Origin of the sequence: Pseudomonas sp. So3.2b, assembly GCF_019464415.1 — a bacterium.
Lineage (GTDB): Bacteria > Pseudomonadota > Gammaproteobacteria > Pseudomonadales > Pseudomonadaceae > Aquipseudomonas > Aquipseudomonas shahriarae.
This window is the reverse complement of sequence record NZ_CP080494.1, coordinates 1,685,642-1,740,178: the sequence shown is the minus strand read 5'-3', so window position 1 is coordinate 1,740,178 and position 54,537 is coordinate 1,685,642. Positions and strand designations below refer to the sequence as shown.

The following is a 54,537-nucleotide window of genomic DNA, read 5'->3' as shown; positions in this document are numbered from 1 at the left end:
GTCATTGACGTCGCTTATCACAGATTTGGTGAAAAACGATTTGTCGGGGAGGCCCGAGGCAGGAAGGATCATCGCTGGTACCCACTTCAGAGTCCCGTTGATCGTTACTACTTTCGCGGTATCTATACCGGCCTTATCGAGTATGTACGTCCTTGACAACTTATGCAGCTTCATGCCGACTCCTTAACAAGCAGGTTAACTCAAACCTCACGACACGGCAAGCCGACCTGACGAGGTGGTGGCAATATGTCATAAACCCAGTTGAAAAGGCTACGCGTTGCCCGTAAAGCTCTCAGCAGCCCAAGCAAAAAGCCTAATGTTCCGCCCGATTTAATGTTGAAAAATGCCCTAAATATGCCCTAATAAAAGACATACGAAACGAAAAAGCCCCTGAAATGTTCAACCATTTCAGGGGCTTAGTCGTATTCAATAATGGCGGAGAGATAGGGATTCGAACCCTAGGTACCGGTGAAGGTACAACGGATTTCGAATCCGTCCCATTCGGCCACTCTGGCATCTCTCCAACGGCGCGCATCATAACAGTCTGTTTCGTGGAAGCAAAGCACCGAAGCAATTTTTTTCCGTGCTATCAGATGCTTGCGTCGATTACAGCGGTACGCCGAGACGGTTGGCGACTTCTTCGTAGGCTTCAATCACGTCACCGAGGCCCTGGCGGAAGCGGTCTTTGTCCATCTTCTTGCGGGTGTCTTTGTCCCACAGGCGGCAGCCGTCCGGGCTGAATTCGTCGCCCAGGACGATGGAGCCGTCGTGGAATACGCCGAATTCCAGTTTGAAGTCCACCAGCAGCAGGCCGGCGTCGTCGAACAGTTTGCTCAGGACGTCGTTGACCTTGAGGGACAACTCTTTCATGCGCGCCAGTTGCTCAGCGGTGCCCCAGCCGAATGCCACGACGTGGGATTCGTTGATGAACGGGTCGCCCTTGGCGTCGTCCTTGAGGAACAGTTCGAACGTGTAAGGGTTGAGCTTGAGGCCCTCTTCCACGCCCAGGCGCTTGACCAGGCTACCGGCAGCGTAGTTACGCACGACGCACTCGACCGGGATCATGTCGAGCTTTTTCACCAGGCATTCGTTGTCGCCCAGCAGTTTGTCGAATTGGGTCGGAATGCCGGCCGCTTCGAGCTTCTGCATGATGAAGGCGTTGAACTTGTTGTTCACCATGCCCTTGCGGTCGAGCTGTTCGATGCGCTTGCCGTCGAACGCCGAGGTGTCGTTGCGAAACAGCAGGATCAAGCGGTTGGCGTCGTCGGTCTTGTAAACCGACTTGGCTTTGCCGCGGTAGAGTTCTTCACGTTTTTCCATGATGGGCTCCGCTTGGTAAGTAGGTGGGCTAGGCGATATGTCGCCAGTCGAGCCCTGAATCTTGATCGGCCAGTTGCAGCCAGTCCGGGTCGCACCCGAGGGTGTCGACAAAACATTGCCGGGCAAGCTGCGGCAGGTTGTTCTTGCTGCTCAGGTGGGCCAGGACCAGGTGTTGCAGGTCTTGCCAGCCCAGCTCATACACCAGGTATGCCGCCTGGTGGTTGTTCAAATGTCCCAACTCGCCGCCAACCCGTTGCTTGAGAAAGTACGGGTAGTGACCGCGCGCCAGCAGGTCCCGGCAATGATTGGACTCGATCATCAATGCATCGAGGTCCCGATAGCCTTCCAGCACCTTGGCACAGTAGGAACCCAGGTCGGTAAGCAGGCCGAAGCGGCGCTCGCCGTCACTGAATACATATTGCGTAGGCTCATGGGCATCGTGGGCCACGGCAATCACGTCGATGCTCAAGGCACCCACCTGCAGTTGCTCGCCACCAGCCAGGAAACCTGCGGGTTCAACGGGTTTGCGCATCCCGCGCAAGGTGCCGCGACTCAGGTACACCGGAAGATTGTAGCGCCGAGACAGCAACCCCACGCCATGCACGTGGTCGGCATGTTCGTGGGTCACTAGAATCGCGCTCAACTGCGCCGGGTGAACCCCCAGGCGCAGTAGGCGTCGCTCGGTTTCCCGCAGGGAAAAACCACAATCCACCAGGACGTACGTGTCGTCGTGGGCTACAAGCGTGCCGTTCCCTTGGCTACCGCTGCCGAGAACAGCAAAACGCATCAGATCAGCCCAGGTTGTCCTGAATCACGCCCAACACTTTGCGCGCCGTTTCTGCTGGCGCCACGGTATTGATGTTCTTCTCGACGGTGACTTGCACGTTGTCGCCAACCTTGCTCAAGCGCACTTGATAACGCTCGGCGCGGGTCTCGATCTCTTCCTTGGTCGGCTCGCTGCCGAACAACTTGCTGAAGAAACCACGCTCTTCGTCTTTCTTCTCGGCCTTTTCAGCCACGTTGATGTAGTACAGGCCCAGGCTGCGGTTGATGTCTTCGACGCGCCATGGGCCTTGCTCCAGGGCACGGCCGACGCTGGCCCAGGCACGATCCAGGTCTTCACCCAGGTTGAGCACGACGTTGCCGCTGCCGTCTTCGGTGAGGCTGACACGGCTAGGCGTGTCGTAATCACGGGCAGCGAGCAGGGATACGGAACCACCCTTCTCGGAGATGCGGCTCATGCTGGCAAGCATCTCGTCGACCAGCGCAGCATCGACGCCGCTGTTGACCGAACGGTTGGTGAACTCGACGTTGGCGGTGCTGCCGGCAGGACGCGCGGCGCTGACCACGTAGACTTCACTGGTATTGCGCTGCACGCCTGGCTCGATGCGTACGCGGATCCGGCTTTCGCCATCAGCGGCAACACCACCGGCCTGCAGGCGCTTGGCCATATTGGCCGACAGTTCGTTCGACTGCTGCCACGCGGTGGTGAACTCACCGGTCTGCGGACGTTGTTCGTCGATACGGAAGCCATTGTCCTGGAAGAACTGCACCGCCACCGGCCAGACTTCGGCAGGTGGGCGCTGAGCCATGATCCAGCGCGAGTCGCCGCTTTTCTGCAGGCTGTAGTCGCTGGCATCGGCCATGGCCGAAATCGGCTGTGGACGCGGCACTTCGTACTCGCCCTTGACGGTGTCGTCGGCCACGTTGCGCGGGATCGGCAACAGCGGGTCAAGGCGCTTGGCGACATTGACGTCCGGCGGCAATTGCATCGGTGCGGTTTGTTGTGCTTCCAGGTAATCGCTGCCGCGGTCACGGAAGTAGCCTTCCGGGCCCCAGATCCAACCGCAGCCACTGGTGCTGGAGATAATCAAGGCAAGTGCGGAAAGTCCGGCCAATCGCTTCATGCGTAGTGCTTCCTCAATTAAACCAGGACGCCGGACTGGCGCAGGGCCTGTCGCAGCGGTTCGTGACAGGCGGGGCTGAGGGGGGTGAGCGGCAGACGGATACCGTCCGGCATCAGGCCCATCTCATGCAGCGCCCATTTCACGGGGATTGGATTGGATTCGATAAACAGGGTTTTGTTGAGCGGCATCAGTTGCTCATGAATCGCCCGGGCCTTGACGGCATCACCGGCGATTGCAGCGGCACACAGTTCGCTCATGGCACGCGGGGCCACATTGGCGGTCACCGAGATGTTGCCCTTGCCACCCAGCAGCATCAGTTCCACAGCCGTGGCGTCGTCACCGGAGTACAGCAGGAAGTCGCTGCTCACACCGGCCAGGATGTCCTTGGCGCGCTGCAGGTCGCCGGTGGCTTCCTTGATACCGATGATATTCGGCACGGTGGACAGGCGGATCACGGTCGCGGCCTGCATGTCGCACGCTGTGCGACCTGGCACGTTGTAGAGGATCTGCGGGATGTCGACGGCTTCGGCGATGGTCTTGAAGTGCTGGTACAAGCCTTCCTGGGTCGGCTTGTTGTAGTACGGCGTCACCAGCAGGCAGGCATCGGCGCCGGCTTTCTTGGCGTTCTTGGTCAGTTCGATCGCTTCGCGCGTCGAGTTGGCGCCCGTACCGGCAATCACCGTGATACGCCCTGCCACGCGCTTGACCACAAACTCGATCACCTTGATGTGTTCTTCCACATCAAGCGTGGCCGATTCACCTGTGGTGCCGACAGCCACAATGGCGTTGGTGCCTTCTTGCAGGTGAAAGTCCACCAGTTTGCCCAGGCTATCCCAGTCGAGATTACCTTGTGCATCCATGGGTGTGACCAGTGCCACCATACTGCCCGCAATCATGCAACCGCTCCTGCCGGAAAAAGAGAGCCGTAATGGTACTGGCGCCAAGATGCTTGCACAAGCGAAGTACCCTCTGAGGACGCGTTCTGGATCAACTTAGTTGCCAGCAACGCCATCATTGGGCCAAAGCACGGCCAGATGCCGCTGAATATGCAATGAAAACGCCACGTCCTAGCCCTTGGCGGCGCTTTTCGCTACCCTTGATCCTTTGATCGGTACCGCACGTTCGTATCGACCGCTCATCGCTTTAGGAATGCTGCATGTCCACCCCCACAGTCCGCGAACAATTCCTTGTTATCAGTGCCCTTGGCGCCAACCCCATGGAGCTGACTAACGTCCTGTGCCGCGCCAGCCATGAAAATCGCTGCGCCGTTGTGACTTCACGCCTGACTCGCCATGGCGAGTGCAGCGCGCTGGTCCTGCAGATTTCCGGGAGCTGGGACGCCCTGGCGCGCCTGGAAGCCGGCTTGCTGACCCTGGCCAAGAAGCACGACTTCACCGTCAATGTAGTACGCAGTGCAGCCTTGGAGAACCGTCCCCAGGCGCTGCCGTATGTGGCCTACGTCAGTTCGGCCTACCGTTCGGACATCGTCAATGAGCTGTGCCAGTTCTTTATCGACCATAACGTCGAACTGGAAAACCTGACCTTCGACACCTATCAGGCCCCCCAGACCGGCGGCACCATGCTCAACGCCACCTTTACCGTGACCCTGCCGGCAGGCGTGCAGATCAGTTGGCTGCGCGACCAGTTCCTGGATTTCGCCGATGCGCTGAACCTGGATGCACTGATCGAACCGTGGCGCCCACAGAATCCAATGTAAGGAAGTTTTTCATGGCGGTAGTCATCGACACACCAGTCGCCGATTTCGAAGCCCAGGCGACCAGCGGGCAGACGTTCAGCCTCGCCGGGCTCAAGGGCAAGCAAGTGGTCCTGTATTTCTACCCGAAGGACAGCACCCCGGGCTGCACTACTGAAGGCCAGGGGTTCCGCGACCAGCATGCTGCCTTCCAGGCTGCCAACACCGAGGTGTTCGGGGTGTCCCGGGACAGCCTGAAGTCCCATGAAAACTTCAAGGCCAAGCAAGCCTTCCCCTTCGAGCTGATCAGCGACAAGGATGAGGCGGTTTGCCAGCTGTTTGATGTGATCAAGCTGAAGAAGCTATACGGCAAGGAATACCTGGGCGTTGATCGCAGCACCTTCCTGATCGACAAGGAAGGCGTGCTGCGCCAGGAATGGCGCGGCGTGAAAGTGCCGGGGCATGTGGAGGCGGTATTGGCCGCGGCACAGGCACTGCACAAGGCTTGATGGGGCGAGTGGCAGTTAGATAGCTATCGCAGGCAAGCCAGCTCCCACATTGGATCGGTGCCAGGCAAGACAGCCCGGCCAGTGTGGGCGCCGAATCCGCCCCCCCTCCCCGCAGGCTCAGGCCTTGCGCAACCAGTAGCGATAGACGCCATTGTCGGCCTCTTCGTGCACCAGCACATGCCCCGCCAGCTTGGCAAACGTGCGGAAGTCCCGCTGCGACCCGGCATCCGTGGCAATCACCTTGAGCACCGCACCACTGGCCAGCCGATTGAGCTCCATCTTGGCCTTGAGCAGTGGCAACGGGCAATTGAGGCCACTGGCATCGAGCTCAGCGTCGTGGTTTACAGCAGCGGTCATGGTTTTGCTCCGGATGGCATCAGGGGATGCTTAGAATATCTGGTCCCAGGCTCAGTGTCCGGCTACAGTAAGGTCTTTGTCGAAAGGCTTTGTGCATGACTTTTTTGCGCCCTACCCTGCTGACGCTGGCTTGCCTGCTTGCCTCTCCAGGCTTCGCCGACGACCTGCCGTCACTTGGCGACGCCAGTTCTGCCATTGTCTCGCCACAACAGGAACACCAACTGGGCCGGGCATGGCTGGCGTTCCTGCGCGGCCAGGTCTCGGTCCTCAATGACCCGCAGCTCAAGGATTACGTCGAGACCAGCGTCTACAAGCTGGTAGAGACCAGCCAGGTCAATGACCGGCGCCTGGAGTTCATCCTGATCAACAGCCCGCAACTCAACGCGTTTGCCGCGCCGGGTGGGATTGTCGGGGTCAACGGCGGCCTGTTTCTCAATGCCCAGACCGAAGGCGAATACGCCTCGGTGATGGCCCACGAATTGGCGCACTTGTCCCAGCGCCACTTCGCCCGAGGCGTGGAAGCCCAACAACGGATGCAGATCCCGATGATGGCCGCGCTGCTCGGCGGGATTATCGCGGCCGCCGCCGGTGCCGGTGACGCCGGGATTGCCGCGATTGCCGGCAGCCAGGCTGCAGCGATTCAGGAGCAGCGGCGCTTCTCGCGGCAGAATGAACAAGAGGCCGACCGCATCGGCATCCTCAACATGGTCAAGGCCGGTTACGACCCGCGCTCGATGCCGACCATGTTCGAACGCTTGATGCGCCAGTACCGCTTCGATGCCAAACCTCCGGAATTCCTGCTGACGCACCCGGTCACCGAATCGCGGATCGCCGATACGCGCAACCGCGCCGAACAGGCCAAGACCGGCGGCACCGAAGACAGCCTGCGCTATCAACTGATTCGCGCCCGAGTTCAGCTGTATTACGAAGACACGCCCGGGCTGGCCGCCAAGCGCTTCCGTGCGCAACTGGATGAGAACCCGAAAAGCGATGTAGCACGTTATGGATTGGCCATAGCCCAGATCAAGGGCACCCAGCTCAACGAGGCGCGCGAGACCCTCAAGCCTTTGCTGGCCAAGGCACCCAACGACATCACCTACAACCTGGCGCAGATTGAGCTGGATATCACCAACAATCGCATGCCCGATGCGCAGCAACGTACCGACCGCATGCTGGCCCAGTACCCCAGCAACTACCCGCTGAACCAGGTGCGCGTGGACCTGCTGCTCAAGCAGAACCGCACCGCCGACGCGGAAAAAGCCCTGGAAGGCCTGCTCAAGTCGCGCTCCGACGATCCGGACGTGTGGTACCAGGTGGCCGAGACCCGCGGCCTGTCCGGCAATATCATTGGCCTGCATCAAGCCCGCGCCGAGTACTTCGCGCTGGTCGGCGACTTCCAGCAGGCCATCCAGCAACTGGACTTTGCCAAGCGCCGGGCCGGCAGCAACTTCCCGCTGTCGTCACGCATTGATGCGCGCCAGCGTGAGTTGATCGAACAGGAACGCATCGTCAAAGGCATGATGAGCTAAATCCAGCGCCCACAAAAAAGCCCCGCTCTCGACTATCGAGAGCGGGGCTTTTTATTGACCTACGGCTAGCGGATTACTCGGCCAGCTTGAAGGTGATGAAGCTGGCACGCCCTTGACGCAGGACGCGCATCGACACCGAGCGATTCTTCGGCAGCGCCTTGGCGATGTCGGTGAATGCCTTGGTGGAGTTGATCGCCTGGTTGTTCAAGTGGGTGATCACATCACCCGGTTGCAGGCCGATCAGGGCGGCCGGGCCGTCCTGGACCTCCTTGATCACCACGCCACTCTTGAGGTCGAAGCTCTTCTTCTGCTCGTCAGTCAACTCGACCACGGCGATGCCCAGGCGATTGCTGCTGCGCTCGGCACCCGATTTACCGCCCAGCGCGCCTAGCTCCTGACCTTCTTCAGGGATCGCGCCCACGGTCAGCTCGACGTTCTGGCGCTTGCCTTCGCGGATCACTTCCAGCTTGGCCTTGCTGCCCGCCTTGAGTGCGCCGACCAGGTGCGGCAGGTCGGCCGACATGACAATCGGCTGGCCGTTCATGGTCAGGATCACATCGCCAACCTGCAAGCCGCCTTTGGCCGCCGGGCCGTCGTCCTGAATCTGCGCGACCAGGGCGCCAGCAGGCTTGTCCAGGCCAAAGGACTCGGCCAGGTCTTTGTTCACTTCCTGGATCACTACGCCCAACCAGCCACGGCTGACCTTGCCACCGGCTTTGAGCTGGTTGGAAACATCCATGGCCACATCAATCGGGATGGCGAAGGAGACGCCCATGAAACCGCCGGAACGGGTGTAGATCTGCGAGTTGATCCCCACCACTTCGCCCGCCAGGTTGAACAGCGGGCCACCGGAGTTACCCGGGTTGATCGGCACGTCGGTCTGGATGAACGGCACGTAGTTCTCGTTCGGCAGGCTACGACCGATGGCACTGACGATGCCCTGGGTCACGGTGTGGTCAAAGCCAAACGGCGAACCGATGGCCACCACCCATTGCCCGGCTTTCAGATCCTGGGACTTACCCAGTTTCAGCACGGGCAGGTCCTTGCCTTCGATCTTCAGCAAAGCCACGTCGGAGCGTGGATCGGTGCCGACCAGCTTGGCCTTGAGTTCACTACGATCTGCCAGGCGCACGAGGATTTCGTCGGCGTCGGCGATCACATGGTTATTGGTGAGGATGTAGCCATCAGGCGAAATGATAAAACCCGATCCCAGGGACTGGGCTTCACGCTGACCGCCACCGCCGCCACGGGGTGAACGCGGCTGAGGCATACCGCGCTCGAAGAACTCCCGCAGCATCGGCGGCAGGCCTTCAAGGTCAGGCATCTGCTGGTTCGAGACTTTACGCTCCGGCAGCTTCTGCGTGGTACTGATGTTCACCACGGCAGGCGAGGCTTGCTCTACCAGCTGGGTGAAGTCAGGCAGCTCCGCCGCTTGCGCGGTAACGGCCTGACCCAGCACCAGCACCGTGGCGACTATGGAAAGGTAAGACTTCAAACGTGGTATCGACATACAGCTCCCGTTACGACGAGCAGGGTTGGGCGACAAGGTTCTTTAAACGCCGGAGACTACTACTACCGACGTCAACATTGCGTGAACAACACAAGGCCAGAACCGAGAAGTTCTGACCTATAAAAAACATAAGGAAATTTTGCAAGTGAAAATACTCTCCAGACATTTCATGTTCTGTGCAGCAGGGCAGGCACTTCCCGCATTACTGTGAACAATCTGGATGAGCATAGGATTAACAGCTCACGGTTTTTCGGGCGCCGTGCCACTGCGCACCGACAGCGCGATCCGTTCGGCGGTGCCGAGGGGGATCTCCCCGACCACCGTCACCATGATCTCGCCTTGAGGGGTATTCATGCGGCGCGATACGGCAACCGTTGGCCCCAGTTGCACCCGGCTCTCCGTCGCAGCCTCGCCACTGACGGGCTCCAGGAACACCGAAAAACGCGCCAACCCATCCTCGTACATCAAGCTGTTTACCACCACATGGGTCCGGGAGTCCTTACGCGAAGCGCTACGGGCCAACTGGAAGCCAGGCGGCAGCCAGCTCGGATGCCAAGCCTGGGGGGCGACCACGTCCTCGGCCTTGCTGCTGGCGACCGACAATGGCTTGCAGTCCCTGCCGGGTTGCAAAGCGCTCTCATCCGGGGCTTTGGTACTCAATTGAGTGAACTGGAAACGCTCCAGCAACTGCCCCTTTTCATTGATCAACAATGATTTGAGCGGCAGCGCGGTTTCACGATCCAGATGCATCTCAAAGCCGTAGCGGTGCTGGTCGCGCGGCGTCAACGAGACGATCACCGCTTTACGACCAGCCACACGGGATTCGCCGATGGTGGCAAGCGTGTAAAAAGAATTGAGTTTTTGCGGATCAAGCACATGGGCGGAACCGCCCGGGGAGTTACCAAGACCCGCTACCAGGCTGCCGCTGACACATTGAGTGTGCCCATCGACACGTACGACTTCCTGAGCTGATCCATCGAGCTGCAATATCCGTTCGCGGACCTGACCATTCTGGACTAGACGCCAGATGTCATGGGTAGAGAAACTACCGTTACGCTCGTAGATAAATGTACCTTGGTAGCTTTGCTGCTGCTCTGCCCGCCCAAGACGCTTCAGCCAGTCTTGGGCTTCATCGGCATGGGCGGGAACTGCAAACCAGCCACTGAGCAAAAGCGCAAGGAGCGGTATGGCACGCATAAGGCTCCTTAACGGTTTAGCGGTTTTCCAGGCTTGCAGCGCGAGCGTATGGCAGCGCGCTTTCAGTGCCTTTTACAGCCGATTCCTGAGCGTGCTGGCGCAGATAGCCTGGCAGACGCTGATCCTGCCAGCCGGATTGCCCTTGAAGCACGCCATTGGCCATCGGACCCGTTGCGTCGGAGCTTTCCTTGTAGCCAGCCAGAACAGCTGGACCCTTGACCTGCGGACCGGCCATGACCGGCTGCTGGGTTTGCTGGGCCAGTTCGGCACCGGCGATCTCGTCCTGGTTGTACAGGCGCACACCAGCCAGTACGGCCACCGTCACGGAGGCAGCGACTGCCAGGCGACCCAGGCTACGCCAAGGACCACGAGCAGCTTTTGCCGGAACGGCTTCATCAGCCAGCGCAGCAGAAACGGCCGCAGCAATATCCAGACGAGGGATTAACAGATCTTTGTGCATCACCGCCCGAGCGACTTGGTAACGAGACCAGGTATCACGGGTTTCGGCATCATCAAATGCATTGAGCACTCGACGAAGTTCCAGTTCATCCGCTTCGTTATCCATCACTGCGGACAGCGATTCCTGCAGGGCATCACGACTCATGGCGGTTCCTCTCTTGGCTGTCGCCGCTGTCTTTAGTTTTCCTGCAACAACGGTTGCAAGGCTTTATCAATGGCTTCCCGAGCCCGGAAAATCCGGGAGCGTACGGTCCCCACCGGACATTGCATGACGCTCGCAATGTCCTCGTAACTCAGACCATCGAATTCACGTAAAGTTAATGCCGTACGCAAATCTTCTGGCAGTTGCTGAATAGTGCGATGGACAGTGCCTTCGATCTCGTCGCGCAGCAATGCACGCTCCGGCGACTCGAGATCCTTGAGGCCGTGATCACCATCGTAAAATTCTGCATCTTCCGAACTCACATCACTATCGGGTGGGCGGCGTCCGCGAGACACCAGATAGTTCTTCGCCGTGTTGATGGCGATGCGGTACAGCCACGTGTAGAACGCACTGTCACCGCGAAAATTACCGAGTGCACGGTAGGCCTTGATAAAGGCTTCCTGTGCAACGTCCTGCGCTTCATGGGTGTCGTGCACAAACCGCACGATCAACCCGAGAATTTTGTGCTGGTATTTCAGCACTAGCAGATCAAATGCACGCTTGTCACCGCGCTGAACGCGCTCGACCAGCTGCTGATCCTCTTCCTGGGTTAGCATGAACACTCCTCGTTGTACTTGAAGGAGGCTTGCATAACTAAACGATCAGGCTTGCAAACATAGACTAGGACTTTTCGCAAAAGTTCTCCCCCTTCAAGCAAGTTTCCGGTGGGCTCTGTTTTGGCACACACGAAAAACGCAGCGCGGGCATAGCCGGCTGCGTGAATAATCTTGTCGCCGGTTTTCTGACGCTCCCATGCTCCAGGCCAATCAGTAAAACCAACGTTTTCCCAGCTTTCGGGCATCCTGTTATGGAGTCGGAGTGGATACAAAAGTTCCCACCTCGACGCCGGACCGCCTCATCAAACCGTGCAGTTCGTTCACCGTAGTCTCACAATGCCACGAATGCCCGGCTATTGTGCCGATCCCCCCCTCTATATACTAGTGGGCCGTGTGACCCTTTGATTCGCCGATCCAGGCGTCCTGTTTGCGCCACCCCTACGGATCGCTTTTTGCGGAATCCCATAAATGAGCCAACAGTTTCAACACGATGTCCTGGTGATTGGTAGCGGCGCCGCAGGCCTGAGCCTTGCTCTGACTCTGCCGAGCCATCTGCGCATAGCCGTCCTGAGCAAGGGCGACCTGGCTAACGGTTCGACATTCTGGGCCCAGGGCGGGGTTGCCGCCGTGCTGGATGACACCGACACGGTGCAATCCCACGTTGAAGACACCCTCAACGCCGGCGGCGGCCTGTGCAATGAAGACGCGGTGCGCTTCACCGTCGAGCACAGTCGCGAAGCCATTCAGTGGCTGATCGACCAGGGCGTACCCTTTACCCGCGATGAACATGCCGGCAGTGACGACGGCGGTTTCGAGTTTCACCTGACCCGTGAAGGCGGCCACAGCCACCGGCGCATCATCCATGCCGCCGACGCCACTGGCGCCGCAATCTTCAAGACCCTGCTCGCCCAGGCCCGGCAGCGGCCGAATATCGAACTGCTCGAGCAACGAGTCGCCGTCGACCTGATCACCGAGAAACGCCTGGGCCTGGCGGGTGAACGCTGCCTCGGCGCCTACGTGCTCAACCGCGCCAGCGGCGAAGTGGATACCTACGGCGCGCGCTTCACCATCCTGGCCTCAGGGGGCGCCGCCAAAGTCTACCTCTACACCAGCAACCCCGATGGCGCCTGCGGGGACGGCATCGCCATGGCCTGGCGCTCGGGCTGCCGGGTGGCGAACCTGGAATTCAACCAGTTCCACCCCACCTGCCTATATCACCCCCAGGCCAAGAGCTTCCTCATCACCGAAGCCCTCAGGGGGGAAGGTGCGCACCTCAAACTGCCCAATGGCGAACGTTTCATGCAGCGCTTTGACCCACGGGCCGAACTGGCGCCACGGGACATCGTGGCTCGCGCCATCGACCACGAGATGAAGCGCCTGGGCATCGACTGCGTCTACCTGGACATCAGCCACAAGCCCGCCGACTTCATCAAGACCCATTTCCCGACGGTCTACGAGCGCTGCCTGGCCTTCAATATTGATATCACCCAAGGGCCGATCCCGGTGGTGCCGGCGGCGCACTACACCTGCGGCGGCGTGATGGTCGACCAGCAAGGCCGCACCGATGTCCCCGGCCTGTACGCGATTGGCGAGACCAGTTTCACCGGCCTGCACGGCGCCAACCGCATGGCCAGCAACTCGTTGCTCGAATGCTTCGTCTACGCCCGTTCCGCCGCCGCCGATATCCTCGAACAACTGCCACGCATCCCGGTGCCGGCCGCCCTGCCCCGCTGGGATGCGAGCCAGGTCACCGACTCGGACGAAGACGTGATCATCGCCCACAACTGGGACGAGCTGCGGCGCTTTATGTGGGACTACGTGGGTATCGTGCGCACCAACAAGCGCTTGGCGCGGGCGCAGCATAGGGTGCGGTTGTTGCTGGATGAAATCGACGAGTTCTACAGCAACTACAAGGTCAGCCGCGACCTGATCGAGTTGCGCAACCTGGCCCAGGTCGCCGAACTGATGATCCGCTCGGCCATGGCGCGCAAGGAAAGCCGGGGGCTGCACTACACGCTGGATTATCCCGAGATGCTGCCAGAGGCCCTCGACACTATCCTGGTGCCAACCACCTACGGCGACTGAACTTCAAGCGCACGCGCAGGCGCCGATGCACATCGGCGGCCTGCGAACCGCGCGGTACGCACACCGAGCGTACTCGCCAGTCTCCCGGCAGTCGGTAGCGCAGCACCACGATCAGCGGCAACGCCAGGCTGTCGGGACGCAACTGCACCGCATGCCAACCCCGCGCTACGCTCCACAGTTGCCAGCCGTCAGCATTGCGCCGCAGGCCACGAACCGACGAACGGTGGGTCAAGCGAATATGGCGTGGCAGCGTCCACAGGGCGTGGCCCAGGCACGCGAGCACACCCAGTGCCGCGATCGAAAAAGGTATAGCCAGCAGACACAGCGCACCCAGTGCAAGCACCTGTGCGAGGAGATACGCCGCCAGCAACAGCCCGCAGGCCTGCCAGCGGCATTCGAAGCTATTACTTGGGCTGGACACGATCCAGGATCATCCGGACCATGCGCTGCAGCTCCGGATCTTCTGATTCGGCACGTTCCATGAACCAGCCGAACATGTCCTGGTCTTCGCAGGTCAGCAACCTGACGTAGAGGTCGCGGTCTACCTTATCGAGGGTCGCGTACACCTCTTTGGTGAACGGTACCAACAACACATCCAACTCCAGCATGCCGCGACGGCTGTGCCAGTACAGGCGATTGATTTCTACATCTTCGACCATGGAGCGCTCCTCAAATAGGGCGCAAGTATACAGGCCCACGCCCCTCGGAACAGTCGGCTTTGGTCGGGCTTATGAAACTACCCATTTGCCGGGCGCCCCTCTATGATGCACTCATGACTCTCCAACTGCGATGACCCATGGCTGACTCTGCTTTCTTCTGCTCCCTGTCCCACGAAGGTGTCCTGGCCGTTCGCGGCGCTGACGCGGCCAAGTTCCTCCAGGGGCAACTGACCTGCAACCTCAATTACCTCGACGACACCCACGCCAGCCTCGGCGCGCGCTGCACCCAAAAGGGGCGCATGCAGTCGAGCTTCCGGATCGTGCTGCAAGGTGACGGTGTACTGCTGGCCATGGCCAGCGAACTGCTGGAACCGCAACTGGCGGACCTGAAGAAATACGCTGTGTTTTCCAAGTCCAAGCTGACGGACGAAAGTGCTACCTGGGCCCGCTTCGGTCTGGTGAATGCCGATCAGGCTCTCGCCAGCCTGGGCCTGGATTTGCCGGCCGAGACCGACAGTGTGGCGCGCCATGAAGAACTGCTGGCCATTCGCGTCTCCCCGGGCCGCGCCGAACTCTGGGCGCCCGCCGCGCAAGCCGAGTCCCTGCGCAGCCAACTGGCCGCCACACTTGCCGAAGGCGATCTCAATGCCTGGCTGCTGGGGCAGGTTCGTGCCGGCATCGGCCAGGTCATGGCCCAGACCCGCGAGCTGTTCATCCCGCAGATGCTCAACCTGCAAGCGGTCGGCGGCGTAAGCTTCAAGAAAGGCTGCTACACCGGCCAGGAAATCGTCGCCCGCATGCAATACCTGGGCAAACTCAAGCGGCGCCTGTATCGCCTGAGCCTCGACAGCCATGCGCTGCCCGAGCCCGGCACGCCACTGTTTGCCCCCAGCCATAACAGCGCCATCGGTGAGGTAGTCATCGCCGCCCGGGCCGACGAAGGGATTGAACTTCTGGCAGTGCTGCAAGCCGAAGCAGCCGACAGTGGCAACGTGCATTTAGGCACGCTGGAAGGCCCAGGCCTCAAGTTACTTGACCTGCCTTACCAACTGGACCGTGATCGCGAGATCCAGCGCTAATCGCCGTACCCTTTTGCAGCACCCTAGAGAGCATGAATGAATAAACTGGCGGAAAAAGTCCAACAGGCGTTGGTGATGGCCATCGGTAACGATGACCTGGTTCTGCCCACGTTACCGGAAGTGGCCCTGAAAATTCGTCAGGCCGCCGAAGACCCCGAAGTCAGCATCAGTCATTTGAGCAAAGTCATCAGCCGCGATACCGCCCTGACGGCGCGGCTGATCAAGGTCGTCAACAGCCCACTGTTACGCGCCACCCAGGAAGTCACCGACCTGCACACCGCCATCACGCGCCTGGGCACCAACTACAGCAGCAACCTGTCGATTGGTCTGGTGATGGAGCAAATCTTCCATGCCCGCTCAGAAGTCGTCGAACAGAAGATGCGTGACGTCTGGCGCCGCAGCCTGGAAGTCGCAGGCGTCTGCTACGCCCTGTGCCGCAACCACAGCCAACTCAAGCCGGACCAGGCAGCACTTGGCGGGCTGGTGCACCAGATCGGTGTGCTGCCGATCCTGACCTACGCCGAAGATCACTATGAACTGCTCTCCGACCCGGTCAGCCTCAACCATGTGATTGACAACATCCACCCGCTGCTGGGGGACAAGCTGCTGAGGGGCTGGGACTTCCCGGAAATGCTGGTAAATGTGCCCGCACACTACCAGGACCTCGAGCGCGATTCGGCCAGCCTGGACTACGTCGACCTGGTGCAAGTGGCGGTGCTGTACTGCCACAAGAATACCGATCACCCGCTGGCCAACGCTGCGCTGTCGAGCTTGCCGGCATTCAGGAAGCTGCGCATCGACCCGCTCAACGAAGCGGTGCGCACCGAGCTGGACGAAGCGCGCTCGATGTTCTATTGACCGGTCGGTGTGGCAAGCACGGCCCTACCCAGCGATAAAACTCACCCGCACCTTAAGCCCTTTCAGCTCGCCATCATGCAGGCTGATCTGGGCCAGGTGTGCGCGGCAGATCTCCCCGACAATCGCCAACCCCAGGCCCGAACCCGCGCCCTGCTGGTTACGTCGATAGAATCGCTCGAACACCCGGTCCCGTTCGTCCTGCGGAATCCCAGGGCCATCGTCCTCCACCTCCAGCACTGCCGGCGCCGTCACCCGCAAGATCACATTGCCACCTGACGGCGTGTGGGCCAGGGCGTTATCCACCAGGTTGCTCAGCAGCTCGTTCAACAAGGTCGGCTCGCCCCGCAGCCACACCGGCTCATCCGCCTCCAACGCCAGCGCCACCCCACGGGCATGTGCCAGGGGCGCCATGGCCATACCCAACTCACGGGCCAATTGGCTGAGGTCGAGCAATTGCGCACCGCCTTCGGCAATCGCCCGCGCCCCGTTTTCGATGCGTGCCAGGGACAGCAACTGGTTGGCCAGGTGGGTCAAGCGATCCGTGCCTTGCGCCGCCGTTTCCAGGGTGCTGCGCCAGATCGCCGGCTCCGCGGCGCGCAGCCCCAGCTCCAGGCGGGCTTTGAGCGCGGCCAGCGGGGTGCGTAATTCGTGGGATGCGTCGGCAATAAACTGCGCCTGGCGCTCGAACTGCCCGCGCAGGCGTTCGGTGAAGTGGTTCAACGCCCGCACCAGCGGCCCGAGTTCGTGCTGCACTTCAACCAGCGGCAACGGCCGCAGATCATCCGGCTGGCGCTCCTCTACCGCCGTGCGCAAACGCTCCAGCGGGCGCAGCGCCGCACTCACGGTAAACCACACCAGCAGCAGGGCCCCGACGCCCAGCATGCCCAGGCGCAGCAGGGTATCGGCCATCAGGCTGCGGGCCATGCTGACCCGGGCTTCGTCGGTTTCTGCGACGCGGATTTCTGCCATGCCATTCATGTTCGGCTCCGACACCGCCTTGAGCAGGCTCACCACCCGCACATTCTGCCCCTGGTACTTGGCGTTATAGAACCGCGCCAGGGCCGGGTAATCGTCGGTGCGCGGCGTCCCGGGCGGCGGGCCTGGCAGGTGTTCGTAACCGGAAATCAGCTTCTGGTGAATATCATTGACCTGGTAGTAAATCCGCCCGGCACTGTCATAGGCGAAAGTGTCCAGCGCCACGTAGGGCACATCGGCACTCAGGGTGCCGTCACGCTGGGACAGCCCGGCGGCGATGGTCCGCGCCGAGGCCAGCAGGGTGCGGTCGTAGGCAGTGTCTGCGGCCTCGCGACCGTTCCAGTAGGCGCTCAGGCCGCTGGCCAGCATCAGCACCACCAACAGCAGTGCCAGGTTCCACAGCAGGCGCCAACGCAGGCTGCTGTGCTTACGCATCGCGGGCTTCCAGCAGGTAGCCAAGGCCACGGAAGGTGACGATGGCGACCGGCTGGCCATCGAGTTTCTTGCGCAAGCGGTGCACATAGATTTCGATGGCGTCGGGGCTGGCCTCCTCATCCAGGCCAAACACCTGGGACGCCAATTGCTCCTTGCTCATGACCCGGCCGGGACGGGCGATCAGCGCCTCGAGCACCGCCTGCTCGCGAGAGGTCAGGGTCAGCAGTTCACCGCCGAGGGTAAAGCGCCGGGTTTCCACGTCATACACCAGCACGCCACAGGTCTGCTGCCGCTCGCCACCCAGCACGCTGCGGCGCAACAGCGCCTTGACCCTGGCCTCCAGCTCGGTCAGCTCAAAGGGCTTGGCCAGATAGTCATCGGCGCCCAGGTTAAGGCCATGCACCCGATCCTTTACATCACTGCGGGCGGTGAGCATCAGCACCGGAAGATTTTTCCCACGGGCCCGCAGGCGTGCCAACACCTCGAAACCATCCATGCGCGGCAGGCCCACGTCGAGAATCACTGCCGCGTATTCCTCGCTGCTCAAGGCCAGGTCCGCAGCCACGCCATCGTGCAGCACATCCACCGTCAAGCCCGTGCTCTTGAGCGCCTGGGCGACACTTTCGGCGAGCTGCAAATGGTCTTCGACGAGCAGGACACGCATGGATTTGTACCTCGTTAAGGGGCAGCCGATGCCGCCCTCTGTTTACCGACTCGCGGCGCAGTTTACAGCCGCCGCCTGTGCTGTGAAGCCCGAAAACATTGAAAGACCGTTGAAAGGTTAGTGAAAGGTTCGCCCATTAGCATCCAGAAACGGACGGTTACACCTTCCGAGCTATTTCACCCATAGCGCCCGAAAAACGCCTCGAAGCGTTTTCGCCCTATAAGAACAATAAACGGAGTGCTCTACGATGCTGTCGACACAGCCCCAGGCTTGCCCGCCTGTTCGTTTTTCCCGCCTGACCCAGACCGCCCTCGCCAGTGCCGCTGCCCTTGCCGGTTTTTCGCCGCTTAGCCAGGCTGCCTTCTTCGAAGACAGTAGCGCGACCCTGGAAACCCGCAACATGTACTTCAACCGCGACTTTCGCGACGGTACCAGCGCCCAGCAATCCAAACGCGACGAATGGGCCCAGGGCTTCATGCTCAACCTGCAATCGGGCTACACCGACGGTACCGTCGGTTTTGGCGTGGATGCGCTGGGCATGCTCGGGGTCAAGCTCGACTCCAGCCCGGACCGCACCGGCAGCGGCCTGCTGCCCACCCACGATGATGGCCGCGCCGCTGACGAGTACTCGAAACTGGGGCTGACCGGCAAAGTGAAAATCTCGGCTACCGAGCTGAAAATCGGCTCGCTGATTCCTGAGTTGCCAATCCTCAAGGCCAACGACGGACGCATCCTGCCGCAGACGTTCAACGGCGGCCTGCTGACCTCCAAGGAGTTCAAGCACCTGACGTTCACCGGCGGCCGTCTGGACAAGGCCAAGGACCGCGACGACAGCAACTACGAGGACATCGCCCTCAACAACAAGAACGGCCGCTTCGTCGGCGGAGCCACCGGCAAGCACTTCAACTTTGGTGGCGTGGACTACAAGTTTGCCGAGAAGGTCACCGGCAGCTATCACTTCGCCCAACTGGACGACGTGTACCGCCAGCACTTCCTCGGTGTCGTCGCCTCCACTCCGATGGGCCCCGGCACTTTCGGTACCGACCTGCGCCTGGCCATCAGTGATGACACCGGCAGCGCGCGGGGCGGCAGCATTGATAACAAATCCCTCAACGGCCTTTTCAGCTACGCCCTCAACGGCCATAAACTGAGCGCCGGCTACCAGCACATGTCCGGCGATAGCGCGTTCCCATATGTGGATGGCAGCGACCCGTACCTGGTCAACTTTGTGCAGATCAACGACTTTGCCGGTGCCGAAGAACGCTCCTGGCAGGCTCGCTACGACTACGACTTCGCCAAGCTGGGGATTCCCGGCCTGAGCTTCATGAGCCGCTACCTGTCCGGTGACAATATCCAACTCAAGAACGGCGACACCGGCAAAGAGTGGGAACGCAACACCGAGATCAAATACGTGGTGCAAAGCGGCACCCTCAAGGATGTGGCCGTACGCCTGCGTAACGCCACTTACCGCTCCAACTATTCGGCACGGGACGCAGACGAAGTGCGCGTGCTGGTCAGTTACAGCGTCGCGCTGTGGTAACCCTGCAAGTCATATCCCCAATAACAACAATGACGGAGTTCCCCATGTCCTCATCCCTGCGTAAATTTGCCCTGGCCGCCGGCTGCATGCTGTTTGCCGGCCAACTGCTGGCAGCCGAAGAACCCAAGCGCCCGGAATGCATCGCACCGGCCTCCCCCGGCGGTGGTTTTGACCTGACCTGCAAGCTGGTGCAAAGCGCACTGGTCAACGAAAAGCTACTGAGCAAGCCGATGCGCGTGACCTACATGCCCGGCGGCGTGGGCGCGGTGGCCTACAACGCCGTCGTCGCCCAGCGCCCCGCCGATGCCGGCACGCTGGTGGCCTGGTCCAGCGGTTCGCTGCTGAACCTGGCCCAGGGCAAATTCGGTCGATTTGATGAAAGCGCAGTGAAATGGCTGGCCGCCGTCGGCACCAGCTATGGCGCGATTGCGGTGAAAGCCGATTCGCCCTACAAGAGCCTCGATGATCTGGTACAGGCCCTGAAGAAAGATCCGAGCAAAGTGGTAATTGGTTCCGGCGGCACAGTCGGCAGCCAGGACTGGATGCAGACCGCACTGATCGCCAAGGCTGCCGGGATCAACCCGCGTGACCTGCGTTACGTGGCCCTCGAAGGCGGCGGTGAAATCGCCACTGCCCTGCTCGGTGGTCACATCCAGGTAGGCAGTACCGATATCTCCGACTCCATGCCACACATCCTCAGCGGCGATATGCGTCTGCTGGCGGTGTTCTCCGAAGAGCGCCTGGACGAGCCGGAAATGAAGAATATTCCGACTGCCAAAGAGCAAGGCTACGACATCGTCTGGCCAGTGGTACGGGGCTTCTACCTCGGGCCAAAAGTCAGCGATGAAGACTACGCCTGGTGGAAGGCTGCGTTCGACAAGCTGCTGGCCTCCGAAGAGTTCTCCAAGCTGCGTGACCAGCGCGAGCTGTTCCCGTTCGCCCTGACCGGACCGGAACTGGACACCTACGTGAAGAAACAGGTGGCTGACTACAAAGTGCTGGCCAAAGAGTTCGGCCTGATCCAGTAATCGCCCCCCTGTCGCGCGGCCACGCCCCTTTGAATCGGGGGCGTGGCCCAGGAGTTCTACATGCTCTTACAACGCATTTTCGCCGCAGTGCTGTTACTGGTGTGTATCGGCCTGGCGCTTATGGCCTGGCCCTATCAGGCGGCCTTTTCCTACGAGCCAGTAGGGCCTCGGGCCTTCCCACTGCTGTTGCTCGGGCTGATGGGCCTGGCTCTGACCTACATGCTGATTCGTCCGCAACCGACCCAACACACTGACGATGAACCGCCGCTGGACCGCCCGACCCTGATTAAGATCGGGATCTGCGTGAGCTTGCTGCTGGTGTTTGCCGGCACTTTCGAATCTCTGGGTTTCATTCTCAGCAGCATGCTGATTGGTATTCCGATGGCACGGCTGTATGGAGGGCGCTGGTTGCCCGGCGTGGTGATCATCACCTTGATGAGCGTCGGTCTTTATCTGCTGTTCGATAAAGCCATGGACGTACCGCTGCCCCTCGGTCTGCTCGACGTTCTGGAGAACTGATATGGATACTTTTGGCTATTTGGGCCAGGGTTTCGGCGTCGCGCTGAGCCCCTATAACCTGGTGACCGCGCTGTGTGGCACCCTGATCGGCACCATCGTCGGCCTGTTGCCGGGCCTGGGCCCGATCAACGGCGTGGCGTTATTGATCCCCATTGCATTTGCCTTGGGCCTGCCGCCCGAATCGGCACTGATCCTGTTGGCAGCCGTGTACCTGGGCTGCGAATACGGCGGCCGGATCAGCTCGATCCTGCTGAACATCCCGGGCGAAGCCTCCACCGTGATGACCACCCTCGACGGCTACCCAATGGCCCGCAAAGGCATGGCTGGGGTGGCGCTGTCGCTCTCAGCCTGGAGCTCGTTCATCGGTGCGTTTATCGCCACCTGCGGCATGGTGCTGTTCGCCCCGCTGCTGGCCAAATGGGCGATTGCCTTCGGACCTGCGGAATACTTCGTACTGATGGTGTTTGCGATTGTCTGCCTGGGCGGCATGGCCGGTGACAAGCCACTGAAGACCTTTGTCTCGGCGTTGATCGGCCTGTTCCTTGCCTGCGTCGGCATTGATGCCAATAGCGGTGTCTACCGATTTACCGGTGACAACATCCATCTGACCGATGGTATCCAGTTCGTGGTCCTGGTCCTGGGTCTGTTCTCCATCAGTGAGATCCTCCTGCTCCTGGAAAAAACCCACCGTGGCCAGGAAGCGGTGAAGGCCACCGGGCGCATGATGTTCAACGTCAAGGAAGCCTTGTCGGTGTTGACCGTGAACCTGCGCTGCGGTGTATCGGGCTTCATCATCGGCGTATTGCCAGGTGCTGGCGCGACCATGGCCTCGGCCGTGGCCTACATGACCGAAAAACGTATCGCGGGCGCCAGCGGCAAGTTCGGCCAAGGCGACATGCGCGGCCTGGCCGCCCCGGAAACCGCCATCGGCGCTTCAGTCTGCGGTGCCATGGTGCCAATGCTGACCCTCGGCGTTCCGGGCTCGGGCACCACGGCGGTGATGATCGGCGCCCTGTCGCTGTACAACATCACGCCAGGCCCGCTGCTGTTCCAACAGCAACCAGACATCGTCTGGGGCCTGATCGCTTCGTTGTTTGTCGCCAACATCATGCTGGTGGTCCTCAACATCCCGATGATCCGCATCTTCACCCGCATCCTTGCCGTGCCGAACTGGGCACTGGTGCCGGTGATCGCAATCATCACCGCGATTGGCGTCTATGCCGTACACGCCACCACCTTCGATCTGTTCCTGATGATCGCCATCGGCATCTTCGGCTACATCCTGCGCAAGCTGGACTTCCCACTGTCGCCGCTGCTGCTGGGCTTTATCCTCGGCGGCCTGATGGAGCAGAACCTGCGGCGTGCATTGTCGATTTCCAATGGCACCCTGGAAATTCTGTGGTCGAGCCCGATCACTTTGGGCGTCTGGGTACTGACCGCCATCATGCTGCTCGTGCCATTGCTGCGTATCTGGCGCAAGCGCGCGTTGCAGCGTCGTGCCGTAGCCGATGTCTGAGGTCACCCTTAGACAATGGTGGGGAACACCGCTGGTCGGCCTGGCCGGCGGTTACCTGGCCAGCCTGGTCGGCTGGCCTTTGCCGTATATGGTCGGCTCGTTGCTGGCGATCATCCTGGTGCGCTGCCTGACGCCCTGGCAGTTGGGCGAGATTCCCGGCGGGCGCAAATGCGGGCAGTGGGTGGTGGGCATTGGTATCGGCCTGCACTTCACCCCGGTGGTGATCGAACAGGTGATGAGCCACTTTGGCCTGATCTTCTTCGGCGCGCTGGTCACCAGCCTGTCGAGCATTGTCGGCGTGTGGTTGATGCGCCGCAGCGGTGAAGATCGCGCCACTGCGTTTTTCTCAAGCATGCCGGGCGGTTCCGGGGAGATGGTCAACCTGGGCGCACGCAATGGCGCGGTGCTCAGTCGCGTGGCAGCTGGCCAGAGTCTACGGGTGTTGCTGGTGGTGCTGTGTGTGCCGGCAATCTTCAAGTATTTACTGGGCGGCGGCGCACCACAGTTTCACCCGGCGCCTGTGGATTGGGTCTGGCTGGCCCTGCTGTTTCCCATTGGCGCGCTGGTGGCCTGGGGCTGGCAACGCTTGCGCCAACCCAACCCCTGGTTGTTCGGGCCGTTACTGGTCAGTGCCGTCGCCAGTATCACCTGGGATTTGCACATCGGCCTGCCAGAGGGTGGCAGCCAGATCGGCCAATGGTTGATCGGCAGTGGCCTGGGTTGCCACTTCAACCGGCAGTTCTTCCGACGGGCACCGTCGTTCATGGGCCGCACGGTGGTTGGCACACTGCTGAGCATGCTGATCGCGACCTTTGCGGCGGTGGGTTTGAGTGCATTGACGCAGTTGGATCTGCGCTCGCTGACGCTGGGGATGATGCCCGGTGGGATTGCCGAGATGAGTTTGACGGCAGAGACCCTGCAACTGTCGGTGCCGTTGGTAACGGCGATGCAGGTGATGCGGCTGTTGTTTGTGCTGTTCCTGGCGGAGCCGTTATTCCGCCATTGGAACCGCCAGCCGGACACCATTTAAATATAGGCGCTGGCTTGCCTGCGATTGCGGTGTGTCTGCCAACAGAGATATCGGCAGACTGTCAGTCATCGCAGGCAACTTCTACCTTGTGCTGACCTTCAGAGCGGCGGCAACCGCCACTCGATCGGCGTCTCGCCATTCTGCTCAAGAAACTTATTCGTCCGGCTGAAATGCCCGCAGCCCAAAAACCCGCGATACGCCGACAACGGCGACGGATGCACCGAGGTCAGCACCAGATGCTTGGTCGCGTCGATCAGCTTTTGCTTGCCCTGGGCATGGGCGCCCCACAGCAGGAACACCAGGTGCGGCTGATGCTCGCTGACAATCTCGATCACCCGGTCGGTGAAGAACTGCCAGCCCTTGCCCGCATGGGCGTTGGCATTGGCGCGCTCCACGGTCATGGTGGTATTGAGCATCAACACACCCTGGTCGGCCCAGCTTTGCAGGCAGCCGTGGCTGGGGATGTCGATATTGAGGTCGCGCTTGAGCTCTTTGTAGATATTGACCAGGGACGGCGGCGCCGGCACGCCCGGTTGCACCGAGAAGCACAGGCCGTGGGCCTGGCCCGGGCCGTGATACGGGTCCTGGCCGAGGATCACCACCTTGACCTTGTCCAGCGGCGTGGAGTTGAGCGCGTTGAAGATCAACGGGCCCGGCGGGTAGATTTCCTTGCCCGCCGCATGCTCCTGGCGCAGGAACTCGCGCAATTGGCTCATGTACGGCTGCTCGAATTCCTCACGCAGGGCGTGTTTCCAGCTCGGTTCAAGTTTGATACGGTCGTCGACAGTCATCAGAAAAGCATCATGTAAAAAGAATGGGCGAACCCTAGGAAAGCCCACCCCACTTGTCAATTGATCTGACGCGCAACCGGCACTTTCCCACGAAGGGATCATACTCAACGTTCAATTTACCGATTGAGGTCATGATGAATCTGCACTTCGAAGAGCTCACTGGCACAGACGGCGCCCGTATCGGCATCGCCAGCCTGGACGCAGAAAAGTCTCTCAATGCCCTCTCCCTGCCGATGATCCTGGCCCTGGGCGAGCGCCTGGCGAGTTGGGCCAAAGACCCGCAAATCGTCTGCGTGCTGCTGCGCGGCAACGGCGCCAAGGCGTTTTGCGCCGGCGGTGAAGTGCGCAGCCTGGCCCAGGCCTGCCGCGAGCACCCGGGCGAAGTACCCGCCCTGGCCGCGCAGTTTTTTGCTGCCGAATATCGTCTGGACTACCACCTGCACACCTACCCCAAGCCCCTGATTTGCTGGGGCCATGGCTATGTTCTGGGCGGTGGCATGGGCTTGCTGCAAAGCGCCGCCATCCGCATCGTCACCCCGAGCAGCCGGCTGGCCATGCCGGAAATCAGCATCGGCCTGTACCCGGACGTCGGCGCCAGTTGGTTCCTCTCGCGCCTGCCCGGCAAGCTCGGCCTGTTCCTGGGCCTCACCGGCGCCCATATGAACGGGCGCGACGCCCTGGACCTGGGCCTGGCCGACCGCTTCCTGCTGGATGAGCAACAGGACGAAATGCTTGAGGGCCTGTTACAGCTGAACTGGCAGGAACAGACGGCGATGCAGCTCAACAGCCTGTTCAAGGCCCTGGCCCAGGAGGCCGCCAGCCAGCAGCCCGAACCACAGTGGCTGCCGCGCCGCCAGCAGATCGACGCATGGTTGGATGTGGGTGATGTGCACTGCGCCTGGCGCGCCTTGAGCCAACTGCGCGAGCATGCCGACCCGCTGTTCAGCCGGGCCGGCAAGACCTTGAGCGAGGGCTGCCCGCTGACCGCACACCTGGTCTGGGAGCAGATCCGACGGGCGCGGCACCTTTCTCTGTCGCAGGTGTTCCAGATGGAATACACCTTGAGCCTCAACTGCTGTCGGCATCCGGAGTTCAGCGAAGGGGTACGCGCTCGCCTGATCGACAAGGATCAGCAGCCACACTGGCACTGGCCAGATATCAAGCGCATTCCCGAGGCGGTGGTCGAGGCGCACTTTCACAAGGCCTGGGAAGGCCGCCATCCCCTGGCAGACCTGTCTGATTTATGACAGACGCAAGTCAAGCGGCGGGCTAGTATTTTGGGCGATCGAGGGTGAACGAACAGTTGTCGGGCTGGCTGTCCGTGCACACAAAAATTTCCTGGTCAAACGGCCCGCGGGCCGGCATCCAATGGGTGGAGTCGGTCAGCGACATGCCGGACAGGGGCTCGGGCGCCTGGAACCTGAGGTTGACCCACTGGTTGTTGGCCGCCTTGTAGCTGCAATACTCCAAGTAGCCTTGTTTGCGCTCCTGGTCATTGGCCGGAATAAAAACCGCCCCGACAAATCTTTCCAAAAAACTGTCGGCCCCGCCTGCAGGGCTCCTCCAGTGGCCATTGTCACTTTGGAAATGGCCCGCCTTGCGCTTGATCGACGAGGGATAGGGGCAACTGAATTCTGCGCTGGCGTGAGCGAAGGAAAAAAAACCGAGTAAAAAAAGAATAAGTGCCCGGCTGATCATGTGTCATTCCGTTGAGCTACTGAGGTCTTGCCACCCAGTAAAGTCCTAGAAGAGCACTTAAGATAGCTGTTAAATATGACAGCCCAGACAGATGGTCGCCCACAAAAAAACGGCGCATTTCGCGCCGTTTCAAAGAAAAGTCTGACTACCGATGCCCGCCACGTCCCCGGCCATGATCACCGCCACGTCCATCGCCGCGACCATGGCCGTTGTAGCCCCGATGATCCCCCCATCCCTGACTGGGATAGGGACGGTAGCCCGCCCTTGGCCCGGCCTGATAGTAACGGGGCGCCGGCTGGTAATAACGCGGCGCCGGGTAATAGCGTGGTGGCGGTGCGTAATAACCGCGCCGGTACTGGTATGACGGACCGCCGCCGTAGTAATAGACCGGCGCGGGTGCGGTATAGACTTCGGATCGATAGTAGCTGGAGCCTCCATCGTAATAGGGCACGCAAGCAGAAAGGGTCAAACCGAGCACAGCTATGATGAGCAATCGACGATACATGGCGGCCTCCTGGACCGCGGAAGAGCACACACCAGCGACGCTGGGGGGCGACAGACAGCTTTCACTGAATGACAAGAGATCAGACCGCAAAAAGCAAATCTGGTGCGACTTGGACATAGATTGATACATCTATGGCGCAATAAACCGCCCAGGTCTGTATCGTGCCAAATACACCGGTTTCGCCGGAACCTCGACGCCATGACACCTGAACCGACCGATGAACACTCCCACACTTTGCCCGGCCTGCGGCGCTCGCAACGATTGCACCCTGGCCGACCCGCGCACCGCTGACCGTGCCTGCTGGTGCTACAGCGTCACCATCGATCCCAAGGTGCTCGAAGCCCTGCCGATGGAGCTGCGCAACAAGGCCTGCCTGTGCCCGCGCTGTGCCCAGGTCGACGCACAACTGCGCGCAGCCGAGCCCCGGTAATGCGTATCGACCGATTCCTCAGTAACCTGCCCCGCTTCAATCGCCAGCAAGTGCGCTTACTGCTGGCGGAGCGACGGATTCAAGTCGATGGGCTGCCGGTTGCCGACCCCCACCATGAAGTGCGCGAGTTCAGCCGCGTGGAATGTGATGGCGAGATCCTGCAGGTGGGGAAACCCGCGCGCTACTTCATGCTGCACAAGCCGCCAGGCTGCGTCAGTGCCACCGTCGACCCCCAACACCCCACCGTCCTCGACCTGCTGGATGAGCCGGACAAGGGCGACCTGCATATCGCCGGCCGCCTGGACTTCAACACCACCGGCCTGCTGCTGATCACCAATGATGGCCAGTGGTCCCGGCGCCTGACCCAGCCCAGGACCAAGCTGCCCAAGGTCTACTACGTGGAGACCGAACAGGCGATTGGCCCGCAGTACGCCGCAACGTTCAGTGCCGGCCTGTACTTCGCCTTCGAAGACCTGACCACCCAACCGGCCGACCTGCAAGTGTTGAGCCCCAAAAGCGCGCGCCTGAGCATCATTGAAGGGCGTTATCACCAGGTCAAGCGCATGTTCGGGCACTTCGACAACAAGGTGACGCGCCTGCATCGCGAACGCATGGGCCCGCTGGTGCTGGATGAACAACTCGCCCCCGGCCAATATCGGCCGCTGACAGAAGCTGAAATCCGCCAGATATGACCGTTCAGCCGGTGATCGGCAAAAGCCCAGGGTCAAACGTGCGACCTGGCCCGCCTCCTGCTTAAATCAAACCGCCAGCCGCAATCTGACTGGCGAGTCACCCGACCTCCAAGAAACACATTGCCGGCCCGTACCGCTTGACGTAGGGGCCCAAGCAAGTTGCCCGCCATAACAACACCCGTCGGCCAGCCTCATCGGACCGACATGGGCCTCCCTTCCAGGCGTATGCCTACCTGTCACAAAGCTCGTGCAGAGTGATCTGCGCGCATCACCCGCTTGCCAGGAGTCTTACGACATGAGGCCAGAAATCGCTGTGCTGGATATACAGGGTCAGTATCGGGTTTACACGGAGTTCTATCGCGCGGAGGCTGCTCAAAAGACCATCATCCTGGTCAACGGCTCCATGGCCACCACCGCGTCGTTCGCCCAGACCGTGAAAAGCCTGCATCCGCAATTCAATGTGGTTTTGTACGATCAGCCCTACGCCGGTCGTTCCAAAGCCCACAACCGCCATGAGCAAATGCTGACGAAGGACATTGAGGGCCAGATCCTTCTGGAACTCATCGAACACTTCGCCGCCGAGCATGTGCTGTCGTTTTCCTGGGGCGGTGTCGCCACGCTCGTCGCCCTGTCCCAGCGTCCCCGGCGCGTGGAGAAAGCCGTGATCAGCTCCTTCTCCCCAGTGATCAACGCACCGATGCGCGACTACCTGGAACGTGGCGTCGACTACCTCGGCACCCTCGACCGCCACAGCGTCGGCAACCTGGTCAACAGCACCATCGGCAAACACCTGCCGCCACTGTTCAAGCGCTTCAACTATCGACACGTCAGCACCCTGGCCGAGCACGAGTACGGGCAGATGCACTACCACATCAGCCAGGTGCTCAATAGCGACCGCCAGTGCTACCTCAAGGCCGCACGGCAGATCGACATTCCGGTTCTGTTCTTGAATGGCGAGTGGGACGAATACACCAGTGCCGAGGATGCCCGGCTGTTTGGGCAACATGTAGCGAACAGCAGCTTCGGCACCATCCAGGCCACCGGGCACTTTCTGGACATGGAGCACAAGGCCGCGTGCAATGACAGTCGGCAGGCATTGATGGGCTTTTTGAAACCGGAACAGTCGGTGAGTCGACTGCGGCATCACCAGGGCCAGGCCCTGCATGCGTTTGCGATTTGAAAGCAAGGCCCTGGGCAGGGACGGTGCAGCGTTTCTGCCTGGGGTGGGCTCAAAGCATCCGCTGACGCTCGCAACTTGCACATTTTTCAAAGAAAAACTTCAAATCGCCGCGCACTTCTGGTACAAAGTCAGCCGCTCTGAGCGGGTATAGTTTAGTGGCAAAACGAAAGCTTCCCAAGCTTTAGTTGAGGGTTCGATTCCCTCTACCCGCTCCACTCAGATTGTCCTCCCCCATCAGCTTGTCCTTGATGGAGGATGAATAAAAAACCGGCTCCTGAAGCCGGTTTTTTTGTGCCTGGGATTTATCAGTAAAACCCCGCAATACCTTCGTCCAGCAGCCTCGCCCCGCCCCCATAAACTTCTTGCACCGCCTGCCCTCTTTTGTTGGTGGGTAGAGTGTTGAAAATTTTTATTTAGTAGTTATAGTCACCACCAACACACCACAAGGAGGTGATGTGGATAGCCGATATTTGATAGGCCATATCGTGGCTGATGGCTGGTACCTGGTGCGCGTCAGGGGCAGCCATCATCATTTTAAACACCCTGCCAAGCCTGGGCTGGTGACCATTCCCCACCCCAAGAAGCATCTGTTGGACAAGACCGCCAAGAGCATCTTGAAACAAGCTCTGCTCGCTTGAAGCGTACCTGGAGGACAAGAACATGCTGTATCCGATTGCAATTTCAACCGGCGACGATGACCACGCCTGGGGCGTAGAAGTCCCCGACATCCCTGGCTGCTTCTCTGCCGGTGATGACCTGGACGACGCCATGGCCATGGCACGGGAAGCCATAGAAGGCCATTTTGAGCTGCTGGCCGAAGAGGGCGCGCCCATTCCCAGCGCACAAAAGGTCACGCTGCACGCAGCCAACCCCCTGTACGCCGGCTGTACCTGGGCGGTGGTGGATATTGATGTGACCAAGTACCTGGGCAAGGCGCAAAAACTCAACATCACGCTGCCTGGCTACTTGCTCAACCGCATTGATGAGTACGTGCTGCACCACCCGGAAGAAAAAAGCCGTTCGGGGTTCCTGGCATCGGCAGCGCTGAAGGTGCTGCAACAGGAGCGATAACATCGCCGAATTTGAGCGCAAGAAACGTAGTTCAACTACCCGCGACGAGCGCTAAAGTGCAGGCGATAAACGATCCACTCAACAAGGAGCCCGCTCATGCCGCGTGAATACAAACTCATGCCCTCCCCCGTCGGCCAACTGACCCTGGTTGCCCGCAACGGCAAGCTCGCCGCCATCTTGTGGGAGGCCGAGCGCGCCAACCGTGTGCGCCTGGGCGAGCTGGTGGAAGTCAACCACAGCGCGGTGCTGCTGGAGGCCGAGCGGCAGTTGAACGAGTATTTTGCCGGCACCCGCGAGTGCTTCGAGCTGGAACTGGACTTTGACGGCACCGAGTTCCAGAAAAAAGTCTGGGGTGCGCTGCTGACTATTCCCTTCGGTGAAACCCGCAGCTACAGCCAGATCGCCCAACAGATCGGCAACCCCAAGGCTGTACGCGCGGTGGGGGCGGCGAACGGGCGCAATCCTATTTCGATCGTCGCGCCCTGCCATCGAGTGATTGGTGCTGCGGGCGGCCTCACCGGGTTTGCCGGCGGGCTTGAAGCCAAGCAGTACTTGCTGACCCTCGAGGATGGCGGGGTCACAAGGTCATTGTTCTGACAGCCACGTAGCGCTAGGGCTGATCAGCCTTGGAATCCTTCATTTGCACCGAGGATTTGCTGCCGCCGGTGTTGTCCTGGGTTTCATTGTCAGAGCTGTCGAAACAGCCTTGCAACAGCACCAGGCAGCAGGCCAGGCAGAGAGTACGAGAGAGGCTCATGATCGCGCTTCCATTCAACGGGGTGATGAAACAGTGACCAGCCTGCACAAGCAGGGTTCGATGCCTGCACCCCGCACCTGCCCAACGGTTGCACGGCCCGACCGAATTCATGTAGGTCAACAATTGTAAAAAGAAATTTCAGCGTGCCGCCACGGTCAGTACTTTCATCAGCACTTACCTGGAGCATCGCCATGAAGCCTCGATGGCCTGGACTTCAAAGCCCTGGAAAAACTGCGCAGCGAATACCGTACCTTGGGCGAGCGCCATACCGTCAACCTCGGCGGCGACGGCACGGCGGCGGACCCAGGCAAGACCGACCTGAACCAGGCGTAAAAAAACGGCGGTTGGATCAGCTCCAACCGCCGTTTCCTGGCAAAGCCCGCGATCAACCGTCGCTGTTGCGGCTCTTGCTGTAGGACGAAGCCAGCGCCCGGGCTTTTTCCAGGCGGGTTTCCAGCTTGGGCAGGGTTTCGTCGACCAATGCCTTTATCTCAGGGATATCCGAAGCAGCGCTTTCCTGCTTGAACAACGCGATTGCATCTTCGTTGGCCTTGACCTGCTGAGCCGTGTAGGCGGCGTCAAAGGAGTCGCCATCGGTCAGCTCAGGCATCAGGGTTTCAGCCTTGTCGACGATCTGGTCGCGAGGCGCCACCGGCAAGTCGAGTTTTTTCGCAATGGCCGCCAAATGTTGATTGGCCAGGGTGCGTTCGTTGATGACCTCGATGGTGTAGTCCTTGATTTCCTGAGACGAGGTCTTGGCGTGGGCCATGCGGCTGGTTTCGATATCGGCCATGCCCTTGGCCGAGGCTTGCTCGATAAATTCGGCGGGGCCTTGGGCAAAAGCATTGCTGGCGCCGAGGCCCAGCAGCATCGCGAAAGTGGCGGTGCGTAACCGGATAGCCATGCGGCTCATGATGGGTTCCTCCAGGTAATAAATACATGCCGGGGAACGAGCCCCGCCCTGAATCTGAATTTTCAGGGCGGCAAAGGTTTAGAAAAAACTTGCTGGTGCGACGAACGGTCGTCGGTACTCAGGACGTTTTACTGCCCAGCAAGCCCGGCAACGCATGGGCCAGGGCATTGATCGCGAAGCCGATAAACATCACCCCGCACAGCTTGGTGATCAACACTTCATGACGCTGATACACCGTACGCACCTGCCGCGCGCCCACGACGCCGATGAGGATCCCGTAAGCCAGCAGGCCGCCTACAAAGCTCAGGACAATCAACCACGGCAGCATGCTCCAGGTCAGCAGCTCGGCCCGGCTCGACAGGAGTGCGGTGAACGTGGCCACGGCCACCGGATAGGCCTTGGGGTTGGTCAGGCCAAACAGAATGCCGTGCCAGAACGGTTGGCGCGCCGCCCCCTGAGGCGCGTCCCCGCTGCGGTTGCGGGTGCGAATAGCACGGATGCCGAGCCAGAACAGGTAAAGGGCACTGAGCACACCCAGCACATCAAACGCGCTGCTACCGATCTCCCGGGCGCCGACAATCGCCACCAACGCGGTGCTGCACCACAGCACATCGCCCAGCAGGTGCCCACACAGAAAACCCGCGCCGGCCCGACGGCCGCGTGCCGCACCAATGCCAAATACCGCCAGCACCCCGGGGCCCGGCGTGATGCCATAGATAAAGCCCGAGGCGATGACGGCAAACAGCAATGATGAAGTCATGGGTAACACGCTCAGAAAAGAGGGGGCGCGTCGATTGTGCACAATCCACCGGGCACTGCAATGCTAGGCCGCACGTTTGGCCAACACGTCTTGCACTTGGGTGATCAGCCACTGCAAGGCGCCATCCCCCGCGCGGCGTTTATGCCAGGCCAGTACAAAACCGAAGGATGGGATATGAAACGGCGGCGGCACCACCAGCAAGTGCCGCGAGTCGATGTTCAGCAGCCCTTGGGAGGACACGGTAAGGATCAGGTCAGTGCCCTGGATCAACTGCGGCGCGATGCCCCAATGCGGCAGGCTGATCGCCACGTGCCGTCGCTCGCGGATCGCGGTCAGCGCCCGCTCGATTTCCGGGGTGCCGCTGCCGCGCATTTCCAGTAGCACATGGGGCCGTGCCAGGTAGGTCGGCAGGTCGAGCCCACCGTCGGCGGGCAAGCTGTCGCGGTCCACCAGGCAGGCGTAGTGCTCTTCGAATAACGGCGTGCTGCGCAACTCGGCCGGCAGGTCGGGAAACACGCCGGCGGCCAGGTCGATCTCCCCACTGAGCACCCCTTCCTGCATGCCTTCGCGACTGGCGTGGGTGATGGCCAGATCAATCCCCGGCGCCTGCTCGCGCAGCGCCCGCACCAGCCCAGGCAACAAGAGAGCCGCGCCGTAATCGGACATGGCCAGGCGAAAGGTGCGCCTGGCCGACGCCGGATCAAAACGGTTCGGCGCCAGCAACGACTGGACCTGGACCAAGGCATCAGCCAGCGGCGCCGCCAGTTCCAGCGCGCGAGCGGTGGCGACCAGGCCGCCGCCTTGGCGCACCAGCAACGGGTCGCCTAGCAGATCACGCAAGCGCCCCAGCGCATGGCTGACCGCCGGCTGGCTCAGGTGCAGGCGCTCGGCAGCGCGGGTGACGTGCTGCTCGCTGAGCAACGCGTCGAGGATCACCAGTAGGTTAAGGTCAACACGGCGCAGATCATTCATGGCATGCATGTTTAGCATAAGAACTTGGAATTTAAATCTGCGCGACGAATACCGTAGAGTCCAGTAAAACCTTTTGGAGATTGATCATGACCACTTTGCATTGGCTGGGCTTGTTACTGCTGGCGGTGATTGCCGGGGCGGTGGTGCCGTTTCAAAGCGCAATCAACGCCAACCTCGGGCGCGGCCTCGGGCATCCGTTGTGGGCGACCCTGGCCTCGCTGCTGGTGAGTATTCTGGTGTTATTGCCGGTGATCCTGGCGTTACGGCTGCCGCTGCCAAGCCTCGGCTTTATCACTAAGGCGCCGCTATGGATGTGGACCGGCGGCGCATTCGGCGTGTGCTTTATCTCCCTGGCCCTGGTCTTGCTGCCCAAGCTCGGGGCCTCGGGGTTTATCGCCCTGGCCATGGCCGGGCAAATCCTCGCGTCATTGTTGCTCGACCACTTCGGCCTGTTTGGTCTGGTGGAGCGGCAACTGACCGCCCCCCGCTTGCTTGGGGTGCTGATGTTGATTGGCGGGGTGGTGTTGATTCAGTTCAGCAGCGCGCCGGCCAAGGCATTGGCTGGCGTGAGCTGAGTCGTCAGCGCTTGTCGGAGGTGCGCAACTTATGCGGCAAGCCCCATAGCAGCAGCGCCGCCGCAATCAATGCACACACGCCAATCACATACAGCGCCGGGGTCGTGCTGCCCGTGATGTCCTTGATGCGCCCGACCATTACCGGGCTGACGATGCCACCGAGTTGGCCCAACGTATTGATCAGCGCAATGCATAGAACTGCCACTCGGCCGTCACAAACACCATCGCGGCCGTCGCCAGCCCCCAGGACACCATGATCCGGGCAATCCAACGCCGGGCGCCGACCTTGTACAACATCATGTTGCTCGGGACTTCGAAGATCACATATCCGATCACAAACAGCCCTGCGCCCAAACCGTAGGCGGTGTTGCTCAAACCCAGGTCAGCCTGCAACTGGAACTTGGCGAAGCTGATATTGATGCGATCAAAAAAGGCAAACAGATAACACACCATGATCAACGGCATCAGGCGCCAGGCGACGGATCAGGCTTTTCGAGAGCATTACAAACGCTCGGCAGCCAGGCGATGGATCTGCGCAGGCTCAATCACCGCTTGCGGAGCGCCATGCCGGACCACCGCGAGCATCGCCCGGCCCACGGTCTCGGTACTCACCACCCAGGCTGGTCGCATGCGCCGGACCAGGGACAGCAGCGGCCCGATCAGGTTGTAGATCGTCTGGTAGAGCGCGGTTTTCGAACGCACGCCATGCAGCGGCTGAATGATCCCCGGCCGGAATAGATACACCGCCTTGAATGGCAGGCGCAGCAAGGCGTTCTCGGTCTTGCCCTTGACCCGCGCCCACATCACCTTGCCCTGCTCGGAACTGTCGGTGCCGGCACCGGACACGTACACAAACGTCATCTGCGGATTGAGCCGCGCCAGGGTACTGGCGGCGACCAGGGTCAGGTCGTAGGTCTGCCGGGTGTAGGTGGCTTCATCCACGCCCACCGACGACACCCCCAGGCAAAACAGACAGGCATCAAAGCCCTGCAGCAAATGCTCCAGGGGCTGGAAGTCGAACATATCGGCATGCAACACCTGGTGCAGCTTGCCATGCGCCTGGGTCAACGCCGTGCGCCCCACCGCCACCACTTCCTGCACATCAGCGGCCAGCAGACACTCACGCAACACGCCCTGGCCGACCATGCCGGTGGCGCCGAATAGCAGAACTCTCATCAGGGAGGCCTCAGTGGCAAGTTTCAAGCTAAAGACAAATACACTAACAGCTTGTAGCTTTGCGCCTGAAATTTAGCGTTCAGAAAGGAACTCGCCCCCTTGAAGAGCACCACAACCCTCGCCATTGCCTGCTGCACCGCCTTCCTGTCCCAGGTTGGCATCAGCATTTACCTTCCCGCAGTCCCGGCCATTTCCCAAGCGCTGCAGGCCCTGGAGGCTCAAGCTTCGCTCGCCTTGGCGGTGTATCTGGTAGGCATGGCGTTGCCCATGCTGCTATGGGGCAGCCTGGGTGAGCGCCTGGGCAGGAAGCCGGTATTGCTGGCGGCATTGGCCCTGTATGCAGTGGCCAGTGCGGCCATCCCCTTGGCTCACAACATCGAGACGTTTCTGTCGCTACGGTTTGCCCAGGGCCTGGGCGCCGGTGGCGTTTCGGTGATGGCTCGGGTGTTGGTGCGCGACAGTTTCAGCGGTGCATTGTTGGCCAAGGGGCTGTCGTGGCTGGGCATGACCTTCGTGATCGCCCTGGGCATCGGCCAGTTCATTGGCTCGGTATTGCAGGTGGCGTTTGGTTGGGAGGCGATCTTCTATGGCCTGGCGTTGGCGGCAATCGGGCTGATTGGCGTACTGCAAGGGGTGGCGTTCCCGGCGCGGATGAAAGCCGATGGACAGGTTTCTGCGTGGCGTATCTACCGCATGATTTTGCAACACCCGGCGTTTCTCCGAGCGGCGTTGGCGGGCGGATTGGGGTATGGCGTGATCATCGCGTTCAACACCTGCGCTCCGCTGATTCTGCAGGGTCGCTTCGAGTGGACTGCTGCGCAGTACGGGCTGCTGGGTTGGCCGATCAGCGCGGCCTATCTGGCGGGCGCACTGATGGTCAATCGCTGGGTTGCCCGCAGCGGGCGCCTGCCGATGATGACATGGGGTGTGACATTGGTGATGGGCGGCAGCTCGGTGATGTTGCTCGCAGGCTGGTTCGCCAGCGATTGGGCCTGGCTGCTGTGGCTGCCGTATTGCGTGGCGGTGTTCGGGCAGTCGATGAGTTACCCCATCAGTCTGTCCTTGGCCAACGATCACTCTCCGATAAGCGGCTCGTACGCCATGGCCCTAAGTGGCTTTCTGCACCAGTTGCTGGCGGCGCTGATAGGGGGTGTGGCCAGCTTGCTGGTCAGTCAGCAAGTGTGGCCATTGGCCGCGCTATGTGTAGCTCTGGCGGGCGGCGCACTGTGGTGCGTCGCCCGTTCCAGGGCGGATTAAAACGCGCTACGGAAAATCTCCTCAATCTGGCGCTGGTCCGCCCGCCGAGGGTTGGTCAGGCCGCACGCATCCTTGAGGGCGTTGGTGGCCAGCAGCGGGATATCCTGCAGCTTGGCGCCGAGCTCACGCAGGCCGGCCGGGATATCGACGTCCTGGGACAGGCAGCGGATCGCCGCGATGGCCGCCTGGGCGCCCTCTTCCGGGCTGGCGTGTTTGTTATCCACCCCAAGGGCGCGGCCGACGTCGCTCAGGCGCGCTGCGCTGACACTGGCGTTGAAGCTTTGCACGTGGGGCAACAGCACCGCGTTGCATACGCCGTGGGGCAAGTCGTAGAGGCCGCCCAACTGGTGGGCCATGGCGTGGACAAACCCCAGGGAGGCGTTGTTGAAGGCCATGCCGGCGAGAAACTGCGCGTAGGCCATGTTTTCCCGGGCCGCCATATCGCTGCCGTCGCGCACGGCCAGGCGCAGGTTGGCGCTGATCAGCTCGATAGCCTTGATCGCGCACGCGTCGGTGATCGGGTTGGCGGCCGTGGACACATAGGCTTCGATGGCGTGGGTCAGCGCGTCCATGCCGGTGGCGGCGGTCAGGCCCTTGGGCATGGCGACCATCAGTGCAGGATCGTTGACCGACAGCAACGGTGTGACGTTGCGGTCGACGATGGCCATTTTCACGTGGCGGGTTTCGTCGGTGATGATGCAGAAACGGGTCATTTCGCTGGCGGTGCCGGCGGTGGTGTTGATCGCCACCAGGGGCAGCTGTGGCTTGCTCGATTGGTCGACACCTTCGTAGTCGCCGATATGCCCGCCATTGGTGGCACACAGGGCAATGCCCTTGGCGCAGTCATGGGGCGAACCGCCGCCCAGCGACACCACGAAATCGCAGGCACTTTGCTGCAACAACGCCAGGCCGTTCTCGACGTTCTCCACATTGGGGTTGGGCTTGGCGCCGTCGTAAATCACTGAGTCGATGTCCTGCATTGCCAGTTTCTCGGCAATCATCCTGGCCACGCCCGCCTTGGCCAGGCCGGCGTCGGTGACAATCAGGGCCTTGCGAAAACCGTAGTTGCGGATCGCGTTCATGGCTTCGTCGAGGCAGTCGATGCCCATGATGTTGACGGCGGGAATGAAGAACGTGCTGCTCATGATGAATCCTCGGGGATGCGTTGATTCCTACAGCATCAACCTCACCCGCCTGCGGCATCTTGACCAAGATCAACGCCCGCCCGTGATAAAGTCACCGCCCAGCCGTTTTTGAGTAGACCCGCCGCAATGAAGGATTTCCAGGATATCGACGCCACCCTTGAAGACTGGAACGCACTGCGCAACAGCATCGCCTTCGACGCCATCCTGATCGGCAACGGCGCCAGTCGCACAGTATGGGAAGACTTTGCCTACGACTCGCTGTTTGAAAACGCACGCACCGTGGAAGAAAAGCCCTTGAGCGCTTCCGAACTGAGCGTGTTTGACGCGATGCAGACCCGCAGCTTCGAGCAGGTGCTGGGCGCCCTGAAAACCACCAGCCGCGTCAACAAGGCCCTGGCCGTCAGCTCCGCCGCGCCGCGAAATCGCTACTACGCGATCAAGGAAGCGCTGATCAATACCATCCACGCCGTGCATATCCCGTGGCGCCTGGTACAGCCGTCGACCCTGGTGACCATCAATCAGGAACTGGCGAGCTACAAGACGGTGTTCACCAGCAATTACGACCTGCTCAATTACTGGTCGATCCTGCATACGCCGGGTATCGACGACCTGTTTCGCGGCGCCGAATCACGCTTTGACTTGCGCGATACCGCAACCACCGCGACGCGCATTCTGTACCTGCACGGCGGCCTGCACCTGGTACGCAACCTGGATGGTTCGGCGCGCAAACTGGCCTCCACCGACAGCACGTTGCTGAGCAGCTTTGCGATCAACAACACGATCAAGACCCTCGATGATGTGCCGCTGTTTATCAACGAAGGCACCAGCAGCGAAAAGCTCAAGAGCATTCGCAGCTCGGATTACCTGTCGTTCTGCTATGAGCAATTGCTCGGACAGGAAGGTGCGTTGTGCCTGTTCGGCCATCACCTGAGCGAACAGGATGGGCACTTGGTGGAGGCAATTCGCCGGTCGAAGATCAAGACCCTGGCGATCTCAGTGTTTGGCCGCAGCGACGGGTTTATCCAACAGCAGAAACGCCGGTTTGCCGCACTGTTTGAGGGGATGGAAGTGGAGCTCAGGTTCTTTGCTGCACGCGGCCATGCACTCGGCAACCCGGCCCTGGCGGTGCCTGTCGAACACTGATCGGGTTAACGTAGGCGATCAAATGTAGGAGCTGGCTTGCCTGCGATGGCGGTGTATCAACCACACCGCTATCGCAGGCAAGCCAGCTCCTACATTGAGCGAGTTCCAACACAGGCTCGGCGTCATTCCTCGGCGCTGTGCACCACCACCAGCAACTGCGCCTGCACCTCGCCCACCGAGCGAATCCGATGGGGCTTTTGCGCGTTGAAGTGCAATGCATCGCCACGCTCCAACAGCACCCGTTCGGTCATGAAGTCCACTTCCACCCGGCCTTCATGCACAAACAGAAACTCTTCCCCCAAATGCTCCTTGAAGGTCTTGTCGCTGAATTCTGCCGGCGGATAAATGATGAACGGCAGCAGGCTGCGCTCGCTGACCTGATGGGCCAGTACTGCATAACCCGGCGCGGTCTCGGGCCGCTCGTGGCTGCGCACCAGGCTGTAGCTGTCGAGGCTGACGCTGTCTTCGCTGAACAGTTCCTCGACCTTGACGTTCAACGCCTTGGCCAGTTTCAGCGCGGCGGCAATCGACGGGGTGTTCAAGCCGCGCTCGACCTTGGACAGGTAACTCTTGGTCATCCCGGATTTTTCGGCCAATGCCTCCAGGGTGACGCCGAGTTTTTTTCTCAATAGTTTCAAACGGATAGACATGCGCAGCGATTAATCCAAGCAGAATGCGATGATTATTGCTTGCCAATGACACAAAGTGTCATATAGCCTCTTTAGTGTCATTTGCAGAACCCAACGACCTTGCGAGCAGCGGGAACCAGCAAATCGACGTCCATTGAACCACCCAAAGGACACCGATATGGCCAAGACATTAGCACTCCCGAAAGAACAACTGGTCAAGCAAGCGCTGACCCAGATGCAAAGTACCCTGGCGGATAATACGTGGACCGACCGGCAAAAGCTGGCCCTGACCTGCCGTATTCTGTTCGAGAACGGCCACGACTCGGGCCTGGCCGGGCAGATTACTGCCCGTGGCCCACAGCCTGGCACCTACTACACCCAGCAACTGGGCCTGGGTTTCGATGAAATCACCGCCAGCAACCTGCTGCTGGTCAACGAAGACCTGGAAGTGTTGGAAGGCCACGGCATGCCCAACCCGGCCAACCGTTTTCACAGCTGGGTGTACCGTGGTCGGCCGGATGTGAACTGCATCATCCACACCCACCCCACCCACATCGCCGCGCTGTCGATGCTCGAAGTACCGCTGCAGGTGTCGCACATGGACCTGTGCCCGCTGTATGAAGACTGCGCGTTCCTCGAAGCCTGGCCGGGTGTGCCGGTGGGTAACGAAGAAGGCGAAATCATCACCCAAGCCCTGGGCGACAAGCGCGCCATCCTGCTGTCGCACCACGGGCAGCTGTCCACCGGAAGCACCATCGAAGAAGCCTGCGTGATCGCGCAATTGATCGAACGGGCGGCCAAGTTGCAATTGCTGGCCATGGCCGCCGGGACCATCAAGCCGATCCTGCCGCAGTTGGGACGCGAGGCCCATGACTGGATCTCCAAGCCCAAGCGCCACGGCGCCGCGTTCAACTACTACGCTCGGCAGAACCTGCGTCAACACGCCGATTGCCTGAACTGAAGCCTTTTTCGACCGGAGATATTCCATGTCCAGCCCTACTATTCACGGCATCATCGGCTACACCATCACCCCGTTCAGCGCCGACGGCAGCACCGTTGACCTCGACGCCCTGGGCCAATCCATCGACCGCTTGATCGACAGCGGCGTCCACGCCATTGCCCCGTTGGGCAGCACCGGTGAAGGCGCTTACCTGAGCGACGCCGAGTGGGACGACGTCAGCGCCTACAGCATTCAAAAGGTCGCCAAGCGCGTGCCGACCATCGTCAGCGTATCCGACCTGACCACCGCCAAGGCCGTGCGTCGCGCGCGCTTTGCCGAAGCCGAAGGCGCCGATGTGGTGATGGTGCTGCCGACGTCGTACTGGAAGCTCAGTGAAGCGCAGATCCTCGCGCACTACGCGGCCATCGGCGACAGCGTCGGTGTGCCGATCATGCTCTACAACAACCCGGCCACCAGCGGCACGGATATGTCGGTGGAGCTGATCCTGCGTATCGTCCACAGCGTCGACAACGTGACGATGGTCAAGGAGAGCACCGGCGATATCCAGCGCATGCACCAGCTGTACCGCCAGAGCGAAGGCCAGGTGCCGTTCTACAACGGCTGCAACCCACTGGCCCTGGAAGCGTTCGCCGCCGGTGCCAAGGGTTGGTGCACGGCTGCACCGAACCTGATCCCGCAACTCAACCTGGACCTGTACCAGGCGATACTGGCCAATGACCTGAACCAGGCGCGGGAGCTGTTCTATCGGCAGTTGCCGGTGCTGGACTTCATCCTCAAGGGCGGCTTGCCAGCGACGATCAAGGCCGGCTTACGCCTGACCGGGCTGGAGGTGGGTGATCCACGGTTACCGGTGTTCCCACTGGACATGGCGGGTCAGGCGCAGTTGCAGAAGCTGCTGACCTCATTGAGCTAAAACATCCCCCTGTAGGAGCGGGCTTGCCCGCGATAGCGGTGGACCAGACACACCGCCATCGCGGGCAAGCCCGCTCCCACAGGGGAATGCACGCATCGCTAAATTTACGGAGACAAATAGCAATAATTCTCGATATCATTCGCGACTTTTCTGCAGCGTGCTGCGTCAAGAAGGATATCCATGCCTCGTTTCAAGCCCGACCCGCTGTCGGCCGATGCCTTTCGCGGGTTCTATGCAGATATCCTGCATTACCTGCGTAAACGCACGGACAACGCCAGCGACGCGGCGGACATGACCCAGGATGTCTTTACCCAATGGCTGGACTACCGCGACCGAGCCAAGGTTGAGCAGCCACGGGCCTTTCTGTTTCAGATGGCGCGCAACCTGTTGCGCGACCATTGGCGCAAACAGAAGGTGCGCCACGGCGTCCATCACGAGCAGGCCGAACGGGATGCCGAACCTGTCAGCGACGAGCAAAACGATCCCCTGGCCGCCGCCCAACGCCTCCAACGCCTGGAACAGTTGAAAGAAGTCCTCGCCGAACTCTCGCCCCGCAGGCGAGAAGCCCTTATGCTGCACCGCTTCGAAGGCCTGAGCCAGGCGCAGATCGCCGAACGCATGGGTATTTCGATCAGCATGGTGGAAAAGCACATCGCCTTTGCCCTGCTGCACTGCAAGCAGCGACTTCAAAAAGACCGGGCAAGGAGCAGCCAGAATGACCCGCTTGAGTAACCGCGACAGCCACAACATTGATGAGCACGACTGCATCGATGCCCAGGCTGCCAGTTGGTTTGCGCGCAATCGCAACGAAGGCAACACGCAGGAGCGCAAGGCCTTCGCCGCCTGGCATGCCGTGCCGGCCCATGCGCGCGCCTACGCCGAATTCGAACAGCTGTGGGCCGACCTCGGCGAGTTGCAGCAACTGAACAAACCCGTGCCCTTGCCCGCCCGCAAACCCGCGCCCTGGCGCCCCGCCCTGGCGGTGGCAGCCGCGCTGGTCTGCGCCTTGCTCGCCAGCAACCTCGGGGCCCCCGCGGGCTGTATCAGACCGACATCGCGGCGCAGGACAAAGGCATGCGCACCTTGGACCTGCCGGACGGCAGCACCTTGTACGTCAATGCCAGCACGCAGTTGCGGGTGGACTTCGATGCCCATCGCCGTGTGATCCATCTGGACCGGGGCCAGTTGTACCTGGAGGTGGCACCCGACAAGGAGCGGCCGCTGTTCGTGCGCGCAGGCGAGGCCGATGTGCGGGTGGTGGGCACCGCTTTTGATGTGCGCCGCGGCCAGCAGCAACTGGTGGTCAGCGTGGCCCACGGGATGGTCGCCTTCGCCCCCGACCAGAAAGCCAGCGCCGTTATGCTCGGCGCCCAGCAGCGGGCGACCTACAGCTACGCCAAGGGCTCCGTGCAGCAGCAAACCGTGGCCGCTGGCGAAGTCGCCGACTGGCGCAGCGGGCACCTGTCCTTTCGCAACCGCGAACTGGCCAGCCTGCTGGATGAGTTGAGTCTGTACCGGCCCAAGGCCGTGGTGTTGGCCGATGGCGCGGTGGCGCGGTTGAAGGTTTCTGGCAATCTCGACGTGAATGACCCGGACGCGCTGATCAGTGCCCTGCCGGCCCTGTTGCCGGTGAAAACCGTGGCCCTGGGCGATGGCAAGATCCGTATCGAAGCGCGCAAGTAACACCACTTGAGAATATTTTGCATTCGCATGTGAGGATTTTTTTTCCTGCCGCGTCTTCCTCCGGTCTGCGTTTGATACGCATGCCTTTTTTGGCTATTTAGCCGCTTTGGGGGATTTCATGTTTCGCGCGCCTTGCCTTGCCCAGCACCTGTTTGTTCGACCGACACTGATCGCCGCCTGCCTGGCCGTCAGCCTCACGGCCCAGGCCGAGTCGTTCACCCTGCAACTGCCGGCCCAACCCTTGGCCACGTCCCTGAGCCAGGTGGCGCAACAAGCAAAAATCCAGCTGCTGTTCGATGAAGACCTGCTGAAAAATATCCAGGCGCCCGCGCTCAACGGCGACTTCACCCCCGAAGTGGCGATCCGCACCCTGCTCAATACCGGCGCGTTCACCCTGATCAAAGTGGGCAACACCTATGTCGTGCGCCCCGAAGAAAGCCGCACCACCAACAGCGCCAGCTTACAACTGGACGCCTTGAGCGTGATCGGCACCGGTAACCAGGTCGACGCCAGCACCGTCGGCCGCTCCACCCTGTCCCAGGCCGATATCGACCGCCTGCAGCCCAACAACATCGCCAGCCTGGTGCAGACGCTGCCGGGGGTGACCATGGGCGGCTCGATGAAACCGGGCGGGCAGATCATCAACATTCGCGGCATGGGCGAGGCCGAAGACGTGCCGATGACTGTCGATGGCGCCACCAAAAGCGGATTCGAGCGCTATCAGCAAGGCACCGTCTTTATCGAGCCCGAGATGATCAAGAACGTCGAGGTGGAAAAAGGCCCGCACTCGGCCTTCACCGGTAACGGCGGGTTTGGCGGCACGGTCAACATGGTCACCAAAGATGCACCGGACCTGCTCAAGGACGGGCGCAACAGCGGTGCGATGCTCAAATACGGGTATGCCAGCAACGACCACGAACAGGTCTACACCGGCGCCGTGTATGGCCGCACCGAGGACGGGCGCATCGACGCCCTGGCCTACCTGACCCAGCGCGACGGCGGCGATTTGAAGCTGGCCGCTGCGCGCGACTACGACAGCAAGCGCTACCCGATCAACCCGCAGCGCCTGCCCAACAGCGCCCAGGATGTGGACGGTCAACTGTTCAAACTGAACATGTACCTCACCGATGAGCACAGCCTCGGTTTCTCCTACTCCCGGGCCAACAGCGAACGCTGGACACCTTTCTCGGCCAGAAGCTACCCGTCGCCACCGCAGCAGAAAGATATCGATCTCTATGGCTACGAAGCTGCCGTAAGACGGTATCTGGCCAACCGCCACACCGTCGATACCACGTGGTCGGGCAAGTACGAATACCACCCCCTGGACAACCCGCTGATCGACATGAAGCTCAGCTACTCGGAGTCCAACACCGACCAGACCGACGAGCGCGACGCCACGGCCGTTGTCGGCTTGTCCACCGGCGGGCGCAAGATGGACACCGCCTACACCGACAAGATTCTGGAGCTGCGCAACATCAGCCGCTTCAACACCGGCCCGCTGGACCATGCCTTGACCACCGGGGTGCAGATCCGCAAGCACATCCGCGATACCGACAGCTGGATGCCCGGCGCCAAGTACGACACGCCTGAGTACAACTACGGGCATTTCCAGCCGGCGTTCATGCCCCACGGCAAAGTCGACACCAACGCGTTCTACATCCAGGACGCGGTCACCCTGGGCGACGTGACCATCACCCCATCCCTGCGTTATGACCACGTGCTCAACCGTGGCAAAGCCAACGATGCGCCGTACTACAGCAACCCCGATCCGGCCTACGGCCATGACTACGGCGACCGCACCTATGCCGGCTGGTCTCCGCGCCTGGCGGTGTTCTGGAAAGTCACCCCGGACGTGGTGATGTTCGCCAACTGGAGCCGCACCTGGCGCGCACCGGTGATCGACGAGCAATACGAAGTCCAGGGACTGGGCAGCCGCACCTCCACCAGCCGCAACCTCGACCCGGAACGCATCACCGCCATTACCGTGGGTAACGTCACCAGCTTCGCCAACGTGATCGCCAGCGGTGACAGCCTGCAACTGCGCAGCACGTTGTTCCACAACAAGATCGAGGACGAGATCTTCAAGGCCACCGGCCTGGGCTGCGCGCAACAGAACTCCATCAAAGGTTCCATCGCCGAGGTCTGCACCGATATGGCGTCGAAGACCAACTACCGCAACGTCGGCAGCATGACCATCAAGGGCTTCGAGCTTGAGGGCTACTACGACTCGACTTATCTGTTCGGCTCCCTGAGTTACTCGTGGGCCACCGGCAAACGCGAAAACCCCTACACCAACCCATGGGCGACCGACATCCACGTCTGGGCCCGGGATATTCCACCGGCCAAGTGGGTTGCCGTGCTGGGCACCAAGATTCCGGCCTGGGACGCTCAGGTGGGTTGGCAAGGTCAGTTCGTGCGCAAGACCGATCGTCTGCCCAGCGACAAATACTCAGGCGGCCTGAACAGCGGCTTCGGCGACAGCTTCTACGACCAGTACCCCAACGCCAGCTACGACACCCAGGGCCTGTTCGCCAAATGGACGCCGCAACAGGCGTACCTCAAGGGCACCGAAGTCAACTTCACGGTCGACAACCTGTTCAACCGCAGCTACATGCCAGCCTTGAGCGGCGACAGCGCCACCAGCGTCGGGCGCAACGCCAAGATCAGCGTGACGCGGTTCTTCTAACCCCAGCGCCTGCAGGAACTGTACGGTTCAATCTGCAGCCAGCTGTAAGCCCGCGTCCTGCGGGCTTTGTGGCTAGATGGGCATCAACCTCTAGCCCATTTGAATCCGGTCGCGCCCCATGAACTCCCGCGAAAACACCGGCATGGCCCTCGGCCTGCTCGGCGTCGTTATCTTCAGCCTGACCCTGCCCTTCACCCGCATCGTGGTGCAGGAAATCCATCCGCTGCTCAACGGCCTGGGCCGCGCGCTGTTCGCGGCGGTGCCGGCGGCCTTGCTGTTGCTGTGGCGCCGCGAAGCCTGGCCGACCTGGCGCCAGGTGCGCGGCCTGACGCTGGTGATTGCCGGGGTGATCCTTGGTTTCCCGGTGCTGTCGGCCTGGGCCATGCAAACCCTGCCGGCCTCCCATGGCGCCCTGGTCAACGGCCTGCAACCGCTGTGCGTGGCGCTGTATGCGGCGTGGTTGTCCCATGAGCGTCCGTCCAAGGCCTTCTGGGCCTGCGCGGCGCTGGGCAGTGCGTTGGTGCTCGGGTATGCATTGATCAGCGGTGCCGGCAGCATCCAGGCCGGCGACTTGTTGATGCTCGGGGCGATTGCCGTGGGTGGCCTGGGTTATGCCGAAGGCGGCCGACTGGCCAAGGAAATGGGCGGCTGGCAGGTGATCTGCTGGGCGCTGGTGCTGTCGACGCCGCTATTGATCGGGCCGGTGACGTACCTGGCGCTGCAACACGACGGCGCAATCTCGGCGCGCACCTGGTGGGCATTTGGCTACGTCTCGTTGTTCTCGCAGTTCCTGGGGTTCTTTGCCTGGTACGCCGGGCTGGCCATGGGCGGCATTGCGCGGGTCAGCCAGATCCAACTGCTGCAGATCTTTTTCACCATCGCCTTTTCCGCGCTGTTTTTTGGCGAACACATCGAACCGATTACTTGGCTGTTTGCCTGCGGGGTAATCGTGACGGTGATGCTGGGGCGCAAGACCGCCGTGCAGCCGGCGCCCTCTCCCAAGGTAAATGCAATCTAATGTGGGAGGAGGCTTGCCCGCGATAGCGGTGTATCAGGCGCCAGATAGGTTGACTGACACTCCGTCATCGCGGGCAAGCCCGCTCCCACATTTTGATCCGCGCACTCTTCAGGATAGGTAGCCGTCAGCGCGCAGCAAGGTTTCCAGGCAGTGCTCACTGATCTGATAAAACGCCTTCAATTCCCGGATCTTCTCCAGCAACTGCGTGTTATCCGCAGGCTCCGCACGCTTGACCGCCAAAATCATCTTGTTCTTGTTGGTGTGGTCCAGGGAGATGAACTCAAAGACCTTGGTCTCATACCCACAGGCTTCCAGGAACAAGGCGCGCAAGCTGTCGGTGACCATTTCTGCCTGCTGGCCCAGGTGCAGGCCGTATTGCAGCATCGGTTTGAGCAGCGCCGGGCTCTGGATCTGCAAGCGGATCTGTTTGTGGCAGCACGGCGAGCACATGATGATCGACGCCCCGGAGCGGATGCCGGTGTGGATTGCGTAGTCGGTGGCGATGTCGCAGGCATGCAGGGCGATCATCACGTCCAGCTCGCTGGGCGCCACGCTGCGCACGTCACCGCACTTGAACACCAGCCCCGGGTGGTCCAGGCGGGCGGCGGCGTTGTTGCACAGGGTCACCATGTCTTCGCGCAACTCCACACCCGTCACCTGGCCTTCGGCCTTGAGGGTGTTGCGCAGGTAGTCGTGGATGGCGAAGGTCAGGTAGCCCTTGCCCGAACCAAAGTCCGCGACACGTACCGGCCGGTCCAGTTGCAAGGGGGATGAGGTCAGCGCATGGCTGAACACTTCGATGAACTTGTTGATCTGCTTCCACTTGCGCGACATCGCCGGGATCAGCTCGTGCTTGGCGTTGGTCACGCCCAGGTCGGCGAGAAATGGCCGGCTGAGGTCAAGGAAGCGGTTTTTCTCGCGGTTGTGCTCGGCCGACGGCGCCTCACGCAGCTGCTGGGGCTTGCTTTTGAACAGCGAGCTTTTGTTCTTCTTGCTGTATTCCAGCTGTGCCTCATCGGTCAACGCCAGCAGGTGCGCGTTCTTGAACGAGGCCGGCAGCAGCTCGGCAATCATCGCGACCCCATCGGCCAGGGCGAAGTTCTTGGTGATGTCACGGGTCTTGTAGCGATAGACAAAGGACAGGCAGGCCTGCTCCTTGACCGTCACTGGCTTGATGATCAGGCGCTGCAGGTCCGCCTCGTCGCCCACGTACTTGGCCAGCACCAGCTTGATAAAGGCGTTCTGCTCAAGGCTTGCGCGCAGCAGTTCGATGAACTGGGCGTGATGGTCCGGCGCGGGGCTGGCAGGTTTAGCGGTGACAGACATGAACAAAAACGCCTCGGGCTGGGAATGCCGGGCATTTTAGGGGGGATGGGGGCTCAGGGCACGGAGTTATTTGCCCAACGGTCAGCGCAATTCAAAATGTCGCTTGTGTAGGAGCCAGCTCCCACACAAGCCAACTCCCACAGGTTATTTCAGGACGACCAAGCGGTTGGGCAGTTCATTGCGCGTGTGCGTCTGCGGCACATGCACCTTGAGCAGTTCGCCACAGGCCTCAATGCACGTGATAAACCCGCTCAACGTCTGCCCCTGTTTCACCTGCTGGGTAAACGTCTTGACGATGGCATCCCAACTGCTGTCATCCAGCCGTTTGGAAATGCCGTCATCCACCAGGATCTCCACGTAACGCTCGGCCTCGCTGACAAAAATCAACACCCCGGTGCTACCCAGGGTGTGGTGCAGGTTCTGCTCCAGGAACTGCCGGCGTGCCAGGTTTGACGCGCGCCAATGCCGTACCGAACGCGGGATCAGGCGGGTGGTGATGGCCGGCAGGCGGAACACCAGGCACAGCACAATGAAGGTCGCCCATTGCGCCAGCAACAAGGTGTGCATGGTCAGCCAGCCCGACAGGTAATGCACGATCCCCGGCACCACCAACGCCACCACACTGGCCCACAACAGCGGGATATAGGCGTAGTCGTCGGCGCGGGCGGCGAGTACGGTCACCAGTTCGGCATCGGTCTGTTGCTCGACCCTGGCAATCGCTTCGGCCACCTGGCGCTGCTCGTGTTCTGTCAGTAAAGCCATGGTTGTAGATGCTCTTTAGTTATTGTCATTACCAGCCACCCGAAGCCCCGCCGCCGCCGAAACCACCGCCGCCGCCCCGGAAACCGCCGCCTCCACCACCGCCACCGCCACGCCCGCTGCTGCTGAGAATCGCCAGCAGGATGGCGCCCACCGGCAGCCCCATGCGGTTGCACAGCCACAGTACCACCAGCAACAGGATGAACAGGCCGATGGAAAACACCGGGTTGTCCTTGGCGAAATTGGGATCCGCCACATGGGCCGGCACGGCCAACGGCTCACCGCCAACCACCTGGATCATGGCGGCCACGCCGTCGCTGATGCCCTGGGTGAAATTGCCCGCCTTGAACTTGGGCGCGATCACCTGGTTGATGATCACCCACGACTGCGCATCGGTGAGCACGCCTTCCAGGCCGTAGCCCACTTCGATGCGCAACTGACGCTCGTCCCGGGCCACGATCAACAGCGCGCCGTTGTCCTTGCCCTTCTGGCCGATGCCCCAGTGCCGGCCCAGTTGATAACCGAAGTCTTCAATGGGCAGGCCTTGCAGGTCGGGCACCGTGACGACCACTATCTGGTCGCCACGGGTTTGCTCCAGCGCCTGCAATTGCTGGTTCAGTTGCGTGCGCACCGCCGGGTCAATCATCTGCGCGTTGTCGACCACCCGCCCGGTCAGCGCCGGAAAGTCCGGGGCCGCCTGGGCAGTCAGGCTAAAGGCCAGCAGCAGCGCCGCCAGCCACCAAGCACGCCGGGTCATCAGAATTTCACTTGCGGCGCTTTATCGGCATCGGCACTGGTGGCCTCGAAGTTGGCGCGTACTGGCAAGTCGCTGTACATCACGCTGTGCCACAGGCGGCCAGGGAAGGTACGGATCTCGGTGTTGAAGGCCTGCACCGCGGCGATAAAGTCACGACGGGCCACGCTGATGCGGTTTTCGGTGCCTTCAAGCTGGGATTGCAGGGCCAGGAAGTTCTGGTTGGCCTTGAGGTCCGGATAGCGCTCGGACACCACCATCAGGCGGCTGAGGGCTCCGCTCAGGCCTTCCTGGGCCTGCTGGAATTGCTTGAGTTTTTCCGGGTTGTCGAGGGTGCTGGCATCGACCTGGATCGAGGTGGCCTTGGCCCGCGCTTCGATCACGGCGGTGAGGGTGTCCTGCTCATGGGCCGCATAGCCCTTGACCACTTCCACCAGGTTGGGGATCAGGTCGGCACGCCGCTGATACTGGTTCTGCACCTGGGCCCAGGCCGCCTTGACCTGTTCGTCCAGGGTCGGGATCTTGTTGATGCCGCAACCGCTCAGCACGCTGCTGATCAGTAGCAGGGCGGCGGCTTTCCAGCCCCATCGAATAGTCTGTGCTGCTTGCATGGTGTGTCTCCTGACCAACCTTATGGAATTTGACGACTGACCCTATACATCACGCGCTTGGGGCATAATCCGCCACTACTGGATTACAGCGAGCCAATCAGCTAAAAGATGCCCTTCTTTATGGATAGTTCATAAAGAGCTGAGAAGTGTGCGGTATTTATCCACACAACACCCGAACAACAATAGTCGCTCCCCACATTTTGGCCGAGCAGTGTTTTACCTGAACGCTGCGCAGTACGCCGAAAAAGGATATTCATGAAAAAGCTGTGTTTGCTGGGCCTTGTTGCCACTCTGGCCAGTCACTCCGTCGTTGCCGAGACCAAGCCCGCTGCGCTTAAAGACAAGGACGCGTTCGTCAGCGACCTGCTCCGGCAGATGACCCTGGATGAAAAGATCGGCCAGTTGCGCCTGATCAGCATCGGCCCGGAAATGCCCCGCGAGATGATCCGCAAGGAAATCGCCGCCGGGCGTATTGGTGGCACGTTCAACTCCATCACCCGCCCGGAAAACCGTCCGATGCAGGACGCGGCCATGCGCAGCCGCTTGAAGATCCCGATGTTCTTCGCCTATGACGTGATCCACGGCCACCGCACCATTTTCCCGATCAGCCTGGCCCTGGCCTCGAGCTGGGACATGGACGCCATCGGCCGCTCCGGGCGCATTGCCGCCAAGGAAGCCGCCGCCGACAGCCTCGACATCACCTTCGCGCCGATGGTCGATATTTCCCGCGACGCGCGCTGGGGTCGGACCTCCGAAGGCTTTGGCGAAGACACCTACCTGGTGTCGCGCATCAGCGAAGTGATGGTCAAGGCCTTCCAGGGCCCGAGCCCGGCCCAGGCCGACAGCATCATGGCCAGCGTCAAGCACTTCGCCCTGTACGGCGCAGTGGAAGGCGGTCGCGACTACAACGTGGTCGACATGAGCCCGGTCAAGATGTACCAGGACTACCTGCCGCCCTACCACGCCGCCATCAAGGCCGGCGCTGGCGGCGTGATGGTGGCGCTGAACTCGATCAACGGCGTGCCTGCTACCGCCAACACCTGGCTGATGAACGACCTGCTGCGCAAGGAGTGGGGCTTCAAGGGCCTGACGGTGAGCGACCACGGCGCGATCTTCGAGCTGATCAAGCACGGCGTGGCCAAGGACGGTCGCGAAGCGGCCAAGCTGGCGATCAAGGCCGGCATCGACATGAGCATGAACGACCAGCTCTACGGCAAGGAATTGCCAGGGCTGCTGAAGTCCGGCGAGATCGAGCAGAGCGATATCGACAACGCCGTACGTGAAGTGCTCGGTGCCAAGTACGACATGGGCCTGTTTGCCGACCCGTACCTGCGTATCGGCAAGGCCGAGGATGATCCGGCCGACACCTATGCCGAAAGCCGCCTGCACCGCAGCGAAGCGCGCGATATTGCGCGGCGCAGCCTGGTGTTGCTGAAAAACCAGAACGACACCCTGCCGCTGAAGAAATCCGCGACCATCGCCCTGGTCGGCCCGCTGGCCAAGGCCCCCATCGACATGATGGGCAGTTGGGCCGCCGCCGGTAAGCCCGCGCAATCGGTAACCCTGCTGGACGGCATGAACGCGGTGATCGGCGAAAAGGGCAAGCTGATCTACGCCCGTGGCGCCAACATCACCAGCGACAAGGCGGTGGTGGACTACCTGAACTTCCTCAACTTCGATGCCCCGGAAGTGGTGGATGACCCGCGCTCGGCCCAGGTGCTGATTGACGAAGCGGTCAAGGCCGCGAAAAACGCCGATGTGGTGGTAGCCGCCGTGGGTGAATCCCGTGGCATGTCCCACGAATCATCGAGCCGTACCGACCTGAACATCCCGCAAAGCCAGCGCGACCTGATCAAGGCCCTGAAAGCCACGGGCAAGCCGCTGGTGCTGGTGTTGATGAACGGCCGACCACTGTCGATCCTCGAAGAGCACCAGCAAGCCGACGCGATCCTGGAAACCTGGTTCGCCGGCACCGAAGGCGGCAACGCGATTGCCGACGTACTGTTTGGTGACTACAACCCGTCGGGCAAGCTGCCGATCACCTTCCCACGCTCCGTGGGGCAGATTCCGACCTACTACAACCACCTGACCATTGGCCGGCCGTTCACCCCGGGCAAACCGGGCAACTACACCTCACAGTACTTCGACGACACCACAGGCCCCCTGTACCCGTTCGGTTATGGCCTGAGCTACACCAGTTTCAGCCTGTCGGACATGGCGCTGTCGTCCACCACCCTGAACAAGACCGGCAAGCTCGACGCCAGCGTCACCCTGAAAAACACCGGCAAAGTTGACGGTGAAACCGTGGTGCAGTTGTACATTCAGGACGTGGCTGGCTCGATGATCCGCCCGATCAAGGAGCTGAAGAACTTCCAGAAGATCCTGCTCAAGGCCGGCGAATCGAAGGTGGTGCACTTCAGCATTACCGAGGATGACTTGAAGTTCTACAACACCCAGCTCAAGTTCGCCGCCGAACCTGGCCAGTTCAATGTGCAGATCGGCCTGGACTCCCAGGATGTGCAGCAGCAGAGCTTTGAACTGCTCTGACTTGAAGCTGTAAACACGGTCAATGTAGGAGCTGGCTTGCCTGCGATGGCAGCACCTCGGTGTAACTGATAGACCGAGGTGCCTGCATCGCAGGCAAGCCAGCTCCTACAGTTGATTGCGGTGTGTTCCCTACCCTCTTCGATCCAGCAGATTGACCACCAACCGGTCGATCCACCCCCACACCCGCTGCTTCACCCGCCGCCACAACGGTCGGGCCTTCCACGCCTCAAGGCTGACCGCCTGGCTCTGGGCAAAGTCGCGCTCGAAACTGCCCGCCACCGCCAGCGTCAACGCCGGGTCCAATGCTTCCAGATTGGCTTCCAGGTTGAAACGCAGGTTCCAGTGATCGAAATTGCACGAGCCAATGCTCACCCAGTCGTCCACCAGGACCATCTTCAGGTGCAGGAAACACGGCTGGTACTCAAAGATTTTCACCCCCGACTTGAGCAGGCGCGGGTAGTAGCGGTGCCCGGCGTAACGCACCGAGGGGTGGTCGGTGCGCGGCCCGGTCAGCAGCAGGCGCACGTCCACACCACGCCCTGCCGCACGGCGCAGGGCCCGACGCACGCCCCAAGTGGGCAAGAAGTACGGCGTGGCCAGCCAGATACGGTGCTGGCCGTTGTTCAAGGCGCGGATCAGCGATTGCAAAATGTCCCGGTGTTGCCCGGCGTCGGCATACGCCACTCGTCCCAGGCCCGGCCCGGTCGCGGGCACCTTGGGCAGGCGCGGCAAACCAAAATGCGTGGCCGGCTTCCAGGCCCGGCGGTGGTCGTTGACCCGCCATTGCCTGTCGAACAGGGCCTGCCAGTCCTGCACCAGCGGGCCGCTGATCTGCACCATCACTTCGTGCCAGTCGCAGGTGTCCTGGCCAGGGGTCCAGAACTCGTCGGTGACCCCGGTACCGCCCACCACAGCAATGGTCTGGTCGACCAACAGCAGCTTGCGATGGTCGCGGTAGAGGTTACGCATCCCGCGGCGCCAGCGTAGCGGATTGTAGAATCGCAGTTGCACCCCGGCCTCGATCAGGCGGCGCCGCAGGCTGAGGGTAAACGCCAGGCTGCCGTAGTCATCGAACAGGCAACGCACCTGCACCCCACGCTCGGCCGCCTGCACCAGGGCCTGGACCATCGCCTCGGCGCAGGCGCCCGCCTCCACCAGATACAGCTCAAGCTCCACCTGGTGCTCGGCACGGGCAATCGCCACGAGCATCTGCGGGAAAAAATTCGGGCCGTCGATCAGCAATTCATAGCGGTTGGCGCTGCGCCAGGGGAACACCGCGCCGCTCATGTCAGCGCGCCGTGAAAATCAGCACCGCACCTACCGGCACCGACAGGCTGATCGCGTCCAGGCCCGCAGCCTTGCGCAGGGTCTCGACACCGGTGAGCAAATCAAAATCCTTGGCGTGCAGCACCAGCGGCTCCAGGGTCACCACCTGGAAACGCCGGTCATCCAGGCGCGTGGCCAGCAGTTCGGCGTTGTAGGTCTGGGTCTTGCCGTGCAGGGTGACCGACAGCGGCAGGCGCAACTCCAGTTGCGCGCCGGTGGCCAGATCGTTGATCGGCTGCAGATTGATTTGCGCGTTGATCTGCGCATCAGGGTGGGTCTTGATCTGGAACAGGTCGTTGCGCATGCGCTCGTCACGCAGCGGGATGCCACTGTTGATCGACTCCAACTCGACTTCCAACTGCGCGGCACCTTTCTCGTCGACCTTGCCATGCAGCACCAGGAAGCGCTGGACTTCGGAAACATCGGTGTTTTTGGTGGTGACGAACGACAGCCGTGAGGATTCGTTATCCAGATACCAGGCGGCCTGTGCGGGCAGGGAGGCAGTGGCCAGCAGCAAGAGAGCCAGGGGTTTGAGGAGGGATGTGTTGAACATTAAACACTCGCGCGGAGAAAAACCTGCCTGAACATTAACTGGCCGGCTTGCTGCACGCAATGTAAGGGAGACAGCAAT

General features: G+C 61.1%; 57 protein-coding genes, 2 tRNA genes and 3 pseudogenes (1 of these 62 running past the window's edge). 29 read left to right on the top strand and 33 right to left on the bottom strand.

The genetic code is table 11. The features are described 5' to 3' along the window. The 6 genes from K1X80_RS07760 to dapA form a co-directional block, all read right to left on the bottom strand. Positions 1 to 174: the 5' end (the start) of a hypothetical protein gene (locus K1X80_RS07760; protein WP_220172771.1), read on the bottom strand. It extends 321 nt beyond the left edge of the window; 174 of the gene's 495 nt are visible here — the first part of the coding sequence; it begins with the start codon at positions 172 to 174; its stop codon lies off the left edge, out of view. Between the two features lie 259 nt (positions 175 to 433). After that, positions 434 to 523: transfer RNA gene (locus K1X80_RS07755), tRNA-Ser, on the bottom strand. Between the two features lie 83 nt (positions 524 to 606). Beyond that, positions 607 to 1,320: a phosphoribosylaminoimidazolesuccinocarboxamide synthase gene (gene purC, locus K1X80_RS07750; protein ID WP_003211975.1), complete on the bottom strand. Its 714-nt coding sequence runs from the start codon at positions 1,318 to 1,320 to the stop codon at positions 607 to 609. Positions 1,321 to 1,348: 28 nt separating this feature from the next. Next, positions 1,349 to 2,107 (bottom strand): MBL fold metallo-hydrolase, encoded by a 759-nt coding sequence (locus K1X80_RS07745; protein ID WP_057958791.1) that lies wholly within the window; start codon positions 2,105 to 2,107, stop codon positions 1,349 to 1,351. Positions 2,108 to 2,111: 4 nt separating this feature from the next. Further along, positions 2,112 to 3,227 (bottom strand): outer membrane protein assembly factor BamC, encoded by a 1,116-nt coding sequence (gene bamC, locus K1X80_RS07740; RefSeq protein ID WP_057441316.1) that lies wholly within the window; start codon positions 3,225 to 3,227, stop codon positions 2,112 to 2,114. Positions 3,228 to 3,244: 17 nt separating this feature from the next. Next, entirely contained in the window at positions 3,245 to 4,123 is an 879-nt protein-coding gene (gene dapA, locus K1X80_RS07735) for a 4-hydroxy-tetrahydrodipicolinate synthase (protein WP_057444335.1), read from the bottom strand. A gap of 260 nt (positions 4,124 to 4,383) precedes the next feature. Between dapA and K1X80_RS07730 the strand changes: the two genes are divergently transcribed. Next, entirely contained in the window at positions 4,384 to 4,944 is a 561-nt protein-coding gene (locus K1X80_RS07730; RefSeq protein ID WP_220172770.1) for a glycine cleavage system protein R, read from the top strand. 11 nt (positions 4,945 to 4,955) lie between these two features. Then, positions 4,956 to 5,429 (top strand): peroxiredoxin, encoded by a 474-nt coding sequence (locus tag K1X80_RS07725; protein WP_057958790.1) that lies wholly within the window; start codon positions 4,956 to 4,958, stop codon positions 5,427 to 5,429. 117 nt (positions 5,430 to 5,546) lie between these two features. Here K1X80_RS07725 and K1X80_RS07720 read toward each other — a convergent pair whose 3' ends face one another. Further along, positions 5,547 to 5,786 (bottom strand): sulfurtransferase TusA family protein, encoded by a 240-nt coding sequence (locus tag K1X80_RS07720; RefSeq protein WP_057958789.1) that lies wholly within the window; start codon positions 5,784 to 5,786, stop codon positions 5,547 to 5,549. Between the two features lie 95 nt (positions 5,787 to 5,881). On the opposite strand from K1X80_RS07720, the gene K1X80_RS07715 reads away from it, so the two are divergent. After that, the gene (locus K1X80_RS07715; RefSeq protein ID WP_029299078.1) at positions 5,882 to 7,315 is read left to right on the top strand and encodes a M48 family metalloprotease; all 1,434 of its coding nucleotides are present in this window, start codon (positions 5,882 to 5,884) and stop codon (positions 7,313 to 7,315) included. Positions 7,316 to 7,388: 73 nt separating this feature from the next. On the opposite strand, the gene K1X80_RS07710 is transcribed toward K1X80_RS07715, so the two are convergent. From K1X80_RS07710 to rpoE, 4 genes are all read right to left on the bottom strand, one after another. Further along, positions 7,389 to 8,825 (bottom strand): DegQ family serine endoprotease, encoded by a 1,437-nt coding sequence (locus tag K1X80_RS07710; protein WP_120732112.1) that lies wholly within the window; start codon positions 8,823 to 8,825, stop codon positions 7,389 to 7,391. A gap of 240 nt (positions 8,826 to 9,065) precedes the next feature. Then, positions 9,066 to 10,022, bottom strand: coding sequence for a MucB/RseB C-terminal domain-containing protein (locus K1X80_RS07705; RefSeq protein WP_220172769.1), 957 nt, complete (start codon positions 10,020 to 10,022; stop codon positions 9,066 to 9,068). A 16-nt stretch (positions 10,023 to 10,038) separates the two neighbouring features. After that, entirely contained in the window at positions 10,039 to 10,626 is a 588-nt protein-coding gene (locus K1X80_RS07700) for a sigma-E factor negative regulatory protein (protein WP_057958786.1), read from the bottom strand. Between the two features lie 32 nt (positions 10,627 to 10,658). After that, positions 10,659 to 11,240 carry an RNA polymerase sigma factor RpoE gene (gene rpoE / locus K1X80_RS07695; protein ID WP_003172477.1) on the bottom strand — a complete coding sequence of 194 codons (582 nt, stop codon included), beginning with the start codon at positions 11,238 to 11,240 and terminating at the stop codon, positions 10,659 to 10,661. Between the two features lie 468 nt (positions 11,241 to 11,708). Between rpoE and nadB the strand changes: the two genes are divergently transcribed. Further along, positions 11,709 to 13,325 (top strand): L-aspartate oxidase, encoded by a 1,617-nt coding sequence (gene nadB / locus K1X80_RS07690; RefSeq protein WP_120732108.1) that lies wholly within the window; start codon positions 11,709 to 11,711, stop codon positions 13,323 to 13,325. Here nadB and K1X80_RS07685 read toward each other — a convergent pair. Together K1X80_RS07685 and K1X80_RS07680 are read right to left on the bottom strand one after the other, a co-directional pair. Further along, entirely contained in the window at positions 13,294 to 13,746 is a 453-nt protein-coding gene (locus K1X80_RS07685; protein ID WP_057958784.1) for a hypothetical protein, read from the bottom strand. The two genes, nadB and K1X80_RS07685, sit on opposite strands and share 32 nt — an antisense overlap. Next, positions 13,730 to 13,984, bottom strand: a complete 255-nt coding sequence (locus K1X80_RS07680; RefSeq protein WP_017736358.1) for a succinate dehydrogenase assembly factor 2 — start codon at positions 13,982 to 13,984, stop codon at positions 13,730 to 13,732. The genes K1X80_RS07685 and K1X80_RS07680 overlap by 17 nt, the downstream gene beginning before the upstream one ends. Before the next feature lie 137 nt (positions 13,985 to 14,121). On the opposite strand from K1X80_RS07680, the gene K1X80_RS07675 reads away from it, so the two are divergent. Beyond that, positions 14,122 to 15,063, top strand: coding sequence for a folate-binding protein YgfZ (locus K1X80_RS07675; protein ID WP_057958783.1), 942 nt, complete (start codon positions 14,122 to 14,124; stop codon positions 15,061 to 15,063). Positions 15,064 to 15,099: 36 nt separating this feature from the next. Further along, entirely contained in the window at positions 15,100 to 15,921 is an 822-nt protein-coding gene (locus K1X80_RS07670) for an HDOD domain-containing protein (protein WP_220172768.1), read from the top strand. Between the two features lie 24 nt (positions 15,922 to 15,945). Here K1X80_RS07670 and K1X80_RS07665 read toward each other — a convergent pair whose 3' ends face one another. Together K1X80_RS07665 and K1X80_RS07660 are read right to left on the bottom strand one after the other, a co-directional pair. Beyond that, the gene (locus K1X80_RS07665) at positions 15,946 to 17,331 is read right to left on the bottom strand and encodes a sensor histidine kinase (protein ID WP_169990282.1); all 1,386 of its coding nucleotides are present in this window, start codon (positions 17,329 to 17,331) and stop codon (positions 15,946 to 15,948) included. Beyond that, a complete protein-coding gene (locus K1X80_RS07660; RefSeq protein WP_057439742.1) occupies positions 17,324 to 17,995 on the bottom strand; it encodes a response regulator in 672 nt (223 codons plus the stop codon). Before K1X80_RS07660 ends, K1X80_RS07665 begins: the two co-directional genes overlap by 8 nt. Positions 17,996 to 18,242: 247 nt before the next feature. Between K1X80_RS07660 and K1X80_RS07655 the strand changes: the two genes are divergently transcribed. From K1X80_RS07655 to K1X80_RS07635, 5 genes are read left to right on the top strand one after another with little or no spacing between them, the layout of a single operon-like run. Beyond that, positions 18,243 to 19,535: an OprD family porin gene (locus K1X80_RS07655; RefSeq protein WP_115127584.1), complete on the top strand. Its 1,293-nt coding sequence runs from the start codon at positions 18,243 to 18,245 to the stop codon at positions 19,533 to 19,535. Between the two features lie 44 nt (positions 19,536 to 19,579). Beyond that, positions 19,580 to 20,563 carry a tripartite tricarboxylate transporter substrate binding protein gene (locus tag K1X80_RS07650; protein WP_120732104.1) on the top strand — a complete coding sequence of 328 codons (984 nt, stop codon included), beginning with the start codon at positions 19,580 to 19,582 and terminating at the stop codon, positions 20,561 to 20,563. A 60-nt stretch (positions 20,564 to 20,623) separates the two neighbouring features. Continuing rightward, the gene (locus K1X80_RS07645; RefSeq protein ID WP_057958778.1) at positions 20,624 to 21,082 is read left to right on the top strand and encodes a tripartite tricarboxylate transporter TctB family protein; all 459 of its coding nucleotides are present in this window, start codon (positions 20,624 to 20,626) and stop codon (positions 21,080 to 21,082) included. Position 21,083: 1 nt separating this feature from the next. Further along, positions 21,084 to 22,598 carry a tripartite tricarboxylate transporter permease gene (locus K1X80_RS07640; RefSeq protein ID WP_220172767.1) on the top strand — a complete coding sequence of 505 codons (1,515 nt, stop codon included), beginning with the start codon at positions 21,084 to 21,086 and terminating at the stop codon, positions 22,596 to 22,598. Beyond that, complete coding sequence (locus tag K1X80_RS07635) at positions 22,591 to 23,628, top strand: AbrB family transcriptional regulator (protein WP_220172766.1); 1,038 nt, start codon at positions 22,591 to 22,593, stop codon at positions 23,626 to 23,628. The genes K1X80_RS07640 and K1X80_RS07635 overlap by 8 nt, the downstream gene beginning before the upstream one ends. A 98-nt stretch (positions 23,629 to 23,726) precedes the next feature. Here K1X80_RS07635 and ung read toward each other — a convergent pair whose 3' ends face one another. Continuing rightward, positions 23,727 to 24,419 (bottom strand): uracil-DNA glycosylase, encoded by a 693-nt coding sequence (gene ung, locus K1X80_RS07630; RefSeq protein WP_057958776.1) that lies wholly within the window; start codon positions 24,417 to 24,419, stop codon positions 23,727 to 23,729. A 134-nt stretch (positions 24,420 to 24,553) separates the two neighbouring features. On the opposite strand from ung, the gene K1X80_RS07625 reads away from it, so the two are divergent. Further along, entirely contained in the window at positions 24,554 to 25,666 is a 1,113-nt protein-coding gene (locus tag K1X80_RS07625; RefSeq protein WP_057439749.1) for an enoyl-CoA hydratase/isomerase family protein, read from the top strand. Between the two features lie 22 nt (positions 25,667 to 25,688). Here the strand turns inward: K1X80_RS07625 and K1X80_RS07620 are convergent, their stop codons facing one another. Both K1X80_RS07620 and K1X80_RS28090 read right to left on the bottom strand, forming a co-directional pair. Beyond that, on the bottom strand, positions 25,689 to 26,117 hold the full coding sequence (locus K1X80_RS07620) for a DUF3757 domain-containing protein (protein WP_169960411.1): 429 nt from the start codon (positions 26,115 to 26,117) through the stop codon (positions 25,689 to 25,691). A gap of 145 nt (positions 26,118 to 26,262) precedes the next feature. Continuing rightward, on the bottom strand, positions 26,263 to 26,622 hold the full coding sequence (locus tag K1X80_RS28090) for a hypothetical protein (RefSeq protein WP_115127582.1): 360 nt from the start codon (positions 26,620 to 26,622) through the stop codon (positions 26,263 to 26,265). A gap of 217 nt (positions 26,623 to 26,839) precedes the next feature. Between K1X80_RS28090 and K1X80_RS07615 the strand changes: the two genes are divergently transcribed. The 7 genes from K1X80_RS07615 to K1X80_RS07585 all read left to right on the top strand — a co-directional run bounded on the left by K1X80_RS07615 (position 26,840) and on the right by K1X80_RS07585 (position 30,592). Further along, complete coding sequence (locus K1X80_RS07615) at positions 26,840 to 27,052, top strand: cysteine-rich CWC family protein (RefSeq protein ID WP_057439751.1); 213 nt, start codon at positions 26,840 to 26,842, stop codon at positions 27,050 to 27,052. Beyond that, positions 27,052 to 27,744, top strand: coding sequence for a 16S rRNA pseudouridine(516) synthase (locus K1X80_RS07610; RefSeq protein WP_120732098.1), 693 nt, complete (start codon positions 27,052 to 27,054; stop codon positions 27,742 to 27,744). Before K1X80_RS07615 ends, K1X80_RS07610 begins: the two co-directional genes overlap by 1 nt. A 295-nt stretch (positions 27,745 to 28,039) precedes the next feature. Then, the gene (locus K1X80_RS07605; RefSeq protein WP_120732097.1) at positions 28,040 to 28,924 is read left to right on the top strand and encodes an alpha/beta fold hydrolase; all 885 of its coding nucleotides are present in this window, start codon (positions 28,040 to 28,042) and stop codon (positions 28,922 to 28,924) included. 141 nt (positions 28,925 to 29,065) lie between these two features. Further along, positions 29,066 to 29,139: transfer RNA gene (locus tag K1X80_RS07600), tRNA-Gly, on the top strand. A gap of 240 nt (positions 29,140 to 29,379) precedes the next feature. Beyond that, on the top strand, positions 29,380 to 29,562 hold the full coding sequence (locus K1X80_RS07595) for a type II toxin-antitoxin system HicA family toxin (RefSeq protein ID WP_115127579.1): 183 nt from the start codon (positions 29,380 to 29,382) through the stop codon (positions 29,560 to 29,562). Between the two features lie 22 nt (positions 29,563 to 29,584). Continuing rightward, positions 29,585 to 29,995, top strand: a complete 411-nt coding sequence (locus tag K1X80_RS07590) for a type II toxin-antitoxin system HicB family antitoxin (protein WP_057439755.1) — start codon at positions 29,585 to 29,587, stop codon at positions 29,993 to 29,995. Positions 29,996 to 30,091: 96 nt separating this feature from the next. Continuing rightward, positions 30,092 to 30,592, top strand: coding sequence for a methylated-DNA--[protein]-cysteine S-methyltransferase (locus K1X80_RS07585; RefSeq protein ID WP_057958770.1), 501 nt, complete (start codon positions 30,092 to 30,094; stop codon positions 30,590 to 30,592). Positions 30,593 to 30,605: 13 nt separating this feature from the next. Here K1X80_RS07585 and K1X80_RS07580 read toward each other — a convergent pair whose 3' ends face one another. The 4 genes from K1X80_RS07580 to K1X80_RS07565 all read right to left on the bottom strand — a co-directional run bounded on the left by K1X80_RS07580 (position 30,606) and on the right by K1X80_RS07565 (position 33,406). Further along, positions 30,606 to 30,752 (bottom strand): hypothetical protein, encoded by a 147-nt coding sequence (locus K1X80_RS07580; RefSeq protein WP_164844853.1) that lies wholly within the window; start codon positions 30,750 to 30,752, stop codon positions 30,606 to 30,608. Between the two features lie 385 nt (positions 30,753 to 31,137). After that, complete coding sequence (locus tag K1X80_RS07575; protein WP_220172765.1) at positions 31,138 to 31,665, bottom strand: DUF4142 domain-containing protein; 528 nt, start codon at positions 31,663 to 31,665, stop codon at positions 31,138 to 31,140. Between the two features lie 118 nt (positions 31,666 to 31,783). Continuing rightward, a complete protein-coding gene (locus tag K1X80_RS07570) occupies positions 31,784 to 32,425 on the bottom strand; it encodes a LysE family translocator (protein ID WP_057439757.1) in 642 nt (213 codons plus the stop codon). 63 nt (positions 32,426 to 32,488) lie between these two features. Then, positions 32,489 to 33,406: a LysR family transcriptional regulator gene (locus K1X80_RS07565; RefSeq protein ID WP_233096829.1), complete on the bottom strand. Its 918-nt coding sequence runs from the start codon at positions 33,404 to 33,406 to the stop codon at positions 32,489 to 32,491. Positions 33,407 to 33,483: 77 nt separating this feature from the next. Between K1X80_RS07565 and K1X80_RS07560 the strand changes: the two genes are divergently transcribed. Continuing rightward, positions 33,484 to 33,972, top strand: a complete 489-nt coding sequence (locus K1X80_RS07560; RefSeq protein ID WP_057958768.1) for a DMT family transporter — start codon at positions 33,484 to 33,486, stop codon at positions 33,970 to 33,972. Between the two features lie 4 nt (positions 33,973 to 33,976). Here the strand turns inward: K1X80_RS07560 and K1X80_RS28495 are convergent, their stop codons facing one another. The 3 genes and pseudogenes from K1X80_RS28495 to K1X80_RS07550 form a co-directional block, all read right to left on the bottom strand. Further along, positions 33,977 to 34,177, bottom strand: a complete 201-nt coding sequence (locus K1X80_RS28495; protein WP_233096830.1) for a hypothetical protein — start codon at positions 34,175 to 34,177, stop codon at positions 33,977 to 33,979. After that, positions 34,156 to 34,452: pseudogene (locus K1X80_RS28490) on the bottom strand (MFS transporter); the annotation flags it as partial. The gene K1X80_RS28495 and the pseudogene K1X80_RS28490, both read right to left, overlap by 22 nt. 21 nt (positions 34,453 to 34,473) lie before the next feature. Further along, positions 34,474 to 35,148 carry an NAD-dependent epimerase/dehydratase family protein gene (locus K1X80_RS07550; protein WP_057958766.1) on the bottom strand — a complete coding sequence of 225 codons (675 nt, stop codon included), beginning with the start codon at positions 35,146 to 35,148 and terminating at the stop codon, positions 34,474 to 34,476. A 99-nt stretch (positions 35,149 to 35,247) separates the two neighbouring features. Between K1X80_RS07550 and K1X80_RS07545 the strand changes: the two genes are divergently transcribed. Continuing rightward, positions 35,248 to 36,405 (top strand): MFS transporter, encoded by a 1,158-nt coding sequence (locus K1X80_RS07545; protein ID WP_057439761.1) that lies wholly within the window; start codon positions 35,248 to 35,250, stop codon positions 36,403 to 36,405. On the opposite strand, the gene yiaY is transcribed toward K1X80_RS07545, so the two are convergent. Further along, complete coding sequence (yiaY, locus tag K1X80_RS07540) at positions 36,402 to 37,550, bottom strand: L-threonine dehydrogenase (protein WP_057439762.1); 1,149 nt, start codon at positions 37,548 to 37,550, stop codon at positions 36,402 to 36,404. The two genes, K1X80_RS07545 and yiaY, sit on opposite strands and share 4 nt — an antisense overlap. A gap of 126 nt (positions 37,551 to 37,676) precedes the next feature. Here yiaY and K1X80_RS07535 point away from each other — a divergent pair, with 126 nt between their 5' ends. Further along, positions 37,677 to 38,693: a DUF4917 family protein gene (locus K1X80_RS07535; protein ID WP_220172764.1), complete on the top strand. Its 1,017-nt coding sequence runs from the start codon at positions 37,677 to 37,679 to the stop codon at positions 38,691 to 38,693. 122 nt (positions 38,694 to 38,815) lie between these two features. Here K1X80_RS07535 and K1X80_RS07530 read toward each other — a convergent pair whose 3' ends face one another. After that, positions 38,816 to 39,343, bottom strand: coding sequence for a helix-turn-helix domain-containing protein (locus tag K1X80_RS07530; RefSeq protein WP_057439764.1), 528 nt, complete (start codon positions 39,341 to 39,343; stop codon positions 38,816 to 38,818). Between the two features lie 157 nt (positions 39,344 to 39,500). Here K1X80_RS07530 and K1X80_RS07525 point away from each other — a divergent pair, with 157 nt between their 5' ends. From K1X80_RS07525 to K1X80_RS07500, 6 genes and pseudogenes are all read left to right on the top strand, one after another. Next, complete coding sequence (locus tag K1X80_RS07525; RefSeq protein WP_057439765.1) at positions 39,501 to 40,283, top strand: aldolase; 783 nt, start codon at positions 39,501 to 39,503, stop codon at positions 40,281 to 40,283. A gap of 25 nt (positions 40,284 to 40,308) precedes the next feature. Then, complete coding sequence (locus tag K1X80_RS07520; RefSeq protein WP_057958764.1) at positions 40,309 to 41,196, top strand: dihydrodipicolinate synthase family protein; 888 nt, start codon at positions 40,309 to 40,311, stop codon at positions 41,194 to 41,196. A gap of 180 nt (positions 41,197 to 41,376) precedes the next feature. Beyond that, positions 41,377 to 41,915 (top strand): annotated as a pseudogene (locus tag K1X80_RS07515) (RNA polymerase sigma factor). Beyond that, positions 41,912 to 42,879, top strand: a pseudogene (locus K1X80_RS07510) (FecR family protein). Before K1X80_RS07515 ends, K1X80_RS07510 begins: the two co-directional pseudogenes overlap by 4 nt. 118 nt (positions 42,880 to 42,997) lie before the next feature. Then, positions 42,998 to 45,565: a TonB-dependent receptor gene (locus K1X80_RS07505; RefSeq protein ID WP_220172763.1), complete on the top strand. Its 2,568-nt coding sequence runs from the start codon at positions 42,998 to 43,000 to the stop codon at positions 45,563 to 45,565. Positions 45,566 to 45,683: 118 nt separating this feature from the next. Continuing rightward, the gene (locus K1X80_RS07500; protein ID WP_057958761.1) at positions 45,684 to 46,583 is read left to right on the top strand and encodes a DMT family transporter; all 900 of its coding nucleotides are present in this window, start codon (positions 45,684 to 45,686) and stop codon (positions 46,581 to 46,583) included. A gap of 108 nt (positions 46,584 to 46,691) precedes the next feature. On the opposite strand, the gene K1X80_RS07495 is transcribed toward K1X80_RS07500, so the two are convergent. From K1X80_RS07495 to K1X80_RS07480, 4 genes are all read right to left on the bottom strand, one after another. Further along, the gene (locus K1X80_RS07495) at positions 46,692 to 47,909 is read right to left on the bottom strand and encodes an SAM-dependent methyltransferase (RefSeq protein WP_115127571.1); all 1,218 of its coding nucleotides are present in this window, start codon (positions 47,907 to 47,909) and stop codon (positions 46,692 to 46,694) included. A gap of 144 nt (positions 47,910 to 48,053) precedes the next feature. After that, the gene (locus tag K1X80_RS07490; protein ID WP_057439769.1) at positions 48,054 to 48,671 is read right to left on the bottom strand and encodes a TPM domain-containing protein; all 618 of its coding nucleotides are present in this window, start codon (positions 48,669 to 48,671) and stop codon (positions 48,054 to 48,056) included. 28 nt (positions 48,672 to 48,699) lie between these two features. Further along, the gene (locus tag K1X80_RS07485) at positions 48,700 to 49,425 is read right to left on the bottom strand and encodes a YgcG family protein (protein WP_057439771.1); all 726 of its coding nucleotides are present in this window, start codon (positions 49,423 to 49,425) and stop codon (positions 48,700 to 48,702) included. Then, positions 49,425 to 50,033 carry a LemA family protein gene (locus K1X80_RS07480; RefSeq protein ID WP_029297013.1) on the bottom strand — a complete coding sequence of 203 codons (609 nt, stop codon included), beginning with the start codon at positions 50,031 to 50,033 and terminating at the stop codon, positions 49,425 to 49,427. The genes K1X80_RS07485 and K1X80_RS07480 overlap by 1 nt, the downstream gene beginning before the upstream one ends. Before the next feature lie 255 nt (positions 50,034 to 50,288). On the opposite strand from K1X80_RS07480, the gene bglX reads away from it, so the two are divergent. Then, positions 50,289 to 52,580: a beta-glucosidase BglX gene (gene bglX / locus K1X80_RS07475; RefSeq protein ID WP_057958758.1), complete on the top strand. Its 2,292-nt coding sequence runs from the start codon at positions 50,289 to 50,291 to the stop codon at positions 52,578 to 52,580. Positions 52,581 to 52,709: 129 nt separating this feature from the next. Here bglX and K1X80_RS07470 read toward each other — a convergent pair whose 3' ends face one another. Beyond that, positions 52,710 to 53,867 (bottom strand): phosphatidylserine/phosphatidylglycerophosphate/cardiolipin synthase family protein, encoded by a 1,158-nt coding sequence (locus tag K1X80_RS07470; RefSeq protein ID WP_057958757.1) that lies wholly within the window; start codon positions 53,865 to 53,867, stop codon positions 52,710 to 52,712. Position 53,868: 1 nt separating this feature from the next. Continuing rightward, the gene (locus K1X80_RS07465; RefSeq protein ID WP_120732003.1) at positions 53,869 to 54,459 is read right to left on the bottom strand and encodes a YceI family protein; all 591 of its coding nucleotides are present in this window, start codon (positions 54,457 to 54,459) and stop codon (positions 53,869 to 53,871) included. Positions 54,460 to 54,537: the final 78 nt, after the last annotated feature.

Bases quoted from the DNA above. Each gene is read 5' to 3' on its own strand.
- K1X80_RS07670 (WP_220172768.1), top strand. From the start codon at position 15,100: ATGAATAAACTGGCGGAAAAAGTCCAACAGGCGTTGGTGATGGCCATC.
- K1X80_RS07525 (WP_057439765.1), top strand. From the start codon at position 39,501: ATGGCCAAGACATTAGCACTCCCGAAAGAACAACTGGTCAAGCAAGCG.
- K1X80_RS07580 (WP_164844853.1), bottom strand. From the start codon at position 30,752: ATGAGCCTCTCTCGTACTCTCTGCCTGGCCTGCTGCCTGGTGCTGTTG.
- K1X80_RS07565 (WP_233096829.1), bottom strand. From the start codon at position 33,406: ATGCATGCCATGAATGATCTGCGCCGTGTTGACCTTAACCTACTGGTG.
- K1X80_RS07650 (WP_120732104.1), top strand. From the start codon at position 19,580: ATGTCCTCATCCCTGCGTAAATTTGCCCTGGCCGCCGGCTGCATGCTG.
- K1X80_RS07655 (WP_115127584.1), top strand. From the start codon at position 18,243: ATGCTGTCGACACAGCCCCAGGCTTGCCCGCCTGTTCGTTTTTCCCGC.
- K1X80_RS07610 (WP_120732098.1), top strand. From the start codon at position 27,052: ATGCGTATCGACCGATTCCTCAGTAACCTGCCCCGCTTCAATCGCCAG.
- K1X80_RS07485 (WP_057439771.1), bottom strand. From the start codon at position 49,425: ATGACCCGGCGTGCTTGGTGGCTGGCGGCGCTGCTGCTGGCCTTTAGC.
- K1X80_RS07570 (WP_057439757.1), bottom strand. From the start codon at position 32,425: ATGACTTCATCATTGCTGTTTGCCGTCATCGCCTCGGGCTTTATCTAT.
- yiaY (WP_057439762.1), bottom strand. From the start codon at position 37,550: ATGAGCAGCACGTTCTTCATTCCCGCCGTCAACATCATGGGCATCGAC.
- K1X80_RS07705 (WP_220172769.1), bottom strand. From the start codon at position 10,022: ATGCGTGCCATACCGCTCCTTGCGCTTTTGCTCAGTGGCTGGTTTGCA.
- ung (WP_057958776.1), bottom strand. From the start codon at position 24,419: ATGACTGTCGACGACCGTATCAAACTTGAACCGAGCTGGAAACACGCC.
- K1X80_RS07605 (WP_120732097.1), top strand. From the start codon at position 28,040: ATGAGGCCAGAAATCGCTGTGCTGGATATACAGGGTCAGTATCGGGTT.
- K1X80_RS07590 (WP_057439755.1), top strand. From the start codon at position 29,585: ATGCTGTATCCGATTGCAATTTCAACCGGCGACGATGACCACGCCTGG.
- K1X80_RS07640 (WP_220172767.1), top strand. From the start codon at position 21,084: ATGGATACTTTTGGCTATTTGGGCCAGGGTTTCGGCGTCGCGCTGAGC.
- K1X80_RS07745 (WP_057958791.1), bottom strand. From the start codon at position 2,107: ATGCGTTTTGCTGTTCTCGGCAGCGGTAGCCAAGGGAACGGCACGCTT.
- K1X80_RS07625 (WP_057439749.1), top strand. From the start codon at position 24,554: ATGAATCTGCACTTCGAAGAGCTCACTGGCACAGACGGCGCCCGTATC.
- K1X80_RS07665 (WP_169990282.1), bottom strand. From the start codon at position 17,331: ATGCGTAAGCACAGCAGCCTGCGTTGGCGCCTGCTGTGGAACCTGGCA.
- K1X80_RS07480 (WP_029297013.1), bottom strand. From the start codon at position 50,033: ATGCAAGCAGCACAGACTATTCGATGGGGCTGGAAAGCCGCCGCCCTG.
- K1X80_RS07645 (WP_057958778.1), top strand. From the start codon at position 20,624: ATGCTCTTACAACGCATTTTCGCCGCAGTGCTGTTACTGGTGTGTATC.
- K1X80_RS07715 (WP_029299078.1), top strand. From the start codon at position 5,882: ATGACTTTTTTGCGCCCTACCCTGCTGACGCTGGCTTGCCTGCTTGCC.
- K1X80_RS07680 (WP_017736358.1), bottom strand. From the start codon at position 13,984: ATGGTCGAAGATGTAGAAATCAATCGCCTGTACTGGCACAGCCGTCGC.
- K1X80_RS07575 (WP_220172765.1), bottom strand. From the start codon at position 31,665: ATGAGCCGCATGGCTATCCGGTTACGCACCGCCACTTTCGCGATGCTG.
- K1X80_RS07700 (WP_057958786.1), bottom strand. From the start codon at position 10,626: ATGAGTCGTGATGCCCTGCAGGAATCGCTGTCCGCAGTGATGGATAAC.
- K1X80_RS07710 (WP_120732112.1), bottom strand. From the start codon at position 8,825: ATGTCGATACCACGTTTGAAGTCTTACCTTTCCATAGTCGCCACGGTG.
- K1X80_RS07495 (WP_115127571.1), bottom strand. From the start codon at position 47,909: ATGTCTGTCACCGCTAAACCTGCCAGCCCCGCGCCGGACCATCACGCC.
- K1X80_RS07530 (WP_057439764.1), bottom strand. From the start codon at position 39,343: ATGTCTATCCGTTTGAAACTATTGAGAAAAAAACTCGGCGTCACCCTG.
- K1X80_RS07550 (WP_057958766.1), bottom strand. From the start codon at position 35,148: ATGAGAGTTCTGCTATTCGGCGCCACCGGCATGGTCGGCCAGGGCGTG.
- K1X80_RS07635 (WP_220172766.1), top strand. From the start codon at position 22,591: ATGTCTGAGGTCACCCTTAGACAATGGTGGGGAACACCGCTGGTCGGC.
- K1X80_RS07730 (WP_220172770.1), top strand. From the start codon at position 4,384: ATGTCCACCCCCACAGTCCGCGAACAATTCCTTGTTATCAGTGCCCTT.
- K1X80_RS07725 (WP_057958790.1), top strand. From the start codon at position 4,956: ATGGCGGTAGTCATCGACACACCAGTCGCCGATTTCGAAGCCCAGGCG.
- K1X80_RS07620 (WP_169960411.1), bottom strand. From the start codon at position 26,117: ATGATCAGCCGGGCACTTATTCTTTTTTTACTCGGTTTTTTTTCCTTC.
- K1X80_RS28090 (WP_115127582.1), bottom strand. From the start codon at position 26,622: ATGTATCGTCGATTGCTCATCATAGCTGTGCTCGGTTTGACCCTTTCT.
- bglX (WP_057958758.1), top strand. From the start codon at position 50,289: ATGAAAAAGCTGTGTTTGCTGGGCCTTGTTGCCACTCTGGCCAGTCAC.
- K1X80_RS07470 (WP_057958757.1), bottom strand. From the start codon at position 53,867: ATGAGCGGCGCGGTGTTCCCCTGGCGCAGCGCCAACCGCTATGAATTG.
- bamC (WP_057441316.1), bottom strand. From the start codon at position 3,227: ATGAAGCGATTGGCCGGACTTTCCGCACTTGCCTTGATTATCTCCAGC.
- K1X80_RS07500 (WP_057958761.1), top strand. From the start codon at position 45,684: ATGAACTCCCGCGAAAACACCGGCATGGCCCTCGGCCTGCTCGGCGTC.
- K1X80_RS07675 (WP_057958783.1), top strand. From the start codon at position 14,122: ATGGCTGACTCTGCTTTCTTCTGCTCCCTGTCCCACGAAGGTGTCCTG.
- K1X80_RS07465 (WP_120732003.1), bottom strand. From the start codon at position 54,459: ATGTTCAACACATCCCTCCTCAAACCCCTGGCTCTCTTGCTGCTGGCC.
- K1X80_RS07660 (WP_057439742.1), bottom strand. From the start codon at position 17,995: ATGCGTGTCCTGCTCGTCGAAGACCATTTGCAGCTCGCCGAAAGTGTC.
- K1X80_RS07720 (WP_057958789.1), bottom strand. From the start codon at position 5,786: ATGACCGCTGCTGTAAACCACGACGCTGAGCTCGATGCCAGTGGCCTC.
- purC (WP_003211975.1), bottom strand. From the start codon at position 1,320: ATGGAAAAACGTGAAGAACTCTACCGCGGCAAAGCCAAGTCGGTTTAC.
- nadB (WP_120732108.1), top strand. From the start codon at position 11,709: ATGAGCCAACAGTTTCAACACGATGTCCTGGTGATTGGTAGCGGCGCC.
- dapA (WP_057444335.1), bottom strand. From the start codon at position 4,123: ATGATTGCGGGCAGTATGGTGGCACTGGTCACACCCATGGATGCACAA.
- K1X80_RS07520 (WP_057958764.1), top strand. From the start codon at position 40,309: ATGTCCAGCCCTACTATTCACGGCATCATCGGCTACACCATCACCCCG.
- K1X80_RS07535 (WP_220172764.1), top strand. From the start codon at position 37,677: ATGAAGGATTTCCAGGATATCGACGCCACCCTTGAAGACTGGAACGCA.
- K1X80_RS07615 (WP_057439751.1), top strand. From the start codon at position 26,840: ATGAACACTCCCACACTTTGCCCGGCCTGCGGCGCTCGCAACGATTGC.
- K1X80_RS07505 (WP_220172763.1), top strand. From the start codon at position 42,998: ATGTTTCGCGCGCCTTGCCTTGCCCAGCACCTGTTTGTTCGACCGACA.
- K1X80_RS07490 (WP_057439769.1), bottom strand. From the start codon at position 48,671: ATGGCTTTACTGACAGAACACGAGCAGCGCCAGGTGGCCGAAGCGATT.
- K1X80_RS07560 (WP_057958768.1), top strand. From the start codon at position 33,484: ATGACCACTTTGCATTGGCTGGGCTTGTTACTGCTGGCGGTGATTGCC.
- rpoE (WP_003172477.1), bottom strand. From the start codon at position 11,240: ATGCTAACCCAGGAAGAGGATCAGCAGCTGGTCGAGCGCGTTCAGCGC.
- K1X80_RS07585 (WP_057958770.1), top strand. From the start codon at position 30,092: ATGCCGCGTGAATACAAACTCATGCCCTCCCCCGTCGGCCAACTGACC.